The sequence below is a fragment of the Agrobacterium rosae genome, assembly GCF_002915175.1.
Classification (GTDB): domain Bacteria; phylum Pseudomonadota; class Alphaproteobacteria; order Rhizobiales; family Rhizobiaceae; genus Agrobacterium; species Agrobacterium rosae.
On sequence record NZ_NXEJ01000002.1, the window covers coordinates 573338 to 616571 of the forward strand.

43 protein-coding genes and 1 pseudogene (1 of these 44 only partly in view) are annotated in these 43234 nt (G+C 55.9%); 16 read left to right on the forward strand and 28 right to left on the reverse strand.

All coding sequences use genetic code 11. The features are described 5' to 3' along the window. From CPJ18_RS05510 to CPJ18_RS05535, 6 genes are all read right to left on the reverse strand, one after another. On the reverse strand, positions 1-588 hold the 5' portion of the coding sequence (locus CPJ18_RS05510; protein WP_103584430.1) for an exopolysaccharide biosynthesis protein. Its footprint begins 39 nt before the window's first position; the window shows 588 of its 627 coding nt (coding positions 1-588); the start codon lies at positions 586-588; its stop codon lies beyond the left edge, outside the window. 153 nt (positions 589-741) lie between these two features. After that, the gene (locus CPJ18_RS05515) at positions 742-1266 is read right to left on the reverse strand and encodes a YcxB family protein (protein ID WP_167397839.1); all 525 of its coding nucleotides are present in this window, start codon (positions 1264-1266) and stop codon (positions 742-744) included. 89 nt (positions 1267-1355) lie between these two features. Continuing rightward, positions 1356-2072: an aminoacyl-tRNA hydrolase gene (gene pth, locus CPJ18_RS05520; RefSeq protein ID WP_103657394.1), complete on the reverse strand. Its 717-nt coding sequence runs from the start codon at positions 2070-2072 to the stop codon at positions 1356-1358. A gap of 87 nt (positions 2073-2159) precedes the next feature. After that, positions 2160-2876, reverse strand: a complete 717-nt coding sequence (locus tag CPJ18_RS05525; RefSeq protein WP_103657301.1) for a substrate-binding periplasmic protein — start codon at positions 2874-2876, stop codon at positions 2160-2162. Between the two features lie 24 nt (positions 2877-2900). Beyond that, positions 2901-5291 carry an EAL domain-containing protein gene (locus tag CPJ18_RS05530; RefSeq protein WP_103657302.1) on the reverse strand — a complete coding sequence of 797 codons (2391 nt, stop codon included), beginning with the start codon at positions 5289-5291 and terminating at the stop codon, positions 2901-2903. A 305-nt stretch (positions 5292-5596) separates the two neighbouring features. Further along, a complete protein-coding gene (locus CPJ18_RS05535; RefSeq protein ID WP_077117658.1) occupies positions 5597-6223 on the reverse strand; it encodes a 50S ribosomal protein L25/general stress protein Ctc in 627 nt (208 codons plus the stop codon). 322 nt (positions 6224-6545) lie between these two features. On the opposite strand from CPJ18_RS05535, the gene CPJ18_RS05540 reads away from it, so the two are divergent. The 3 genes from CPJ18_RS05540 (at position 6546) to adh (ending at position 11485) form a co-directional block, all read left to right on the forward strand. Then, positions 6546-8618: a putative bifunctional diguanylate cyclase/phosphodiesterase gene (locus CPJ18_RS05540; protein ID WP_103657303.1), complete on the forward strand. Its 2073-nt coding sequence runs from the start codon at positions 6546-6548 to the stop codon at positions 8616-8618. An 84-nt stretch (positions 8619-8702) separates the two neighbouring features. Then, positions 8703-9662, forward strand: a complete 960-nt coding sequence (locus CPJ18_RS05545) for a helix-turn-helix domain-containing protein (RefSeq protein WP_103657304.1) — start codon at positions 8703-8705, stop codon at positions 9660-9662. Positions 9663-9967: 305 nt separating this feature from the next. Continuing rightward, complete coding sequence (adh, locus tag CPJ18_RS05550; protein WP_103657305.1) at positions 9968-11485, forward strand: aldehyde dehydrogenase; 1518 nt, start codon at positions 9968-9970, stop codon at positions 11483-11485. A 91-nt stretch (positions 11486-11576) separates the two neighbouring features. Here the strand turns inward: adh and CPJ18_RS05555 are convergent, their stop codons facing one another. The 6 genes from CPJ18_RS05555 to lgt form a co-directional block, all read right to left on the reverse strand. Further along, entirely contained in the window at positions 11577-12509 is a 933-nt protein-coding gene (locus CPJ18_RS05555; RefSeq protein ID WP_077106271.1) for a ribose-phosphate pyrophosphokinase, read from the reverse strand. Positions 12510-12754: 245 nt separating this feature from the next. Beyond that, a complete protein-coding gene (locus tag CPJ18_RS05560) occupies positions 12755-13456 on the reverse strand; it encodes a hypothetical protein (protein WP_103657306.1) in 702 nt (233 codons plus the stop codon). 84 nt (positions 13457-13540) lie between these two features. Beyond that, positions 13541-14692 (reverse strand): M24 family metallopeptidase, encoded by a 1152-nt coding sequence (locus CPJ18_RS05565; protein WP_103657307.1) that lies wholly within the window; start codon positions 14690-14692, stop codon positions 13541-13543. A 1-nt stretch (position 14693) separates the two neighbouring features. After that, positions 14694-15488, reverse strand: coding sequence for a peptidoglycan editing factor PgeF (gene pgeF, locus CPJ18_RS05570; protein ID WP_103657308.1), 795 nt, complete (start codon positions 15486-15488; stop codon positions 14694-14696). Between the two features lie 146 nt (positions 15489-15634). Further along, positions 15635-16735, reverse strand: coding sequence for a class I SAM-dependent methyltransferase (locus CPJ18_RS05575; RefSeq protein WP_103657309.1), 1101 nt, complete (start codon positions 16733-16735; stop codon positions 15635-15637). Positions 16736-16749: 14 nt separating this feature from the next. Then, positions 16750-17562 (reverse strand): prolipoprotein diacylglyceryl transferase, encoded by an 813-nt coding sequence (gene lgt, locus CPJ18_RS05580; RefSeq protein ID WP_077118039.1) that lies wholly within the window; start codon positions 17560-17562, stop codon positions 16750-16752. 306 nt (positions 17563-17868) lie between these two features. Between lgt and CPJ18_RS05585 the strand changes: the two genes are divergently transcribed. From CPJ18_RS05585 to CPJ18_RS05600, 4 genes are all read left to right on the forward strand, one after another. Then, positions 17869-18132, forward strand: a complete 264-nt coding sequence (locus CPJ18_RS05585) for an accessory factor UbiK family protein (protein WP_103657310.1) — start codon at positions 17869-17871, stop codon at positions 18130-18132. Positions 18133-18587: 455 nt separating this feature from the next. Beyond that, complete coding sequence (locus CPJ18_RS05590; protein ID WP_077106265.1) at positions 18588-19088, forward strand: type III secretion system chaperone family protein; 501 nt, start codon at positions 18588-18590, stop codon at positions 19086-19088. A 3-nt stretch (positions 19089-19091) separates the two neighbouring features. After that, positions 19092-19910 (forward strand): pyrroline-5-carboxylate reductase, encoded by an 819-nt coding sequence (proC, locus tag CPJ18_RS05595; RefSeq protein ID WP_103657311.1) that lies wholly within the window; start codon positions 19092-19094, stop codon positions 19908-19910. An 11-nt stretch (positions 19911-19921) separates the two neighbouring features. Then, positions 19922-20263, forward strand: coding sequence for a tRNA-binding protein (locus tag CPJ18_RS05600; RefSeq protein ID WP_103657312.1), 342 nt, complete (start codon positions 19922-19924; stop codon positions 20261-20263). A gap of 32 nt (positions 20264-20295) precedes the next feature. On the opposite strand, the gene CPJ18_RS05605 is transcribed toward CPJ18_RS05600, so the two are convergent. The 5 genes from CPJ18_RS05605 to CPJ18_RS05625 all read right to left on the reverse strand — a co-directional run bounded on the left by CPJ18_RS05605 (position 20296) and on the right by CPJ18_RS05625 (position 24454). After that, positions 20296-20874 (reverse strand): hypothetical protein, encoded by a 579-nt coding sequence (locus CPJ18_RS05605; protein ID WP_103657313.1) that lies wholly within the window; start codon positions 20872-20874, stop codon positions 20296-20298. A 111-nt stretch (positions 20875-20985) separates the two neighbouring features. Beyond that, positions 20986-22365 (reverse strand): ATP-binding protein, encoded by a 1380-nt coding sequence (locus CPJ18_RS05610; RefSeq protein ID WP_077117633.1) that lies wholly within the window; start codon positions 22363-22365, stop codon positions 20986-20988. Positions 22366-22404: 39 nt separating this feature from the next. After that, positions 22405-23118, reverse strand: coding sequence for a response regulator (locus CPJ18_RS05615; RefSeq protein WP_077117631.1), 714 nt, complete (start codon positions 23116-23118; stop codon positions 22405-22407). 2 nt (positions 23119-23120) lie between these two features. Beyond that, a complete protein-coding gene (locus CPJ18_RS05620; protein ID WP_103584412.1) occupies positions 23121-23633 on the reverse strand; it encodes a MarR family winged helix-turn-helix transcriptional regulator in 513 nt (170 codons plus the stop codon). A 221-nt stretch (positions 23634-23854) separates the two neighbouring features. Then, on the reverse strand, positions 23855-24454 hold the full coding sequence (locus tag CPJ18_RS05625) for a DUF1236 domain-containing protein (protein ID WP_077106258.1): 600 nt from the start codon (positions 24452-24454) through the stop codon (positions 23855-23857). Positions 24455-24664: 210 nt separating this feature from the next. Here CPJ18_RS05625 and CPJ18_RS05630 point away from each other — a divergent pair, with 210 nt between their 5' ends. Continuing rightward, on the forward strand, positions 24665-25309 hold the full coding sequence (locus CPJ18_RS05630; protein ID WP_103657395.1) for an MBL fold metallo-hydrolase: 645 nt from the start codon (positions 24665-24667) through the stop codon (positions 25307-25309). A gap of 1103 nt (positions 25310-26412) precedes the next feature. Here the strand turns inward: CPJ18_RS05630 and CPJ18_RS05635 are convergent. The 4 genes from CPJ18_RS05635 to CPJ18_RS05655 form a co-directional block, all read right to left on the reverse strand. Further along, positions 26413-26628 (reverse strand): cold-shock protein, encoded by a 216-nt coding sequence (locus CPJ18_RS05635; RefSeq protein ID WP_042617292.1) that lies wholly within the window; start codon positions 26626-26628, stop codon positions 26413-26415. Positions 26629-27066: 438 nt separating this feature from the next. Next, positions 27067-27969 carry a DMT family transporter gene (locus tag CPJ18_RS05645; protein ID WP_103657396.1) on the reverse strand — a complete coding sequence of 301 codons (903 nt, stop codon included), beginning with the start codon at positions 27967-27969 and terminating at the stop codon, positions 27067-27069. A 142-nt stretch (positions 27970-28111) separates the two neighbouring features. Beyond that, positions 28112-28375, reverse strand: coding sequence for a hypothetical protein (locus tag CPJ18_RS05650; RefSeq protein WP_143239279.1), 264 nt, complete (start codon positions 28373-28375; stop codon positions 28112-28114). 231 nt (positions 28376-28606) lie between these two features. Next, the gene (locus CPJ18_RS05655) at positions 28607-29524 is read right to left on the reverse strand and encodes an EAL domain-containing protein (RefSeq protein ID WP_103657316.1); all 918 of its coding nucleotides are present in this window, start codon (positions 29522-29524) and stop codon (positions 28607-28609) included. A 206-nt stretch (positions 29525-29730) separates the two neighbouring features. Between CPJ18_RS05655 and CPJ18_RS05660 the strand changes: the two genes are divergently transcribed. Beyond that, entirely contained in the window at positions 29731-30933 is a 1203-nt protein-coding gene (locus CPJ18_RS05660) for a pyridoxal phosphate-dependent aminotransferase (protein ID WP_077106252.1), read from the forward strand. Between the two features lie 238 nt (positions 30934-31171). On the opposite strand, the gene CPJ18_RS05665 is transcribed toward CPJ18_RS05660, so the two are convergent. Further along, a complete protein-coding gene (locus tag CPJ18_RS05665; RefSeq protein WP_103657317.1) occupies positions 31172-32278 on the reverse strand; it encodes a calcium:cation antiporter in 1107 nt (368 codons plus the stop codon). A 187-nt stretch (positions 32279-32465) separates the two neighbouring features. Here CPJ18_RS05665 and CPJ18_RS05670 point away from each other — a divergent pair, with 187 nt between their 5' ends. Continuing rightward, on the forward strand, positions 32466-32741 hold the full coding sequence (locus CPJ18_RS05670) for a DUF2188 domain-containing protein (protein WP_103657397.1): 276 nt from the start codon (positions 32466-32468) through the stop codon (positions 32739-32741). Between the two features lie 15 nt (positions 32742-32756). Here CPJ18_RS05670 and CPJ18_RS05675 read toward each other — a convergent pair whose 3' ends face one another. Continuing rightward, entirely contained in the window at positions 32757-33701 is a 945-nt protein-coding gene (locus CPJ18_RS05675) for a LysR family transcriptional regulator (protein ID WP_103657318.1), read from the reverse strand. A 103-nt stretch (positions 33702-33804) separates the two neighbouring features. Between CPJ18_RS05675 and CPJ18_RS05680 the strand changes: the two genes are divergently transcribed. Next, positions 33805-34806, forward strand: a complete 1002-nt coding sequence (locus CPJ18_RS05680; protein WP_103657398.1) for an NAD(P)H-binding protein — start codon at positions 33805-33807, stop codon at positions 34804-34806. 50 nt (positions 34807-34856) lie between these two features. Here CPJ18_RS05680 and CPJ18_RS05685 read toward each other — a convergent pair whose 3' ends face one another. From CPJ18_RS05685 to trxB, 4 genes are all read right to left on the reverse strand, one after another. Then, entirely contained in the window at positions 34857-35969 is a 1113-nt protein-coding gene (locus CPJ18_RS05685; protein ID WP_103657319.1) for an alkene reductase, read from the reverse strand. Between the two features lie 103 nt (positions 35970-36072). Continuing rightward, the gene (locus CPJ18_RS05690) at positions 36073-36363 is read right to left on the reverse strand and encodes an ArsR/SmtB family transcription factor (protein ID WP_077106246.1); all 291 of its coding nucleotides are present in this window, start codon (positions 36361-36363) and stop codon (positions 36073-36075) included. Between the two features lie 590 nt (positions 36364-36953). Next, positions 36954-37850, reverse strand: coding sequence for a LysR family transcriptional regulator VtlR (locus CPJ18_RS05695; RefSeq protein ID WP_077106295.1), 897 nt, complete (start codon positions 37848-37850; stop codon positions 36954-36956). Positions 37851-37873: 23 nt separating this feature from the next. Beyond that, entirely contained in the window at positions 37874-38848 is a 975-nt protein-coding gene (gene trxB / locus CPJ18_RS05700) for a thioredoxin-disulfide reductase (protein ID WP_103584404.1), read from the reverse strand. A 243-nt stretch (positions 38849-39091) separates the two neighbouring features. On the opposite strand from trxB, the gene CPJ18_RS05705 reads away from it, so the two are divergent. From CPJ18_RS05705 to CPJ18_RS05725, 5 genes are all read left to right on the forward strand, one after another. Then, positions 39092-39559 (forward strand): Lrp/AsnC family transcriptional regulator, encoded by a 468-nt coding sequence (locus CPJ18_RS05705; protein ID WP_077117607.1) that lies wholly within the window; start codon positions 39092-39094, stop codon positions 39557-39559. A gap of 48 nt (positions 39560-39607) precedes the next feature. Further along, on the forward strand, positions 39608-40333 hold the full coding sequence (locus CPJ18_RS05710) for a glycosyltransferase family 2 protein (protein ID WP_103657320.1): 726 nt from the start codon (positions 39608-39610) through the stop codon (positions 40331-40333). 33 nt (positions 40334-40366) lie between these two features. After that, positions 40367-41119, forward strand: a complete 753-nt coding sequence (locus CPJ18_RS05715) for a glycosyltransferase family 25 protein (protein WP_103657321.1) — start codon at positions 40367-40369, stop codon at positions 41117-41119. A gap of 60 nt (positions 41120-41179) precedes the next feature. Next, positions 41180-42049 (forward strand): alpha-1,2-fucosyltransferase, encoded by an 870-nt coding sequence (locus CPJ18_RS05720; protein WP_103657322.1) that lies wholly within the window; start codon positions 41180-41182, stop codon positions 42047-42049. Between the two features lie 148 nt (positions 42050-42197). Beyond that, positions 42198-42818: a hypothetical protein gene (locus tag CPJ18_RS05725; protein WP_146258651.1), complete on the forward strand. Its 621-nt coding sequence runs from the start codon at positions 42198-42200 to the stop codon at positions 42816-42818. 21 nt (positions 42819-42839) lie between these two features. On the opposite strand, the pseudogene CPJ18_RS05730 reads toward CPJ18_RS05725, so the two are convergent. Next, positions 42840-43160 (reverse strand): annotated as a pseudogene (locus CPJ18_RS05730) (DUF268 domain-containing protein); the annotation flags it as partial. Between the last annotated feature and the right edge of the window lie 74 nt (positions 43161-43234).

Sequence of the window (43234 nt, forward strand, 5' to 3'; positions counted from 1 at the left end):
CAAAGACCAGCCGCCATAGATTATCGCCCCGCTGGTCATTATGGAAAGGACGGCAAGCACAAGGCCGGTCAACACCGCGAGATCATCTCGCTGCGCCAAGCCAAGCGCGATGGCCAGCACGGCAAGCCCTGGAAGCATGTTGCCGAAGGGAATAGGCAGCGCAATCAGCACAGCCATCAGAAAAATCACGACGCCAATGGAGACATGCCCCAGATATTTCGCCAGCACATGGCCTCGCGGGCGCAGCAACGCTTCCAGCTTCGCTAGACGCGGTGCTGCCTTGTCTGCCGTCAATTGAATAATCGACCGCGATACAGAAAGGCGACCAAGAAAACCGGGCAGCTTCAGAGTCCGCGAGCCGAAAATGATCTGGAGCGATAGGATGGCGAGCGCCGTACCGAAGATCATCCCCGCAGGAATACCCGGCGTCGGGATGATAGCGGGAATGGCAAAGACGACGAGCACGAAGGCAATTGCCTGATCGCCAAGCTTGTCCAGCAGGCCTTCCAAAGTGATCTTGTCGGGCAACCCATCCGGCAGGCGCTTCAATGAGGCGGCCATGGTCTCGTGCGGCGGGTCGTTGGTCATTGTTGCGGAGCCCGCGCTAGGACTGCATCAGTGGCTGAACGTATTTCGGTTGTGATCATATCAGGCAGATGGTGTTGCGACCGCAAGTTTCAAGTCTGTTACGCAACCGATCTGCTTATTATGCCGAGTCATTCCGATGAGGTCCGTCAAGCGTCAAAACGGCATAAGTCGGAGTTCTTTCAATCCTGCGCTTCGAATCTGAGACTTGAGGTCGGACTCCTGGCCATCATTAAATGCGCGTTTTGGCAGGGGAATGTAGAGATTCGGTCCGAAGAAGAGGGTGAGCATGGTTTGATCCTCGCTCCAGCCGCGGAAATTCACCCATTCATATCTCTGAAATCCATTTGAATGGCGAATGCTCAAGGCAGCATTGTCCCATTCAGTCGTGAGATCTAGCTTTGAAAATGGAGAGTTTCTGAAGTTTTTAATCGTCTTCTTTTTGCCGAGACGATTGAGTATATATATGACAATAATAATAGAAGGAATGATTGTCAGGTTCGTGATGAATAAGTCAAAACCATCTGAAGGACGGGATTGCCAGTTTACAAAAGCAATCAGTCCCAGAAAGAACAGAAAACATATCAGGTAATTTTTCTTTCCTTGGCGTCTGAAGTTATCCGTTGCCTTTGCAAACTCCTCTTCCGTCAGCCGGTAGCAGATTGGTTTCGGATCGCACATCTGCATTCCTCACATCAACAAAATAATCGAAGCATGTTTGGGTTGTGTATTCGGCAAGTTAAAGGCGAACGTTTGAAACAGATGTCGAGTTAATCCTTCTTGCCGAACATCCGCTTCAGCATGTCTGCCATCGGTCCCGTTTCCGGAAGCTTTTTGGGCTGGGCGGAATTGCGGGCTTGATGAATGTGCGACTTGGCGGTGGGTTTGGCGGGCTTTGCCTCTTTTTCTATTTCGCTTTTCACGCCGACTGCCAGCGCGAGCTTGTTCATGAGTTGGGAGTCTTCGCCCTTCACCAACATCGAGGCGTTGTCTGCAATGGCATCGATCAGCGGCTCGAGCCAGATTTTGTCGCTCTTGGCAAAATCGCCCAGCACATGGCCGTTCACGCGGTCCTTGTCTCCGGGGTGGCCGATACCGAGCCGTAGGCGGCGATAGTCTTTGCCGCAATGGGCGTCGATGGATTTGAGGCCGTTGTGGCCGCCATGTCCGCCGCCAATCTTGATACGGGCGCGTCCGGCGACGAGATCCAGTTCGTCATGGATGGCGATGATATCGGAGGTTTTTACCTTGTAGAAACGCATGGCCTCGCCAACGGATTCGCCGGAAAGGTTCATGAAGGTGAGCGGCTTCATAAGCAGCACTTTTTCCTCGGCAATCTCGCCTTCGGAAATTTCGGCCTTGAACTTTTTCGACCACGGCGAAAATGAGGGAAGGCGTTGCAGCGCATCGACGGCCATAAAGCCGATATTGTGTCGATTGCTTGCATATTGCGTGCCGGGGTTGCCAAGGCCTGCAATGATGATCATGGACGTTTCCGCTTGGTTCGATGAACGATTGTCCTTCACCACCGAAAAAACCGGCGAGTGTCAACTTTTTTGTCTCATATCTGGGCGTTAAGGCCGAATAACAAGGCCGTATTTTTCATAAATCCGGCGCTGGCTGCCATCTGCAATGAGGTCATCGAGTGCGTGTTGCATCTTGCTGATCAGCGCATTCGGAACGGACCTGTTGCAGGCCATTCCCAGAATTTGATGGCTTAAGGTGACAACCTCGACGAAATTGCCTGGTGGCATTGTCTTCAATGCGCTTTCCGACATCGGCATCAGGTCGATGCGGCCCGCCGTGAGTTTCGAAAGCGTTTTGTCGAAATCGGCGCTGAGATCGATGCGGGGAAATCCGAGAGATCTCAAAATCGCTTCGGTGTAATCGGTTCGCTGTGTTCCGATCGTATAGGCCTTTGCATCGTCCAGGGTCTTGATGTCCATGTGCGTCCCGCTGCGTGCAACAAGGACGTTCCTGTCGGTGTGAATGGGGGAAACCCATTTGAACTGATTTTCGCGCCCCGGTGTCCGTGCGGCTGCGACGACGCAATGCATGGGTTTGGTCTCAGCCAGCGCCAAGGCCCTTGCCCAGGGCAATATCGTCGCTTCGTAATCAATGTCCGTACGTTGGAATATGATCTTCAGTTGATCCATATAGACGCCGCTTGGTTGCCCGTCGGTGTCGCGGAAATTATAGGGGGGATATTCTTCGGTTGAAATAAAAAGTCGTTCTGCCGACACGGGCAGAGCGACCAAGAAAATCATCAATGCCAGTAGAGTTCGCCACATTGATGTTCATCCTCCCAGATGACGTTATGTCCCGACCTTTGCGATGGTTTGTTCGCTATGCTGCTCGAAAATGGCGATGTGCGCGCTGATCGGCTGCGGTTTTGCGAACAGATATCCCTGTCCGCAATCGACGCCGATGTCCTTGAGCATCGCTTCCTGCTCACGTGTTTCAATGCCTTCGGCAATCACTATACAGTTCATCTTGTGGGAAATCGCGCTGATTCCCTCCACAAGCATACGGCTTCTGTGGCTGATTTCAGCCACCTCGTCGCATATGGAACGTGTGAAGGATTGGTCGATCTTGACGATATCGATGGGGAAGCGGTTCAGGTAGCTGAGCGATGAATAGCCGGTGCCGAAGTCATCGAGCGCGATACGGCATCCCAGTTCGCGGATGGCGCTGAGGACTGCGCGAATCTGCGGGTCGTCGTGCATCAGCACGGCCTCGGTGATTTCGACCACCAGCCGGCTCGGGACGATGCCGTGGCGGTACAGCAGGCCAGCGATGCGCGTGGGAAGGCCAGGCTCGAACTGAAGGGCGGAGAAGTTTACCGCGACGTAGGCGTTCTCCAGCCCCGGCAGTTCCGAGAGGGTCGCGAGGTTGCGGATGGCGTGGTCCAGAATAGCGTTACCGATACGCTGGATCGTGCCGTTTTCTTCCGCGACACTGATAATGGCTGCAGGCGAGAGAATACCCTTGCGCGGATGGTTGAGCCGCATCAGGGCTTCGAAACCGACCGTCTCGCCATTTGTCAGGTTCAGGATCGGCTGAAAGTGAGCCTCCAGCCAGTTTCCTTCCAGTGCGTGCTCGATATCCTGTTCGATTTCCGCCCGCTCTCTTGCTTCGTTCATGATGGCGGGATCGAACATCTGCGCACCGTTCTTGCCTGCACGTTTTCTGCTGTACATGGCCAGATCGGAGTTCTGGAGAAGTTCGGAAGCGGTCTTTGCGTGTGTCGGGTAGAGTGCCAGGCCGATGCTTGCGCTCAGTCGCACACTGTGGCCGACTGCATCGAAAGGCTTGTCGAAAATCGCACAGATTTCATCGCAGATTTCGCTGGCACGGCTTTCCGTTTTCGGTCCTGCCAGCAGAATGGCAAACTCGTCCCCACCAAGACGCGAGGCGCTGTCCAGCGGTGTCAGCAAGCCTTTCAGCCGCTCGACAAAGGTCTTGAGTACGGCATCTCCGGCAGCATGCCCCATATTGTCGTTGATGATCTTGAACCGGTCCAGGTCGATGAAAAGACAGGCAAGCTCGGTGCGGTTTTCGTCCGCTTCCAGGATTTTCTCGTCAAGAATGGCTTCGAAACCCTGACGGTTGAAGAGACCGGTCAGGTGATCCGAGATCGCTTGCATCCGGTTGCGCTGCTCGGAACGACGCAGTTCCGTCACGTCGGTCATAACGCTCAGACCTTCCGAACGGTGATGAGCGTCGTCCAGGCTCAAGGACTTTTCTGCGATGAGCACGTCCATCAGTCGCCCATCGCTACACTGGAAACGAACCGTCAGGTCCGAGGTGCCAGCTACACCATCGCCTGTGGCTTCATTGTGTTTGCGCAGGACAAAGCGCGCGCGGTCCTCTGGCGTAATCAGGTCGGCAAAGCCATGACCGAGAATATCGTCGCGATTATAACCGGTCGCCTCGACCCAATAGTCGCTGACGGCGGCTATGCGGTCTGCTGGGTCGAGCGAGAAAAGCATCGCCGGGGTATGGTTGTAAATCTCGGTGGTGCGCCGGTGCGCCTTCTTGATTTCCTGCTCTTCGCGATCCAGCTGAATCTGCATCTCGTTGAAGCTCTTCGCCAGTCGCCCCATCTCGTCCGTGGATCGCCAGTCGACATGGTGGCGCGAGCCGAGCCGACGCGTCGCCTCGATGGCAGCGGTCAGCCTCAGCAAAGGCTTCATGATCATCAACCGGTTGCCGATTATGGCGGCGGCGAAAATGGTGAGGATGGCCAGAATGAAGATCGAGATGAAGGCAAGCTCGATATTGCTCAATGAGGTGAAGAGGCCGACATTCTGGAAAAATACGGTGATGGACCCGACCTTGGTGTCTCCATCCAGGTTCTTGTAGGTAATGTCGCGCGTGATGGACGATGTATCGTCCGACATGTTCCAGCCCGCCGTCTGGGTGATGTCCAGATGGCCAAACGTATCGCGCACCTTCACCATGTAAACGGCGGGGTCGGTGACGAGTGTTCCGGTTATCTGATTGATGCTGTCGTCATCGAGATCCCACAAAGGGCGGCCGAGTGCCTGCGAGTTGGCCACGAGCAGGATTTCGAGGCGATCTTTCTGATTGGCAACGGATTCGTGGTAGGAAAGCATCAGCAGGATGGAGAAGAGCGGAGCAACCAGTGCCAGAAGGGCACCTGAAACGATCGCGATAAAGCGGCTTTCTACGGAGTGGGTCATCTGCAGCTACTATCGTCCCTTGCCTCTAAACCCTTGCCGCGTCAATTTCCCAGCCCACGCGATAAAAAGTCCCGTCCTCAAATACGTACGATATTCAGATTGTTAGAGGAGCAGATCAGTGCCCCGCTACGTGCTAATATCGAAGTCCTAAACCTAAAGTTTTGACTTATCGTTTCCGGGAATGATTAATCGTTGCTAAACAAGCGAGTTAAGTTTTTTATCTGTCTGCCAGGGACAAAAGCGGCATAAAAAATGCCCCGCATCTTGCGATGCGAGGCACTGATAAAGAACATGGAACCGAATTATTATTCGGCCTTGCCTTCTTCTTCGGTTTCGACTGCTTCCTGAACGTCGTCAACGATCGCGACCGTTGGTGGCACGATGGTTGCAATGGTGAAGTCGCGGTCGGTGATGACTGGAGCAACGTTCTTTGGCAGCTTGACCTGCGAAATGTGAACGCTGTCGCCGATCGTCAGACCGTCGAGATCGACAGTGATGAATTCGGGAATGTCGTTTGCCGGTACGTGGGCTTCAACAGTGTGACGAACGATGTTGAGTACGCCACCCTTCTTGATGTCCGACTTGTCTTCGTTGATGAAGTGAACCGGGATTTCAACCGTAACCTGCGAGTTGCCGGATACGCGCAGGAAGTCTACGTGCACCATGAAATCGCGGACCGGGTCGCGCTGGTAGTCCTTTGGCAGAACCTTGTAGTTCTTGCCATCGACATTGATCGTTGCGATCGTTGTCATGAAGCCGCCAGCCTGGACGCGCTTCGTGACTTCGTTGGTCGAAATCGCGATAGAAATTGGGGCTTGCTTGTCACCATAGATGACAGCAGGAATCAAACCGTTGCGACGTAGTTCACGAGAGGACCCCTTACCAACTCGTTCGCGCGCTTCGGCCTTGAGCTCATAAGTCTCTTTGCTCATGGCATAATCCTTTTAGGTTGTCTGGAGAGTTCATTCCGACATGTCGGATTGAACTGGAGAAGACTTCAAAAAAGCCGTCTCGCCCGCGTTGCCTCCAAGGGTGTCTACACGGATGCGGGCGCTATAGTATAAAGAGGGGGCAAAGGCAAGGGTAACAGGGGATCTCGCATCAATCTCTTGCTCTCGCGTCTGGATTTCAACAAGGCTTCAGCTCCGCTATCGGGAGGCGAGTATTTTAATTTTTGCTTATCTATGTCGGTAAACCCGAAAAAAACGGGATCACCATTATAGTCTGAAACAATTCAACAGACCCGTGATCTCGATGTATCAAATTCTGACCTGCCTGGCCGTAGACCATGACATTCGCTATACTCTAGCGGCCGTCACCATTTGTGTGATGGGCAGCTTTCTGACCATGCGTCTATTTGCCCGCTCCCGCCAGTCGACATCTATTCAGCGCGCAAACTGGCTGTTTCTTGCGGGCATGATCGGCGGCACAACGATCTGGACCACCCATTTCGTGGCTATGCTGGGTTACCAGGCACCTGGCAGTGTCGGATTTCTTCCAGGGTTCACCGGTCTGTCTTTCATCATTTCAGTTGTTGCGACGACCGCGGGACTCGCCATCGCCACCTATGGCGGAAATACGCCGCTTGCAGAAGGTGGAGGCCTTGTTGTCGGGCTGGGCATCGCCTGCATGCATTATACCGGCATGGCTGCCTATACTGTTCAAGGTTCACTGGTCTGGGATCCGGTCTACGTGATTGCATCGATGGTACTTGGCGGCATGTTCGGAATGCTGGCAACCAACCGCGTCGTTCGACCCGTGAACTGGTTTTGCAAATATAGCGGCATGACGTTTCTGGTGCTGGCCATTGCCTCGACCCATTACACGGCGATGGCAGCATTTTCGGTGTCGTTCGAACCGGCAATGACGATAGCCCCGTCTCTGGTTTCGCCCAGCCTCATGGGTGGTAGCGCTATCATCATCACCTTCGTCCTCCTTGCCTTCGGGCTTTCGACCTATGTCATCGATTCTGAAACCAGCTTGCAGGCCGTTGCGCGGTATCGCCATCTATCTCTGCATGACGCGTTGACTGGCATTCCCAATCGGGCGGCATTTCAGGAGCATTTGCAGGCGCTTTTGAAGCGCAGCAACGATCCGACTGCGCGCATCGCCCTGTTGTCTTTCGATCTCAACCGTTTCAAGGAAATCAACGACGTTCACGGCCATGGGGCAGGGGACGCCGTGCTGCGCTCGCTGGCAGACCGTATGAGCTCCATTCTACGGCCGGGAGAATTCGTCGCCCGTGTGGGTGGCGATGAGTTCGCCGCGGTGTTGCCCCGTTATTACGCTCGCGCCGACGGTCTGGAATTCGCCAACCGCCTTTTGGCAGAGGTCATCAAGCCCATCGAGTGGAATGAAACGGTTTTATCGGTCGGCGCAAGTATCGGCATCGCGGTTGGGAATTCCAGCACGAAAAATGCCGATGCCCTGATCTCGCAGGCCGATGTCGCGATGTATCGCGCCAAGAGCGATGTGACCGGCACCATCTGCTTCTACGACAAATCGATGGACGAAGCCGCACGTGCCCGCAACGCTCTGGCTGTCAGCATGCGTTCCGGGCTGGCGAAAGGAGCTTTCGAGCTCTACTTCCAGCAGCAGAACGATACGACCAGCGGTGCCATCGTCGGTTTCGAGGTGCTGCTACGCTGGAACCATCCAGAGCGCGGCATGATCTCGCCCGCCGAATTCATTCCCATCGCAGAGCAGACCGGCTTTATCATCGAGATGGGTGAATGGGTGTTGCGCGAGGCGTGTCTGCATGCGGTGCGTTGGAGAAACCCGTTGACCATCGCCGTCAACGTCGCGCCCTTGCAGCTTTCGGATTCCGACTTCGTCAAGAAGGTTCAGCGTATCCTCAACGAGAGCGGGCTGGAGCCGAGACGGCTGGAACTGGAAATCACCGAAAGCGGCATCATTGCCGACCATAGGCATGCGCTGGTGACGATACGCCGGTTGAAATCGTTGGGCGTGCGCATCGCGATGGATGACTACGGCACGGGTTACTCGTCGCTATCGACGTTGCAGAGCTTCCCGTTCGACAAGATCAAGATCGACCGTGGTTTCGTGGAGGGGCTGGCAACCAACCTGCAGTCGCAGGCCATCGTCCGCTCCACCCTGATCCTTGCCAACAGCCTTAACATTCCAGTTTTGGCCGAGGGTGTGGAGACCCAGGCACATCTGGAGTTTTTGCGCAGGGAAGGGTGTCAGCACGTTCAGGGCTATTATTACGGACGTCCGGGGCCGGCCATCACCATCGACTCGATCGTCAATTGGATGTCCGATGCCGACAGGCTGAGCGAAGGCAGTGCCCTGCCGTTGGCAAGCTAGGCCTGATCTCGGCCAATAACGCTTTTTTTCATTGAAAGAGAGACACATCAGGCGCACCATCCCGGCAAAAATCGGGAGGAGCATATGTCTGTCAGCACCGCTCACGCGGACCATGTGTACCAGAGCGCCAACCAGCCCTCGGCTGCGGCCAGTTCGCCTATCATTGCATCCTGGCGGCGCTGCATGACCATGCATCATCTTGCCCCGGAAAAGGGCAGCGAGCCGATTTTTCTTGATGATACCGAGTTTCGCAGAGCGCGGGAGATCTCTGCCGGACTGATTGCCGAAAGCGCCGACGAGCTTGACCGTATTTTTCTGTCGGTCGGCAAAGCGGGTTGCTGCCTGCTGTTGACGGATGCCGATGGGGTCGCGCTGGAACGCCGCGGTGCTGCGACCGATGACCGGGACTTTCGCCAACTGGGCCTCTGGTCGGGTGCTGTCTGGAGCGAAGCGAGTGTCGGCACGAACGGCATCGGCACCGCCCTTGCCGACGAGCGCTCCGTGACCATCTACCGCGACCAGCATTTTTTCTCGTCCAACATCAGCCTCTGCTGCACCACAGCTCCCATTCGTGACCATATGGGCCAAGTCACAGGCGCGCTGGATATTTCCACCTGCCGCGATGACGTCAACGAACTGACCTTCTCGATGTTGACGCAGGCCGTGCGGGATGCGGCGCAGCGCATCGAGGGCAATCTGTTCCGTCGGGCTTTCCCCGGCGCGCGTATCCTCATGCTGCCATCCGGCAACTCCACCTCGCTGTCTCTGCTGGCGGTCGATCAGGATGATATCATTCTCGGCGCAACGCGGGCGGCGCGGCTGGCTCTGCACCTGGATGATACGCGGCTGGCGATCGGCGTTCCCGCATCTGACGCCTTGCGGGAAGACCGGCATGATAAGGGCGCAGAACTTGCCGATGCCGAGCGGGCAGCGCTGCGCCGGGTCTTATCCCGCGCCAAAGGCAATATCACACAGGCCGCCGCCCTGCTGGGTATCAGCCGCGCCACGCTTCACCGCAAGATGAAGAAGCTGTCGGTTCACTAGAAAAGCCTTTTTTCCTCATTCCTGTGCTTGTCACAGGAATCCAGCCAGACCAAGTCTTTGGGCTGAAAGGGGTCTTCTCAGCCGCGACGACTGGATTCCTGTGACAAGCACAGGAATGAGGGGGGAATGATAATCCCGAAAGGTTTGGTGCCACTGTGACATACATTCACAGATTGCGCTGTCGCAGATGTGAAACACTGTGCAGTGCGGAATATAGCGCCGCCTCTTTGCTTTGCTGAAATCTACGCCCACCTTCCTGTCACGCGATCAGATACGGGTCGCATTTCATCAGGGAGGATGAACTCATGAACATTCAGGTCCAGCACAAGGCCGGTGAAACACCCTTCAAGCTTAAATATGGCAACTACATCGGTGGCCAATGGGTGGAGCCGAAATCCGGTCGCTATATGGATAACCCGTCTCCGGTGACAGGCCAGAAGATTTGCGAAGTCCCACGTTCGGACGCCAGCGATATCGAGTTTGCTCTCGATGCCGCCCACAAGGCACGCGCAGCCTGGGGCCAGACCAGCGCCACGGAACGCTCCAATATCCTTCTGAAAATCGCCCAGCGCATTGAGGATAATCTCGAGCTCATCGCGCGCGCCGAGACATGGGATAATGGCAAGCCGTTGCGTGAAACTACCAACGCCGACATTCCGTTGGCGATCGATCACTTCCGCTATTTCGCCGGTTGTATTCGTGCACAGGAAGGCTCCATCGGTCAGATCGACAATGACACGGTTGCCTATCATTTCCATGAGCCGCTAGGTGTCGTCGGGCAGATCATTCCGTGGAACTTCCCCATCCTGATGGCGACCTGGAAGCTTGCTCCAGCACTTGCTGCCGGTAACTGTGTGGTGCTGAAGCCCGCGGAGCAGACGCCAGCGTCCATTCTGCTGGTCATGGAACTGATCGAGGACCTGTTGCCGCCCGGCGTCGTCAACGTCGTCAACGGCCTTGGCCTTGAAGCTGGCAAGCCGCTGGCGCAAAGCAACCGCATCGCCAAGATTGCCTTTACCGGCTCGACCTCCGTCGGCAAGGAAATCATGCGCTATGCTGCCGACAACGTCACCAACATCACGCTGGAACTGGGCGGCAAGTCGCCGAACATCTTCTTTGCGGATGTGATGAACGAGGATGACGCTTTCCTCGACAAGGCGCTTGAGGGCTTTGCGATGTTCGCGCTCAATCAGGGCGAGGTATGCACATGCCCATCCCGCGCTTTGGTGCATGAATCCATCTATGACCGCTTCATGGAAAAAGCCATCAAGCGTGTGGAAGCCATCAGCCAGGATGACCCGCTGAACGCTTCGACTATGATCGGCGCTCAGGCCTCGCAAGAGCAGTTCGACAAGATCATGAGCTATCTTGAAATCGGCAAAAAGGAAGGCGCGAAAGTGCTGACCGGCGGCGACAAGAAATCGCTTTCCGGCAATCTGAAAGACGGCTTCTACATCCAGCCGACGGTGTTTGAAGGCAACAACAAGATGCGCGTGTTCCAGGAGGAGATCTTCGGGCCGGTTGTGTCCGTCACGACCTTCAAGACCGTGGAAGAGGCCATCGAAATCGCCAATGACACGGTTTACGGCCTTGGTGCCGGTGTCTGGAGCCGTGATACCAACCTTGCCTACCGCGCAGGGCGCGGCATCGAGGCTGGTCGTGTGTGGACCAACTGCTACCATGCCTATCCAGCCGGTGCCGCCTTCGGTGGTTACAAGCAGTCGGGCATCGGTCGCGAAACGCACAAGATGATGCTGGACCACTATCAGCAGACCAAAAACCTGCTGGTGTCCTACAGCCCGAACAAGCTCGGCTTCTTCTGATCCAATCCGTTCGTTGTTCGCATCAATAAACAAAAAAGCCGGGGTATATGCTCCGGCTTTTTTATTCTATTAGTGATTAAAAATGGAATATTTAGTCAAACAGACCGGAAACCGACTGTTCCATAGACGTGCGGTTGATCGCTTCACCCAAGAGGGTCGCTGTCGTGATCACGCGGATATTGTGTGCGGATTGTACGCTCGTCGTTGGCTGAATGCTGTCTGTGATGACAAGCTCGCGCAGCTTGGAGGAGGAGACACGAGCAACGGCACCGCCGGACAGAACGCCGTGGGTGATGTAAGCGGTTACGCTGGTTGCGCCATTCTTGAGAAGCGCTTCGGCCGCGTTGCAGAGCGTTCCGCCGGAATCGACGATGTCATCGATGAGCAGGCAGTCCTTGCCAGCCACATCACCGATGATGTTCATGACCTCAGACTCACCCGGACGATCACGGCGCTTGTCGACGATGGCCAGCAGACAGTCCAGGCGCTTCGCCAGCGACCGAGCGCGAACCACGCCGCCGACATCAGGCGAAACGACCACGACGTTTTTCGTGTCGTAATGTTCCTTCACATCGCGTGCCAGAATGGGCGCTGCGAAAAGGTTGTCGGTCGGAATGTCAAAGAAGCCCTGAATTTGTCCCGCATGCAGATCAAGCGTCAATACGCGGTCCGCTCCGGCTTCGGTAATCAGGTTGGCGACGAGCTTTGCAGAAATCGGTGTGCGGGGACCGGCTTTGCGGTCCTGCCGGGCGTAACCGAAGTAGGGAAGAACGGCGGTGATGCGCTTTGCTGAGGAACGACGCATCGCGTCGATCATGATCAGCAGTTCCATCAGGTGGTCATTGGCCGGGAAGGATGTGGACTGAACGAGAAAAACGTCCTCGCCGCGCACATTTTCACTGATTTCTACGAAAATTTCCTGGTCCGCAAACCGCTTTACAGTGGCATTTCCCAAGGGAACATTAAGATACTTGCAGATCGCTTCGGCCAGATGCCGGTTCGAATTGCCTGCGAAAACCTTCATTGTTGCCGCCTGTTTTAATGCCATCGCTTGAGATCCGACAGAGCAAGACTTCTCTGTGGTCCGTGCGTCGTTCAACGGGAAGGAATACCCGGCCCAAAGGGTGCCGGACATGCCGTTTTGCCATGGGCGCCTTAATAGCGGGGTTGCCCGTGAATGCAAGAGGTCAGGTGGTGATACCCTTAATTTTCATGAAAACTTTGTGACTTAGCCGGTATCAACAGGTTTCATCCACAATTTCCGCGGGCTTATCCCCGCTGGGACTGTCTCCAGGACTGATAGTCGTTGAGCGTTTTGGCCGCGATCTTCTGCATGGCGGTGTCCGTTACGGCAGCCCAAGGATCGCTGCCGCGAGCGGGTACCGTTTCCTGCCCCTGCAAGCGGTGAAGCCGCGCGCCATTGGCATCCAGGACATCCCAGACATAGACGATGGTGATATTCCCGCCATCCGCGAAGGCGGACAAATATCCCTTCAGAATGTTCTCTGCCGTCGTGTCACTCGACGGGCGAATGGTCAGCCCCTTCGCCCGTGCCTCGGCACCCAATTGACGCGACAGCGGCGTCACCGCCTGAACGGGTGCGCCAATGATGGGCAGGAAGCGGATGGTGCCGGACGAGGAGCCGGCGGGCAGGGAGGCGGTCTGTGTCTGCGGCTGTGCCGGTGCCGTCTGTTGCGCCACCGGCTGGCCAAACTGTGCGCCGCTCGTCATTGCCTGCGCTTGAGCCTGACGTGTGTTTTGCGGTGCATAGGCCGGGACCTGAGACGAAACGCCACTCGGAGACCGGTCGGCTGCTGCGGCCATCTGGTCCAGATCGCCCTGGTTGACCGGGGTCGATTGGGTGTTGCTATGGCCGACATCGACTTGCGGTGTCAGCGCATCGGTCGTGTTGCAGGCCGATAGTGCGAGGGCAAGGCTTGGGATTGCCATGACCAACCCTAGCCGCCGCATGCCGTATATCCCCTCATGAAATGCTCCGTCGTTCCCTGATCGATGGCAATGTAAGGTTCGACCTCGGCGCGAGTCAAATCGAGATTAGACCGTCAGCAAATCAAGGCTGTGGCGAGAGAGTGATTCCGGCGCGCCTTCCGTGGTGAGGTAGGTTTGACCCAGCGTCATGGCAAAGCCCGAGTCGCTGTCCATGATGATCATGTGCACGAACAGCGTCATGTTGGGCAGAATTTCCTGCGTGTTGCCCGCATAGAACATCTGATGCTCCATCCATGATGGCGAGAAGCGCGCACCCAGCGAATACCCGCAGGCATTGAGGCGATGGCGCGTCAGGCCACGCTCGTCCATGATGCGGGCGTGAACGTCGAAGACATCTCCGAACGTGTTGCCGGGACGAAGGACATCTTCGATGGCGCGGATGTTCTCGGCGCAGGCATTGTAAAGCTCCTTCTGACGGAACTCGACCTCGCCAATAACGACGGTGCGCATCATGGCGGCATGATAGTGGGCACTGACGCCCGCCCATTCCAGCGTCAACTGATCCTTCTCGTCCAGCTTGCGACGTCCGGCTTTGTAACGGCAAAGAAGGGCGTCCGCGCCGGAGCCAATGATGAATTCATTGGCAGGGTAATCGCCGCCGCCCGCAAAAACCGCGCCTTGCATGGCCGCAAGAATATCGGCCTCATCAGCGCCGGGCGCGATGATCTTGAGTGCGGCATCCAGCGCATCATCCGCCAGTGCGCCAGCGCGCTTGGCATAGGCCACTTCGGCCGGGCTTTTGACGAGACGCAGCCCGCTGACGACGGCTGACGAATCGATGATCTGGCAGAAGCTGGAAAGCTGGTTGTCGAGCAGGCGTGCCACCCGGCCTGTCATGCCGTGGGTATCGAACTCGATGCCGATGCGGCAACCGAGCAGATCCATGTCGCTCAGCAGGTTTTTGAGATCGAGCGTCGGATCGGCATTGAGACGATCCACCCAGATGACGATGTTTTCGATGTTGGATGTCTGACGCGCCTGTCGCAAATCGGCGGAGCGGGTCAGAAGCGTCATGGTGCCATCGGCCTTGACGATCAGCGTCTGGAAAAAGCAGTAGCCGAACGTGTCATATCCCGTCAGCCAGTACATGCTTTCCTGGGCAAACAGCAGGATTGCGTCCAGCTTTTCCTCTGCCATCTTTTCAGTCAGGCGGGTGCGGCGTGCCTCGAATTCGGCGGCGTCGAAGTGCAAGGCCATATCAGTTCTCCAGAATTGCTATTGCTGAAATCTGCCGCCCGTAATCCGGTTCCCGATTATGCGTGGTGCGGCGAAAAGAATAGAAGCTGTCATCGTCAGGGTAGGTGCATATACCAAGGTTTTCCGCCGTCACACCCGCGGCGACCAAACGGTCCACCGTCAATTGCTTCAGATCGAAAAAGGCATGGCCTGCATTGGGAGAGGGCGATAGATAGGCGGCGTAGGCCGGGTTCATCTCTTTCAGGCTTTCCACCCGCTCAGGCCCGACTTCGTAGTTTTCCTGACTGATCGATGGGCCGAGGCTGGCAACGATACGCTCGCGGCTGGCACCCAGCGCAATCATCGCATCCACGGTGTTTTCCAGAACGCCGGACACGGCACCCTTCCAGCCGGCATGGGCAGCACCCACCACACCTGCCTGCGCATCTGCAAACAGGATGGGGCCACAATCCGCAGCCAGCACGCCGAGGATGATGCCTGATGTGGCGGTGACCATGGCGTCCGCTTGTGGTCTGTCTCCATCATACATACCATCGACGACAACGACGTCGGGGGAGTGCACTTGATGCACCGTCGCCAGTTTTTCCAACGGCAGACCAAACCATGCGGCGACGCGGTGTCTGTTTTCCAGAACGGCTTGGCGGTCATCCTGCGAGCCGAGCCCGACATTCAGGCCGCGGTAAATGCCTTCCGAGACGCCGCCGTGCCGGGTGAAGAAGGCGTGGCTTATGTGCTTGCCGGTCGATGAGGCAAGCAGGGGGCTCTGGAGGGGAAGCGGCAGAGTTTCGTCCTGCATTACGGTATCAATCCTTGGGATGTCGCTGATTTTGAAACGAATATTCGCGAGCGAGTGTTTCCATTGAAGCGCACCACAGGGGATGCAGACGGCAGTTTATCACTGCTTCGATTTCGCGCGATGTTGGCCCAAGCCCGGTGCCGATGTCAATCCAGTGCGCGGAACGGCAGCAGATGGATGGCTGGGCTGGAAACGGCGAGCACCTTGAAAAGCTCACCCATCTTGCCCACGCCTTCGCCTGCAAGGCGGTTGACGGCTTCGGCAATGTCCAGCGTTTGGTCGGGTGTTGCCTTGGCGGCCAGTGCCTGCGCGCGCTCCCTCAAGCCAAGTCCGTGCAGAAAATCGCCCTGCGGCAGGCAGCCATTGATGTGGATGCCATTGGCTTCAGCCGTTTTTATGAGGCTTTCGAAATCCACGTGGCTGGTAAGGTCCGCTTCGCCGGGATGCGCCAATACCGGATCGAACTCATGCATGCGCAACGCCTGCAACGTATCGCCGAAGCCGGAAACGGTGTGGCCATAGTCGATGATCAAAGCCGTGCCGCCGTTGCTTTTGAGCCGATGGGCAATGGCAGCCATCACGGCTTCGCGGGCAGGGGAATATTCGAAGATCGTCCCGGGTGCCTGGCGCTCCGGCAGAGGTGGTAACAAGTCTGGATCGATGCTGGCGAGCCCAGCGGTAAAGATCAATTCGTCGTCTGCATCGAGCGCGACGACCCTTTCGCGGAAACCCTGCGGCGTCTTGACGAATTGCCGGATGGGAATGGCATCGAACAGTTCGTTTGCGGCGATCAGCAAAAAGCCGGGCGGAACATCGTCGAAACTTTCATGCCAGGCGATCTTGTCGCCGTGGCTGGCAAGGGTCTGTTGCTGTGTCTCGGTCAGGCGCGGACTGGTTTCCACCAGATGCACGCTCATGCTTTCATAAAGCGGCGGTGCGATGCGCTGAATGACCCGCAGCATATCCGCCATCATGGTGCCGCGCCCCGGGCCGATTTCCACGAGGCGGGCATTGGCCAGAGTGCCGTGTCTTTGCCACGCGTGGACGATGAAGACACCGAGCATTTCGCCAAACAACTGGCTGACCTCAGGTGCCGTTACAAAATCGCCGGTGCGGCCGAAAGGCTGCCTGGTTCTATAATAGCCGTGTTCGGGGTCTGCCAGGCAGAGCGCAAAGAAGTCCGTCACGCTCATCGGGCCATTGAGGCGTATGAGGGACTTTATACGGCGTGCGAGCGGTGTCGGCATGGTGTTTTACCCGGTTACGATGACAAAGCAGCGCGACGCGCCCGTACAACTGCCCACACGCCGAGGAGGAACATAGGTGTCGATAGAACCATGCCCATGGTCAACCAGTTCCCGGCGAGATATCCGATCTGCGCATCCGGCTCGCGGAAAAACTCCACGAATATTCTGGAAAGCGCATAACCGCAGACAAAGACGCCGGTCACCGTGCCAGGGCTTTTCAGTGCCTTGAATCCATAGATAAGGATTGCGAGAACGATCGACAACACGATGCCTTCGAGACCTGCCTCATAAAGCTGGCTCGGGTGACGTGCGAAGGGACCGCCCGTCGGAAAAATCACGGCCCAGGGAACATCGGTCAATCGGCCCCACAATTCGCCGTTGATGAAGTTGGCGATGCGACCGAAAAACAGGCCGAGCGGTGCGACGGCGGCGATGATGTCGAACATGCTCCAGACGGGAATGCCATTGCGGCGCGCAAACAATATCATCGCGACCGTCGTGCCGATCAGCCCGCCGTGGAAGGACATGCCGCCGTTCCAGATCTGCAAGGCTCGTATCGGGTTTTCGATGACGGCACCCATATCATAAAAGAGAATATAGCCGATGCGCCCACCCAGAACGATGCCCGCTGCTGCCCAGACGATGAAGTCATCCAGATGCACGGGTGTTATAGGTGATTTGTCGTGCGGCCACAAACGGTCCGCGAGGCTTAGCTGACGCGCATAATACCATCCCAGCATGATGCCGAAGACATAGGCAATGCCATACCAGTGGATCGGAAGAGGCCCTATGTGGATCGCCACCGGATCGATATTGGGAAACGGCATGATCGAAAACTGGGCGAGGGGTGCAAACAATTCGCGGATTCCATGGTTATTACGCTTGAAGGTCGGAACGTCAGTGCGGCCAATTCTTCATTGGATTTACAAAATATTCTTTTCCCGGAGCGGGAAAATGGCGACTGAAAGGGGTGCGGTCAAGGCGATTCTTTGACGCTATGATGACGGTCCCGCGCCAACGTGATCAGAAGCCGGTTCCTTATTTTGCTTGCAACGGCAATAGCGAGTGCCTACCTGAAAGACATGAACAGAAAGGCACGTTGCCTTCTCCACCACCGACGAGGACATCGCACCATGAGTACGACAGGCACAAACCGTATTTTCGATGAATTCGCTAAGCTGATGACGGACGCAGCAGGTGCCGCTCAGGGCATGCGCAAGGAAGTCGAAACGGCGTTTCATGCGCAGGCCGAGCGTTGGCTCAATAGCCTTGATCTGGTCAAGCGCGAGGAATTCGAAGTGGTACGCGAGATGGCCATTCAGGCGCGCGATGAGAACGACGCCCTGCGCGCGCGCATCGACGCGCTGGAAGCAAAGCTCTCCACGACCGCTTCCTGATACGCTGTGAAAACGCTTTTGATTCTGATGCCGAGCCCTCTCAAGGGTTCGGCATTTTTCGTTTTTGTATCATTTCGAAGCAGTTTGCGCCGGAGTGGGGATTCGGGAGCCGCAAGCAAGCGATTTCATTCAGTTTTTTTTAACGTCTGTGGAAACACTCGAAAAACACAATTGGCAGAGTCAGTTATGACTCACAACTGAGGTTTCGTACGAGGAGATATACACAGTTCTGATTGCAAAAGCGGAGTTGTGGGGGTGGCGCGGGGACTCGCTCGTTATACACTGATTTTCAATGATGATTCGAAACGAACTCCGTAAGCTCCAGACATGTTTACTGCGTTATTCTGGCGGCGTCGGGCATCATCGATAAGTATTGTAACCCGGCATTTGCGTGTGCGTTTTTTGTACCTTTGCGTGCGAAACAAAACATTCATTTCCGGCTGAGAAGGTGCCGTATGAGCCTAATGGAATTTGAAGTCGAGCGTCACTCCAACCCGGTCGATATGATCGAGTTCGTTGCCGCGTCAAACGACTGGTCGTTCGAACGCTCCGGCGAAGATGAAATTGCCATGACGGTCGAAGGCCGTTGGGCGGATTATCATGTTTCGTTTTCATGGATGGAACAGTTTGAAGCGCTGCATCTGGCCTGCGCTTTCGATATCAAAATTCCTGACCATCGCGTCAATGAGGTCATTCGCCTTTTGGCGCATGTCAACGGTCAGACACTGATGGGTCACTTCGATCTGTGGCGTCAGGAAGACGTGATCATTTTCCGGCAGTCTTTGTTGCTGGCAGGTGGTGCAGAGCCGACAAACCAGCAGGTGGAGGTGCTTCTTTCCAGCGCGCTTGAAGCCTGCGAGCAATATTTCCAGGCGTTCCAGTTCGTCGTCTGGTCCGGCATGGAAGCCAAGGCGGCCATGGAAGCCGCATTGTTCGAGACGGTCGGGGAAGCCTGAGCCATGGTGTCTCTCGCATCTGGCCCGCTCGTTCTCATTGGTGCCGGCAATATGGGTGGCGCTCTGCTTTCGGGCTGGTTGAAAAGGGGCGTTCCTGGGGCATCGATTATCGTTATCGATCCTCGTCCCTCCGATACGATGACGGGTTTGATTGCCGAGGCGGGTGCAACGCACTTGACCGAAGTACCGCAGGACACGACAGCCGGTATCTTGTTTCTGGCCATCAAACCGCAATTGATGGAGGCCGTTCTGCCGCCATTGAAGCCGTTGATCGGGCCGCAGACTGTGATCGTGTCCATTGCCGCGGGCAAGACGCTCGCCGGTATCGAGGCGTATCTGGGTAAGTCCGCTGCCATCCGAGCTATGCCAAACACACCTGCCATGGTGGGTCGTGGTGTGACGGGTGCCTATGCGAACGAGGCGACATCAGACGCCCAAAAGTCGCTGGTCGAAACCTTGCTGAAAGTCAGCGGTCCTGTCGAATGGGTGGAGACAGAGGCCAATATCGATGCGGTGACGGCGCTGTCCGGCAGTGGGCCTGCTTACGTGTTTTATCTCGTGGAATGCATGGCGGAGGCGGGCCGTAAATGCGGCTTGCCGGCGGACCTCGCCATGCGTCTCGCGCGGGAAACCGTCGCGGGGGCTGGTGAGTTGCTTCATCAGTCCCCGGACGAGGCCTCTCGCCTGCGCAAGAACGTCACATCGCCCGGCGGTACGACGGCTGCGGCACTGTCCGTTTTGATGGCAGACGATGGCATCCAGCCGATTTTTGACAGGGCTATCGCGGCTGCAAAAAAACGTGCCGAAGAGCTGGCTGTTTAAAGAGGGCGGCTATGAGCGAGCAGATCACCTATGCGGATTTCGAGAAGGTCGACATTCGTGTCGGCACGATCATAGAAGCCGAAGCGTTTCCAGAGGCGCGCAAGCCGGCCTTCAAGATCAAGATCGATTTCGGCGCGGAGATCGGCGTCAAGAAATCCTCCGCACAAATCACGGTGCATTATACGCTGGAAACACTTGTGGGACGCCAGGTTCTGGCCGTCGTCAACTTTCCACCGCGCCAGATTGGCCCCTTTCGATCCGAAGTGCTGACACTCGGTTTCTCCGACAAGGATGGAGCCATCGTTCTCGCCAGTGTGGAACAGACCGTTCCCAATGGCGAGAAGATGTGTTGAACGTTCAAGCTAAAGCGTCCGTGCTATCGTGATTACGCGGCTACTTTTTTCTCAACGCTGGCAACCGAAACGAAAGGCGTCGTTGCCGTCGATTCGATAGCTTTGAACTCGACCTCGTTTGCTTTGAGAATGATTTCAACGCCGTGATCGACGTCTTTATTCTCAAGGAAGAACTGTTTGAAGCCCGCCGTTGACGCCGAGTTGGACAGGCCGGTGAGGATAGCGGTGACGACGCCGATAGGGATCGCGACGAGACCACCGACTTCGGTTTTTATGGTGATGTCAGCTGCGAGTTTTACGATGTCCCAGCCGCACTCATTCAAAACCTCTTCCACGCCATCAATGAAGCCGCGGTAATTGTTTGGGGCGGATTGAAAGATGCGACCGTCTTCGGTCATGGCGACGATCTTCCACCAGTCACGGCCCGTCGTCAGGAAGCCGGTGTTGTATTCCACAATCAATTTTTCGTCCGGTGACGTGCCGTTGGGGACGTTCAGCCATTCCTTTTGTTGATTGTATTCATCGCTGTATTTGTGGACAATACCGACGCTCGCCAGCTTTACGCCGGTTTCGTTTTTGATGCGGACTGTTGTAAACTTCTTGGTTGCCATCTCTTTCTCCTTTGCAACTTACGGTAATAAACTGCGCAAGGTTCTAATATTCCGTTAATACAAAATCGGGATTGGCCGTAAACATCTATTTTAATTTTAAGCTATTGATTGTTATGCTGGAATTTTGACGATGACACGCAGCCCGCCAAGCGGGCTGTCGTCCAGTGTCACATCACCGCCATGACTTCGGGCAATGTCGAGCACGATGGACAGACCCAGCCCGGTGCCTGACGCGTTGAGATTGCGTGCTTCGTCCAGCCGGTAAAATGGCTTGAACACGTCCTCGCGCGATTCCGGCGGAATACCCGGGCCGTCATCGTCGAAAACGAGGGTGATGGATTTGGGGGCTTTGCGGATTTCTATCGCCAGTGTGCTGGCGTAGCGATGTGCATTGGCGGCCAGATTGCCGATCAGCCGCGAAAAGGCGTTGGGGCGAACGGTAAGTTCCTCGACGCCGTTCAGTTGATAGCTGAAGCTCTTGCCACACATCTGGAAATCGCTTTTGAACCTTTCGAACAAAGGTGTCAGTTGCAGTTTCCCAATGCTCTCTTCGGCATCGTCCCGGGCGAAGGCCAAGTAAGCTTCCAGCATGGACTGCATGTCGTCGACGTCCTTGTCGAGACCCTCCAGGTCAGGATTGTCACTCGCCAGCGCAAGCTGGAGCTTGAAGCGGGTGAGGATGGTGCGCAGATCGTGGCTGACGCCGTTCAACATCGCGGTGCGCTGTTCCATCTGTCGCTCGATGCGCTCCCTCATCAGAATGAAGGCGAGACCGGCGCGGCGCACCTCATCGGCCCCTCTGGGCGAGTAGTCGGTGATTTTCTGGCCGCGCCCGAAACTCTCCGCTGCTTTAGCCAGCGATAGAATAGGCCTGATTTGACCGCGCAGAAAAAGAATGGATATTCCAAGCAGCACCAGCGAGGCACCACCCATCCAGACGAGGAAGATATGGGTGTTGGACGCATAGGTCTGGCTGCGGCGTGTGAAGACCCGCAACGTCTTGTTTTCCAGCTGAATGCGGATTTCCACGAGTGCACCGTTGCCGAAGGTATCGATCCAGAAGGGCTTGCCGATCTGCTGTTGGATCTGGTCGGCTAGAATGGAATCGAGAATGGAAAACAATGGCTGCGGACGTGCTTCCGGCAGCTCCTGCTTCGGCTCGATATAGACGCTGAGATCAAGGCGGTCGCGGGCGATGCGGATCACGCGTTGATAGTCGTCCTCTTCAGGGTCCGTTTCCAGCAACTCGATGACGGCAGCGATATCGCGTGTCACGGCGGCAGACAGCCGTTCCGTCACCATCTGCCAGTGCCGTTCCATGAACACGGCGGCAACGACGATCTGCAGCAGAACCATCGGCAGGATGATGATGAGGAGTGACCGTGTGTAGAGCCCCGTTGGCAGCCAGTGGCGAAGCCAGCGCGCCGAAAAACGCCATGCACGCAAAGGTGCGCTGTCTTTCGCTGCGGTCAAAAAATCCCAGCTTGCCATTGTCCTGCCTATTCGAATTCGCCTGCGCAATGCACGCTGTTAATCGACGCTCAGACGGTAACCGATGCCGCGCACGGTCTGTAAATAAACGGGGTTTGCCGGGTCATCCTCGATCTTGCGCCGCAGACGGTTTATCTGCACATCGATGGTGCGTTCGCCAACCTCCGCGTCCGCCTCCACCAGTTCGTGGCGGGGAATGGTTTCACCGGCGCGCAGTGCAAACAGCAGCATGATTTCCTGCTCACGATCCGTGAGCCGGATGACCTCGGCAGCTCGCCGCAATTCCTTGCGTGGAACCGAGAAATTATAGGGTCCGAAGATGATCTGCTCGATTTTTGGCGTGTCGGGAGATGTGTTACGTCTCAGGATATTGTTGATGCGTAGCACTAGCTCCCGCGGGTCGAACGGTTTGGCGAGATAATCGTCCGCGCCGGCCTCAAGCCCCGCAATGCGGGCATCCGCTTCGGAGCGCGCTGTTAGAAGAAGGACGGGAACGGATTTGTTTTCGTTCAGCGAGCGGGTGAGAGACAGGCCGTTTTCGCCAGGCATCATCACATCGAGAATGAGCAGGTCAAAGCGGATGCCCTCCATCTTGCGCCGCGCTTCGGCAGCATCTGCGGCAGAGGTGATGCGATATCCTTTGTCTCCCAGAAACCGCTGGAGCAGATCGCGAATACGCGCATCGTCATCAACGATCAGCAGGTGAGGGGCGTCGTCTTCGGCCAATGGCTGTTTCGTCGCGCTACTTGGCATCGTTACTCCTTCGCCTCTATCGAGGCCCTCTCGGTTGCAGGATCACGCATGCGCGCGAGAAACTCGCGCACATGTGCCCGCGCTTCCGGCTGCATGGCTTCAAGCGCACGGTCTATACGCCGGGATTGCGGGTCGCTTAGCGCCAGTGCCAGTTCGCGGCCCGTCAGGGTGGGATAGAGCCTGCGTTGGCGGCGGTCTTCCGGTCCTGCCATCTGGCGAATGTAGCCGTCATCGATCAGTTGCTTCAACACGCGCGCAAGACTTTGTTTGGTGATCTGCAAAGTATCCAGCAGGTCAGCCACCGTCATGCCCGGCTGGCGGCAGACGAAGTAGACGACGCGGTGGTGGGCTCTACCATAATCCAGTTTGGACAGAATGACATCCGGGTCCGAGACGAAGTCCCGATACGCAAAGAAGAATGCCTCAATCGTATCGAAGTCGATCTTGCCATCATCGACGTGCGGAAGAGCCGGAGTTTGCTTGACGGCGGCCTTTTTCATCGACTGGGCAGGCACTGTCGTTCCTTATTTTGCTCGGCCACCACGTGGCACCTCGTATACAACGCTGCGACACTACCCGAAAATGTGGCAAACGGGAGCATGGAGGCGATCATTTTGTGTTGCGTTCGATAATATGACGTCGGCCCGACTTCAATATCATTATGTGTCAGCGCGGCTCCAAACGCAAAAAGAGCGCGGACATGCCGCGCTCCTTGCTTAAATCTGGTGCCGAATGATTACTGGTATACGTAAACAACCCGACGTGTCTTTGGCTCCACAAGCACCGCGCGATCATTGACGCGAACATAGCGATACTCATAGTCAGGCACTTCCATCATCTGCGCGCCTGCGGGAACGGTAGAGCCGATCACGACGTCGCCATCAATGCTGACAGTTTCGCCTGGATGCTGGTCGATATACGTCATTACGTTTTCCGGCGGATCAACTTCACCCACTCGACCAAGATTCGGATCGCCGGGATTGGGTTCGGCCTGCGCGCTGGAGGTCTTTTCGTATGTGACCACTGGCACGTTCACCTCGGAACGGCGCTCACGCAGAATAACGGGCGCGCCTTCATACATCACATTGAGATAATCGGCATTTGCCCAACCGCGAAGGCCGTTTACTTCAACGCGGCACCAAGCACTGCCGTCGATGCAGCCATCCAGAACAGCATCGCTACCGCGGGTGGCAAGACCCACTTCCGGGTAGTCCTCACCGGGACCTGACCGCACGGAGAGATCAGAGGCCGTGGTCGCAACCATCGCTGCATTCGCGTATCCAGCGAGCAGCGCAAACGCACCACCGGCAATCATAAGTTTCAGCTTCTTGTCCATTGTCTCGCTCCTTTGAAGACTGCGGCAAGAACGCGCGAGTTACCCGTCTGTTCCCGTTTTCGTGATATCTAACATTTGGGCGGGCGAGCACATCGCGGCTGAACCTCCTGTTTCTTGGCTTTAGACGACACTCTATCTTCTCCCTTTGTTGTGCCGCCGAGTATGCCCATTTATAGAGGATTCGTGTTTTACAAACGGAAGGAAGAGATCATGGGTAAGTTACAGGCGGGCATCGTTCCCGTGACGCCGTTTCAGCAGAACTGCACCATTCTCTTCGATGAAGACACCAAAGAAGGCGTTGTCGTCGATCCCGGTGGCGATGTGGATGTGATTATCCAGACCGTGACCGAAAACGGCATCACGCTGAAAGAAATCTGGCTGACGCACGGCCATCTCGACCACGCTGGCGGTGCCAAGGAGATGAAAGAAAAACTCTCCCTGCCGATCATCGGTCCGCATGAAGATGACAAGCCCCTTCTTGAGCGCATCGAGGTGCAGGCCGAGAAATACGGCATTCCCGGCCTCCAAAACGTGTTGCCGGATCGCTGGTTGAACGATGGCGATACCGTTTCTTTCGGCGACCACCACTTTGAGGTCTTGCATTGCCCCGGCCATGCCCCTGGCCACGTCATCTACTACAATCGCGCCCAAGCCTTTGCCCATGTGGGAGACGTTCTGTTCAGCGGCTCTATCGGCCGCACCGATCTCCCCGGTGGCAACCACGAGCAATTGCTGGCCTCCATCCGCGACAAGGTCCTACCGCTGGGTGATGATATCGGCTTCATCTGCGGCCATGGGCCTGGCGGAAGAATCGGGGAAGAGCGTCGGACGAACCCGTATTTGCAGGGGATTTAGGCAGATCGGAACGAATGGATGGAAGGGCGCGTCGTCGCTACATAGCCCGCACCCCCCGTCCTTCGAGGCCCCTGCGGGGCACCTCAGGATGAGGGTTGCTCCGTCGGCCGTGGCTCCTAAGTTGGGGAGTGCGACTATCGTCCTAATGAGCGGTAGATTGTCAGTTTTGCGGCGCAACAGTAGCAGCCCTCATCCATCATCCTGAGCTTGTCGAAGGAGAGGTGCGGAGGCGAAGCCAGAGCCTCGAAGGACGAGGGCTGCGGGCTCCAACAGGCGGAAATGCCCACAATTTTAGTGTTGAAATGGTTGTGTTGACTTGGCAATATTCCCGTCATGGAAGTGATCGATCAGTAGGACCGTATGCACCCAGTATTGAGACCCTGCGTCGGCTGGATGACTATGTGGAGGAGATGAAGATGCGTCGTAACGTGAAGCGCCAGTAGTGTGGGCGCTGTGGTGAGGAGCGGCATACTCCAACCTCATGCTGAGGCGGCGCGTAGCGCCCTCGAAGCATCCGTTGGTTGGCACCCCTCTCACTTCACAGCCCACCCCCCCGTCCTTCGAGGCCCCTGCGGGGCACCTCTCCTTCGGCAAGCTCAGGATGATGGATGAGGGGTGCTCCGTCGTCATCCGCATTTGATGGGGAAGCCAGCGCGGCTAAGTTCTTAGCGAATGTAACGGATTGGTGATTAAGTTAGCGACCAGCCAGATACTCCGTCCTCATGCATCATCCTGAGCCTGTCGAAGGAGAGGTGCTTTGACCGAAGGGCAAAGCCTCGAAGCATCCGTTGGTTGACACCCCTCTCACTCCACCGCCCGCACCCCCCGTCCTTCGAGGCCCCTGCGGGGCACCTCTCCTTCGGCAAGCTCAGGATGATGGATGAGGGCTGCTCCGTCGTCATTCCGCAACTGGTGGGTAAGCCCGCGCGGTCAAGTCCTTAGCAAATATAGCGGAACGGTTGGTAGGTTAGCGACCAGCCATATACTCCATCCTCATGGGGTGCTCCACTGCCGCGATCCGTCTCGCTCCAACTTTACCGCCCAAAACCAAAAAAACCCGGCATTCCTGCCGGGCTTCAACTAGAAGAGAAAGTCGTCAGGGGTTAGCCATCAATCTGCAGATTGACTGCCTTTGGTCCCTTGCCGCGACGATCCGGTTCAGTGTCGAAGCTCACTTTCTGGTTTTCTGAAAGGGCGGACAGGCCAGAAGCCTGTACGGCAGAGATGTGAACAAAAATATCGGCGCCACCATTGTCTGGCTTGATGAAGCCGAAGCCTTTGTCGGTATTGAAGAATTTAACGGTGCCAGTCTCGGCCATGCATCAGGTCCTTTTCGCTCTGCCTGTGTTCAGCTCCAGGCAGCATTACAGTTTTGCCCGCAAGGGCGTACGGCAGGCAGTTTTTGAAAATTGAGAAAGTGGTCCATCGCGTGGAAAGCTTTTGACGTTCTGCTCAACGTTATTTTGTCCCCGCCGCTCGGAGTATCAGGTCCCCGATGCATTTGTTTATAGGCCTTCCCATGCTCGCAACTTGCCCGAACCGCAACAGATTGCTGTGTTTATTTTGAATTGGCAAGCAAAAGTTTTCACGCTTTTTTCACGCTTCGCAGGGGTGCTGCAAAACGTTTGGGGCATGGCAGGCAGAATTTTTCTCACGGTCCCGCAGTTGGGAAACGAAAACATCGCTGACAATGATATTTTACGGCTATTTTCGCGTGAAAAGGGTAGAAGTGCGGTCGATATAAAAAGGTGAAAACGCTATATATCGGCTGTTACACGGCCGTTGCGTCTCTTGGAGAGTTCCGGAACCAGTTCCACCAGCAGTATAGCAGCAAAAATGATGGCGCAGCCAATATAGCCTGCAGCTGGAATCGTTTCCTGGAGAAATATAGCAGCAAACAGCGCCCCGAACAGGGCTTCCGACGACAAAAAGATCGCCGCCTGTGGCGCTGTCGTATAGCGCTGACCAATGACCTGTAGCACGAAAGCCAGACCCGACGACACCAGCCCGACATAGAGGATTTCGGTGATGGAGGAGGCGATGGCTTGGTAGTTGATCGGTTCGATAAACAACCCAATCAACATGGAAAGCACGGCGCAGACCGCAAACTGCGTGCAGGAAAGCGCCAGCGGCCGGTTGCTCTGCATGACGTAGCGACCGGCTAACGTGATCTGAATGGCCCAGAAGAAGGCGCAGATAATGCTCAGCATGTCGCCATTCGTCAGGCGCGAGATGGCACCGCCCGACAGCAGATAGATACCGACAAGCATCATCAGCGCACCCGGCCACACCACCCAGTGTGGGTGGCGGCGATAGACGATGACGGCAATGACTGGCACGAAGATGACGTAAAGCGCGGTCAAGAAACTGGAATTGGTGACTGATGTCGTCAGCAGGCCAACCTGCTGCGTGGTGGCACCCATGAAGAGCGCCAGACCGACGAGAATGAAAGCCCTGAATTCACCCCGGCTGGGTGCCGCCTTTATGCGGCGGGTTTCCATCATCGCAAATGGTAAGACAGCCAGCGCCGCGATGGCAAAGCGCAGCCCGACAAACCAGAAGGGGCCGATCGTATCCATTGCCGTCGATTGCGCGACAAAGCCGCCGCCCCAGATCGCGGCTGCGAGCAAGAGAACGAGATTGGCCTGAATGCGTGTCATGGGATCACCAAATGCAAAAGGCTGCGTTTTGCGCAACCTTCATGACCGAGTCTGTGTTGGATTTGGCGAAATGCCGATTTCGCGTTGCTCTACCAGCAAAGCAGCGGTGCGGCAAGGCAGGCGAAAGGGCGGGGACGCTTAATCAGTCGCGGCGATGACGCGACGAGGATTCCCGGATGCTGTTCATCGTCAGAACGACGCCACCGATTGCCATGGTCACGAAGCCGGTCACGACAAGAACGATGACGAAAATACGGTCGGAGGCTTTCGAAATGGGAGCCGATGCTATGGAAGACGTCTGGATGTAGTCGACGGCTTCCTCGGCATGGGCGGAGGTCACCAAACCTGCGGCCATGGTAATGATGACGACCAGCGCCGCCAGTGCCATCCACGCCGAAAAAAGCATCCGTTGTGTTCTCAGCCGGTCCGCCGATTTCCGATCATTGAGAAACATTGTCCCGGTCCCTTTTCCGTCTTTCTCGCCAGCTTTTGTGGTGTATCGCGACGCATTAGTCCTGCTTTGCGCGACATGCATAAAAGGGGCTCTGAAGTGGACGTCTTGTGGACCGAATTCAGACAGTCCGGCGTATTTATTGTGGCGATACCAAGGCAACGGTTAACGGGGATTAAACGACCGTTAAATACCGCGTTTTCCGAAGGCACGAACGGGCTTTAGACCGCGTGGTTCAAGTGTCGGAATAACACGCGCTGACCCATCTGCCTGGGGTCTGAACAGGCCGGAGCGGGGCGCTCCAAGCAGCTCTGGGAAACGCTCGTTGAAGCTTGTGGGTGCCAGCTCTGGTTTGGCCAGCGCATAGCCCTGCATGAGCGCAACGCCGAGATCCAGGCACAGCTCGATTTCCCGTTCGTCCTCCAGCGCTTCGAACACCGGTTCGATGCCCTCTCGCGCGAACTGTTCAACGATAACGCGGATGAGGGCGGCACCTGCGGAATTTTTGATGAAGTGGCGCGCCCAGGCGGCTTCGAACTTGACGTAATCTGGCTTGATAAGCTTGACGCGCTCTATGTCGGAATCGCCCGCGCCGTAATCGGCAATCGCCACGCGAAAGCCCATGGCCCGCATGTGGCCGGCAAAATCAGCCACCAAACGGGTATCGGAGGCATTCTTTTCAGCGATTTCGCAGACGATCCGGTCCGGCGACATGCCCGCCTCATGGGCGGAAAGCCGCATGCGCTCCACTTCCTGCCGCATCTTGTCGGGCGTGCGGAACAGGCCGGGATGAAAGTTGACGAAGATGCGCGCGCGCGATCGTTCCAGCGCGCCGGTGTTGAGAATGTGAATGGTGCGCAAAATGCTGTCGATCGCCTCGATGTCATCGGGGCGCACCTGCGCGAAAAGTTGCGCGGGTGAAACCAGTTCCGAGCCTTGATAGGGCCGGACCAGACCTTCGAACGAGTCGATATCGAAGCGCCCATCCGACAAACGGCGGAAAATCGGTTGAAGCGCGGATTTGAGCGAATAGGGCGCGTAGGTCGTAGACCACGAGCCATCGTCTTCACGCACGAGATTCGAAAAAATGCTTTTCGGTGCCATGGCGTCGTATCCGGAAATAACCCCAACCTCCGGAGCATAGCAGGCAAAACGTTACGAGCTAGTTAAGCATATCTTAAAATATACCGAAGGTACCATTTTCATGGCATCTACCCTTGAAACCCGGTACGTCTTTCGACATACCACTTGGCGCAGAAGGCGACAGTCGCAAACTTCTGCCGATGTCAATTTCAATAGGACCGATAAAAATGGCCTTCCTTGCCGACATTCTCTCCCGTGTAAAGCCCTCCGCTACCATCGCCGTTTCCCAGAAAGCCCGTGAATTGCAGGCTCAGGGTCGCGATGTGATTGGCCTTGGCGCAGGCGAGCCGGATTTCGATACGCCCGACAATATCAAGGAAGCAGCCATTGCCGCGATCAACGCAGGCAAAACGAAATACACGCCGGTTTCGGGTATTCCCGAACTGCGCAAGGCAATCGCCGAAAAGTTCAAGCGCGAAAACGGTCTGGACTACAAGCCGGAGCAGACGATTGTCGGCACGGGTGGAAAGCAGATTCTTTTCAACGCCTTCATGGCAACGCTTAACCCCGGCGACGAAGTTGTTATTCCAACACCTTACTGGGTCAGCTACCCGGAAATGGTGTCGATTTGCGGCGGTACGCCGGTGTTCGTGCACACGACGCTGGAAGGCAAGTTCAAGCTGACGGCTGAGGCGCTGGAAAAGGCGATTACGCCGAAGACCAAGTGGTTCCTGTTCAACTCGCCTTCTAACCCATCGGGCGCTGCCTACAGCCACGATGAGCTGAAGGCGCTTACCGACGTTCTGGTCAAGCACCCGCATGTATGGGTTCTGACCGATGACATGTATGAGCACCTGACCTATGGTGACTTCAAGTTCGTGACGCCTGTCGAAGTGGAGCCTTCGCTCTATGACCGCACGCTGACCATGAACGGCGTGTCCAAGGCCTATGCAATGACCGGCTGGCGTATCGGCTATGCAGCAGGTCCTTTGCAGCTTATCAAGGCCATGGACATGATCCAGGGTCAGCAGACCTCTGGCGCGACATCCATCGCGCAGTGGGCGGCTGTCGAAGCTTTGAACGGCACGCAGGACTTCATTCCCGCCAACAAGAAAATCTTCGAAGGCCGTCGTGACCTCGTCGTATCGATGCTGAACCAGGCCAAGGGCATCAATTGCCCGATGCCGGAAGGCGCGTTCTACGTCTACCCATCCTGCGCCGGCCTTATCGGCAAAACGGCACCTTCAGGCAAGGTTATCGAGACGGATGAGGACTTCGTGACCGAGCTTCTGGAAACGGAAGGCGTTGCCGTCGTTCACGGTTCTGCCTTCGGCCTCGGCCCCAACTTCCGCATTTCCTATGCGACATCGGAAAAACTGCTGGAAGAAGCCTGCAACCGCATCCAGCGCTTCTGCGCAAATTGCCGCTAAGCATTTATTGAACGAAGAAAAGCCCGGCAGCGATGCCGGGCTTTTTTGTTTTGTGTCACCGTGTGAGATGTCCGTGTCGCGGCTCAATCTGTCCGTCATCCCGCACTCGATGCGGGATCCAGCGCGATCAAGTCCTTGATCGCAAGAGACTTTTCGCCTTGCAGACACAGTGCGGCTAGATACCGGGTCAAGCCCGGTATGACGGAGGATAGGGTGCGCTACCCCTTGGAGCCTTTCCTTACAATCCCAAAAACAACAGCATCAAGAAGGTCGCGAACAGAATGAAATGCGTCATCCCCTCAATCGCATTCGTCTCCCCGTCATTGAGGTTGATTGCCGCTACAATCAGGGTGATGAAGACCATGACCGTTTGCACTGGCGTCATGGCCATGATGAAGGGCTGGCCGGTGTAGAGCGCAATGCCCTCCATCACCGGCACGGTCAGAATGACGGTGGAAAGCGATGCGCCCATGGCGATGTTGACCACTGACTGCATTCGGTTGCGCAGTGCCGAGCGCATCGCGGTCATGATCTCAGGTGCCGCCGAGATGGTGGCGACGACGACGGCCATCAGGGCAACAGGTGCGCCGCTGCCTTCCAGCCCGAAGCTGAGGAAAGCCGACATGAATTCGGCGAGAACGCCGATCAGCACCACGCCAACAAGGATCACGCCGATGGAGTAGGACGCGGGACGGTCCTCTTCGTCATCGGTATTCTGTTCGGCTGCCGTCTTTTTCCGCTCCGTGCGGGGATAGCTGTAGCTGAAGAAATAGCTGTGCGGCCCCACCTGCATTTTGAGGAACAGAGCGTAAAGGGCAATCATCGCGCCGATGGTAAACATGGAGTAATAGTGCCATTTCGCCTCCGGAATGAATTCCGGCACGATCATGGAGATGCCCATCGCGGTCAGGATCATTACCCCATAGGTGCGGGCGGAATCGTCATTATAGGGCTGCTCACCGTGGCGAAGCCCGCCCAGCAGGGCCGCTATGCCGAGAATGCCGTTGATGTCGATCATGACGGCGGAATAGATCGTATCGCGGACCAGGGTGGGAGAGGTGGATTCCTGCATGATGATGGCGAGGATCAGCACTTCCACAGCCACTGCTGAGAGCGTAAGGATCATCGTGCCATAGGGATCTCCCACCTTGTGGGCCAGAATTTCGGCATGATGCGCCACCCGCATCGACACCAGAATGATGACACCGATCAATGCGGCGGCAACGATGAAGGACAGCGTCTTGCCCTGGGCCATCAGTGCATGCTCGGCCATATAGGCGGCAATGGCGACCGGCACCGCGGCGAGCAACATGCGCTCCTGTTTCAGCGTTGATGCAACTGACATATTCGCCCTTCCATGTCGTGAGATGTTTGTTTTGCAGCGTTAGACCAATATGCGGGGTTTGCACATTGAGCATTTTGGTAGGATAGTGGATTCAAGGACATGGCGACACTGCCGCGACCCCGTCCTTCAAATGCGCGTTTGCGGCAAAGGTTGCCACCGTCCGTCCATGTATCAGGAGGAAGTGTGCATGACCAAAGTGGTGTATGAGATTGTGGAACATGATGGCGGCTGGGCCTACCGTATGGACGGGGCCTATTCGGAGACATTTCCCACGCATTCCGATGCCCTGCAAGCCGCCCGCATCGCCGCCGCGGAACAGCAGGTCGGAGACGAAGACACGGAAATCAACTACCAGGATGAAGCGGGTCGCTGGCACGAGGAATACAGTCAGGGCGGTGATAGACCGGAAGCGGAAGTGGTGGATAGCTACGAAGAGCAGCAACCCAGTCGCAAGGCTGTCTGATTAACAGTGAAGGCTTTACTTCTTGCTGGCCAGCGCGTCGCCGTCCGTCGCCCGCAGAAAACCTTTCAGCCCGTCCACAAGCGCGTTGAAGACGGCGCGGCAGCGCGGTGATGTTCGCAGGTTCTCGTGCATCGCCACCCATGTGTGCAGCGGTATTTCCATTTCCGGCAGAATATGTGTGAGGTTCGGATCACGGCTTGCAAGGCCGACTTGACACATTCCCACGCCCGCACCCGCTCGTATCATGGAAAGTTGGGCGAGGTTGCTGTCGGCGCGAATGGCAAATGGAATATTCTCCGCATCCGGAATGCTCGGATTGTCCTTTCTCATCCGCTGAAGGATAGCTCTTATGAAGGGTGTTTTCCGGTCGAAGCCGATGAGACGGTGATTGATGAGATCGTCTTTGGACAGCGGAGTGCCCATTTTCTGTAGGTAGCCGCTACTCGCATAAAAGCCGACCTTGAAATTGCCGATGTAGCGCATGACGATTGCATCCTGAACCGGCTCGGTCATGCGGATGGCGATATCGGCCTCCCGTCGCAGCAAATCCTCCAGCGTATCGGATAGCGAAAGCTCTATTTCGAGCTTTGGATATAACTCCTGAAGTGATGCGATGATTGGCGGAAGGATTTCGACGCCAATGATATCAGACGCGCTGATGCGCACGGCTCCCTCGATCTTTCCAACTTCACCCGAAGCGGCGCGCATGAGGGCAGAAGCGGTTGCCGCCAGATTTTCCGCATAGGGCTTCAGCGCAATTGCGGCATCCGTCGGCACGAGCCCGTGCGGAGAGCGGATGAAAAGCTGAAAACCCATGCTGTCTTCCAACGCGCCAATGTGGCGACCCACCGTCGGCTGGGTGATACCGAGTTCGCGTGCTGCGGCAGACAGCGATCCGTCGCGCAGGACGTTGAGGAAGGTGCGGTAATAATCCCAGCTGATCTCGCGTTCTCTGATCATCGATTTCCGTATAGCCGATCAACACATTTAGACAATTTCGTATAGCGTGTGTCGCGCTCATACTCCAGCTGAGAATTCACATGGAGTTTTAGAAATGACTGGCATTCAAGAGACAATCAAGCCATTGGCACTGGTCTTAGGCGCACGCGGTGGCATTGGCAGAAATGTCATGGACATGCTTTTGCGTCGAGGTTGGCGCGTCCGTGCGCTTGTGCGGGCCAAGATGCCGGCATCTGCCAATTCCTCACAGGAGTGGGTCTTGGGCGATGTCATGAATGCTGCCGATGTCACGAAAGCCGCCAAGGGCGCTTCTCTCATCGTGCATGCGGTCAATCCAGCCGGCTACAGGAATTGGGAAACGCTGGTTCTCCCCATGCTGGACAGCACGATTGCCGCCGCCAAAACGGTGGGTGCCCGGATTTTGCTGCCGGGAACGGTTTATAATTTCGGGCCGGATGCTTTTTCCTCTCCAACAGAGGACAGCCCGCAAAATGCTGTGACTCGCAAGGGCGGCATTCGCGTCGAGATGGAGCGTCGGCTGCGCGCTGCCGCGACACCGGAAACCCCGGTACTGATCGTTCGTGCCGGTGACTTCTTTGGTCCGGGTGCAAATAGCAGCTGGTTCAGTCAAGGTCTTGTCACGCCAGGCAAAAAGATCACGCTGGTTTCCAACCCCAATTCACCGGGCGTTGGCCATCAGTGGGCTTACCTGCCGGATGTCGCAGAAACGATGGGGCGACTGCTGGACCGTGCAGACGCACTTGAACCCTTTGCAGTCTATCACATGGATGGATTTTGGGACGGTAATGGGCGAGGCATGTCATCAGCAATAGAGCGGGTGGTGGGGCACAAGGTCACGGTAAAGCAGACACCGTGGTGGCTGTTTAAGCTGGCGTCGCCGTTCGTCCCAATGTTTCGAGAGGTGGCCGAAATGCGCTATCTGTGGAAGACACCGATCAGGATGAGCAATAAAAAACTCATCGGATTTCTTGGAGTTGAGCCGCAAACACCCATTGATGAAGCCGTACGTGCCACACTCATTTCTCTGAAATGCCTTGAGCCGGAAATAACCGGAACGAAACCACAAGCCGTATCACATGCATGATACGTAGCTAGAAAAGCCGCGCACCCGTGTGAGTGCGCGGCCTTTTCGTATTACGCCAAAGCGGGATAGTCTGTGTAACCTTCTGCACCGCCACCATAAAATGTCTGCTGGTTTGGCTCGTTGAGAGCCGCATTTTCCTTCAGACGCTGCACGAGGTCCGGATTGGAAATAAAGGCTTTTCCGAAGGCGACCGCATCGACCTTGCCGTTTTCGGTCGCGGCAATCGCGCTTTCGCGGTCGTAGCCGTTATTGGCAATCCACAGGCCTTTGCCACCGGCATTGGTGTAGGCAGCTTTCAGCGCATCATAATCGAATGGCTTGTCGCCCTGCTTGAAATCACGCGGTCCACCTGTCGCGCCTTCGATGACGTGAATGAAGGCGAGGCCACGGCTGCCGAGTTCGCGTGCGACATATTCGAACAAAGGCTGCGGCTCTGCTTCGAAAATGTCGTTTGCCGGTGTGACGGGAGACAGGCGAATGCCGGTGCGTCCAGCGCCGATTTCCTTCGTCACAGTGTCCACGACTTCCAGCAGGAAGCGGGCACGGTTTTCAATCGAGCCGCCATAGGCATCCGTGCGCTGGTTGGTGCCTGATTTCAGGAACTGGTCGATCAGATAGCCGTTGGCGGCATGGATTTCGACGCCATCAAAACCGGCGTCGATTGCGGCCCGTGCGCCTGTGCGATAATCCTCGAGAATGACGGGGATTTCCTGCAGCGAGATTTCCCGTGGCTCGGATGTTTCTGCGAAGCTGCCCGTGCCATCATCATTGATGATGTAGGTTTTGGAGTTGGCCTTGATGGGTGAGGGAGCAACCGGCTGGCCGCCATGCGGCTGAAGCGATGTGTGCGAGATACGGCCAACGTGCCAAATCTGCGCGACGATCTTGCCGCCAGCCTTGTGAACGCCGTCGGTCACCGCTTTCCAGCCATCGATGGCTTCCTGCTTGTAGAGGCCGGGAACGTCGGCGTAACCCTGGCCCTGCTGAGATACGGGCGTGCCTTCCGTGACGATGAGGCCAGCAGTGGCGCGCTGTTCGTAATAGGCAGCGTTCAGATTGTTGGGAATAGCACCCGGTGAACGGTTGCGAGTGAGAGGTGCCATAACGATGCGGTTTGCCAGTGCGATATCGCCTGCCTGTGCCGGTTCGAACAGTTTTGTCATGGGGTTGGCTTTCTCTTCTGGTTGATAGAGAGCGCTTGGGAGGCGCTTATTTTACATCCAAGCATTGGCCCGAAAACCGCGTCACACTTTTCGGGCCAATGCTCTAAAGCTTCTGGTTCAGATAGGCGAGAAACGCCGCGATATTGTCCTCGTCGCGCTCGTAGAAATTCCATTGCCCGACCTTTCGCGACCGTACCAGGCCCGCAGCCTGCAACGCGGCGAGGTGGGAAGATACCGTCGATTGGGAAAGGCCGCTGATCTCGAACTGATGCGCACACACACCCATGGTGAACGGGTGTGCCTGATTGAAATGCTGGTCCGGCTCTTTCAGCCATTCCAGAAATTTCAACCGCACCGGATGAGCAATGGCCTTCAGGGCGTCTTCGTGGTTCATGTCGTTTCCGTATATCTGTCCGTACCGATATTTATATCGACAATTATCGATATCAAGGGGAGGAGCAAATTTTGATTGTGCCATTGGCAAAAAAAAGGCCGCTGGATTTCTCCGCGGCCTGACAGTTTTGAAGGTCGAAACCTCCAGAGGGGAACAGCTGACCGACGCAAAAGCATCGGCACCAGCTATCTTCAATATGGAAATCTAGGCCGCTCTTAACAAGGGCGTTTTGTTTAATAAACGTCCGGTCGTAGAAAAAATATTGCGGGCAAAAAAAGAGGGCCACCGGATTGCTCCAGGGCCCTTATAAGTGTGAAGGTTATAAAAACCTCCAGAGGGGAACAGCTGACGCGGCGGAACTGGGAGGAAAAGCCGCCGTGTGCATCAGCTGTGTGCGATATGTTGCTTTTTTGGGCAGCAAACAACTCTTTTTTGTGCAGGCCAGCCATGCGTCCGGTGCATCGCTATGATTTGCAGTCATATTTATTTCGCAAATCTTCCTACCGCCACGCGAATCGTACACACATGCTGCTTTAGCTAAGTTGTTGTTGCAGTTTATATGTTAGTGGATTTTTCCACGGCGTATGAAATCAGAAATTCCAGTTACGCGCTTTTGCGACCACGAAGTCCCGGAAAACTTTCAGCTTCGCAGCATTCTTCAACTCGTCGGGATAGCAAAAATAAGTATCGAACGAGGGAATATCTGCGGGCAGGGACAGCTGTATGAGGCCCGGGTCGCGACCAACAATGTAGTCAGGCAGACAGGCGATGCCGATTCCCAGCAGGCAGGCCCGCTTGATGGAGGTCTGGCTGTTGATCTGCAGATGTGCGGTGCGTGTGTTATCGGACGAGCGTCCGGCGTTTTCCAGCCAGTTCACATCGAGAAGATAATTGGGCGCGGGCTCGCCAAACGAGATGACCTTGTGGTTATCCAGGTCCTCGATCGACTGCGGCTCCCCGTAACGATTGATATAAGACGGGGCGGCATAGACGTGCATGTGCACGGTGAACAGCTTGCGCTGGATGAGATCCGATTGTTGCGGCTGGCGCAGACGGATGGCGCAATCCGCATGGCGCATGTTCACGTCGATTTCCTCATTATCGAGAATGAGCTGGATCGACATGTCGGGGTAAAGCTGGAGGAACTCCTGCACCTTGTCCGTCAGCCAGCCTTGGCCGAGGCCGACGGTGGTGGTGACGCGCAGCTTGCCGCTTGGCTTTTCCGTCGTTTCCGTCAACTGCATCTTGACGGTTTCGAGCTTCAGCAAAACGTCGTGCGCTGTTCTGTACAGCAACTCGCCCTGTTCGGTCAGGATGAGGCCGCGCGCATGGCGGTGGAACAGCTTGACGCCGACATCCTGCTCCAGCGCGCTGACCTGGCGGCTGATGGCCGACTGGGACAAATGCAGCTTATCTGCAGCGTGGGTGAAGGAACCAGCTTCGGCAGCCGCATGAAAGATGCGCAGTTTGTCCCAGTCCAATGGCAGAGGCATGCGGTGTTTAGCCCTTCTTATTCAGCGGCAATGGCAAGCGGGGCTTGCGCTGCGAGAAAACGTTCCACCTCAAGGGCGGCCATGCAACCCATGCCGGCGGCAGTTATGGCCTGCCTGTATGTATCATCCGTCACATCGCCTGCCGCAAAAATTCCCTCGACATCGGTTGCCGTCGAATCGGGTGCAGTCCACATATAGCCGTTCGGCTTCAGCTTTACCTTGTCTTTAAACAGTTCCACCGCTGGCGCATGGCCGATGGCCACGAAGACACCGTGGATTGGCATGTCTGTGATCTCACCGGTATTCGTGTTGCGGATTTTCGCACCGGTGACTGAAGGCGGCATGGGGTGCTTGGCAGGTGTGCCGGTAATCTCGGCGATTTCGCTGTTCCAGATAATGTTGACATTGTCCTTCGCGAAAATACGTTCCTGAAGGATCTTTTCGGAGCGGAAGCTGTCACGACGGTGCACGACCGTAACCGACTTGGCGATGTTGGAGAGGTAAAGCGCTTCTTCCACCGCCGAATTGCCGCCGCCAACGACGATCACGTCTCTGTTGCGATAGAAAAAGCCATCGCATGTCGCGCAGGCAGAAACGCCGAAGCCCTGGAACTGCTGCTCGCTCTCTATGCCCAGCCACTTGGCTTTCGCGCCCGTGCATATGATCAATGTATCCGCAGTCCAGACCGCGCCGGAATCGGTTTTGACGGTGAAGGGCCGCCGCGTCGTCTCGACCTCAGTCACCAGATCATTGACGATTTCAGCGCCGACATGGGTTGCCTGCTTCAGCATCTGGTCCATAAGAAATGGCCCCTGAATGGGGTCGGCATAACCAGGGTAGTTTTCCACATCGGTGGTGATCATCAGCTGGCCGCCCTGTTCCATGCCGGCAATGAGAACGGGCTCCAGCATGGCGCGCGCCGCATAAATCGCGGCGGTGTAGCCGGCGGGGCCGGAGCCGATGATCAGGACCTTGGTATGGCGGGCAGACATGGAACGTTCCTTTCAAACAGGGGCTGCCAGACATCCGAGCCCAACATACTGGCTCCATCACGATGCGCCCCTTCACTGCCAAGTATTTAAGAGTGTCCAGAGACGATATTCAAGGGCAGCCTTGCATTACCAACAGGGCATAAGGCCATGTACACGTAATTTTGTGTCGCGGCGCGGCAGGATTATTGCGAATCCAGTCGTGAAGAGTAGAAGGAAGCATCAAACTGAACAAGGAAGAGCAGAGTGGCCAGCGTTGACCTCGATGCCATCGATCTAAAAATACTGCGTGAACTGCAGCGCGACGGACGGATGACCAATGTCGATCTCGCCGACCGCGTCGGCATCTCCGCGCCCCCCTGCCTGCGGCGCGTGCGCAAGCTGGAAGAGGCCGGCATCATCGAAGGCTATCACGCCATGCTGAATGCCCCAAAGCTCGGCTTCGACCTCGTGGCCTTCTGCATGGTGGGGCTGAAGCGCCAGTCCGAAACCAACCTGAAAGCCTTCGCCGCCGCCACAGACCGCTGGCCCCTGGTGCGCCAAGCCTGGATGGTCTCCGGCGACAGCGATTTCCTGCTGCACTGCGTCGCCGAAAACCTGACGCAGTTCCAGGACTTCGTCATCGAAGTGCTGACGGCGGATGAGCACGTGGATACCGTGCGCACGATGCTGACAATCAGGCAGGTGAAGCGGGCAGGGCTGGTTGGGGTTTAATAGACGTCCCTTATTCTATTCATTGATTTTCAGTTGCCGGGAAAAAATATGGACCTCGACATCACCATCGTAGCAGGCCGCCGCCCTGAGCTTTTGCAGCGGACGCTAGAAAGCTTTTCTCAAAACGCATTCAAATTTCACAACGTCGTCAACGTCTACGCCAATATCGATCCCATTTTTGGCACGGAAGAAGATGAAGCGCATTGCATCGCTCTGCTTCACCAGCACTTCGCGTCACCCGTCATCTACACACCAGAAGCCGCAGGCTTCGGTGCTGCCGTTAAGCGACTATGGCAGGGTACGACTGCCGACTACGTCTTCCATCTGGAGGATGATTGGATTGCCCTCGACACGCTGGACGAGCGGGTACACGCCAATTTCAGCGATACCGTGAAGCAAGTGTCTTTCCACAGCGCCAGCCAAAATTGGGACATCAAGAAAAGAGGACATCTGCACCGCGGAAAGCGGTATTGGAAGTTCGCCGGAATAAGAGTGCCGCGAAGCTCCTTCACCAAATTCACCACGTCGCCTTCCGTCATTGACGGCACAGTCGCACGCCGAAGCGCAGAATTGATGAACCCGGCCTTCGACCCCGAAAAGCAGTTCTATTCAAACGTGAACAAGTCGCTGGAGACCTACATCGCCAGCTTCGACAACTACATCTTTTCTCCCGCCGGTATTCCCGTGGTAGAAGACACCGGCCGCGACTGGCGCGACCAGCGCGGCATTCAGAAAAAGATCATCAATGCTGCGAGTTCTTGGGTGAGTGAGTAGCTGAAAACGCCGAAGCGATCATAGAAGTACAGAATGGCACAGCTTGATATAGTCGTTGTAAATCTGGCGCGCTCCGTTGAGCGCAGAACAGCCATGACGGCGCTTTTGGACCCGCTTGGGCTGCCCTACAGCTTTTTCGAAGCCGTGGATGGAAAAGCCGGGAAACATCCCCTGTTTGATCGCTTCGATCCGCGTATGGCTGAGATTCGTCGCGGATTTACGCTGACCCCTGGTGAACTGGGATGTTACGCAAGCCATTACCTGCTGTGGGAACGTTGCGTCACTGAAAACCGATCGCTTCTGATTTTCGAAGACGATGTCGCATTGAACGACAACTTTCTTGCCGCTTATCAAGCCGCCCTAGAGAGTATCGACAAGTATGGGCTCCTGCGCTTCTCCGGGCACAAGGTGCGCCCTTGGACGCAAATCCAGACTGTCGCAGAGGGTCTCGATATTGTTCGCCTGAAGATTGGGCCGCACGGGACGTCGTGTTATGCGATCTCCCCGATTGCCGCGAAAAAGCTGATAGATTCCGCCCGAGTCTGGTTCGAGCCTGTGGACTGCCATCTGGATCGTTTTTGGACGCACCATGTCAATTGTTTCGGGTTTTCGCCATGGCCAGTTATCCATGCGGCGGAAACGGCGGAGCAATCTGAAATATGGCAGGGCGCTCAGCGGGATAAAAAATCCAGACGTTTTCGAAAATTGCGCGCCTTGTATCGTGCAGGAGACGATATCGGTCGATTTTTCTCCAATTTGAGGTATTTGGGACGATGGAACGACTGAGACCTAGCGTCAGGGTCAGTTCCTATAGATGCTTGTGACAACCAAACAAAAGAGCGACCCGTGATCATTACCCGTATTGTTGGCGGCCTTGGCAATCAGATGTTTCAATACGCGGCCGGTCGCGCCCTCTCACTCGCCAGCGGGCAGCCGCTAAAGCTCGATTTGACGGAAATGAATCGCGACAGGCTCCGCGCGCTGCAACTCGACCAGTTCAACATCAAGGGTGATATCGCAAGTTTAGATGAAGTTCCCGCCAGACAACGCAACAGTGTCTTCGGTCGGATCGTGACATCCGTGAAAAACCGAAGCCGCGTTCCGCAAAGGGTGGAAAAGTCGGCGCAGTTTGATCCAGCGATCTTGCTCATTCGCGAGCCAGTTCATCTTTCCGGATACTGGCAAACGGAAAAATACTTTGCAGATTATGCTGATATTATCCGTGCGGATTTTTCTTTAAAACAGCCTTACAGCGCGGAACGCCAGAAAACGCTGACACTGATCGCCGAGGCGCAGTCTGCGGTATCAGTCCATGTCAGGCGCGGCGATTACGTAACAAACCCGACGGCCAACTCCATCCACGGCACCTGCGAACCTGAATGGTACGCGGCAGCGATGCAGAACATTGCATCAAAAATAAAGGACGCCACCTTCTTTGTTTTTTCCGACGACCCACAATGGGCGCGGCAAAATCTGGCAACTATCGGCAAAATGACATTCATCGAGCCTCAGTCGGATGGCCGAGACGGCGAGGACATGCACCTCATGGCCGCATGCCACTCCCACATCATTGCCAACAGCACATTCAGCTGGTGGGGTGCGTGGCTTAATCCGCGTGCGGATAAGCGTGTTATTGCGCCAGCAAGGTGGTTTCGGTCACAGGCGCATGATAATCGGGATTTGGTGCCGAGCGTGTGGGAAAGATTGGCTATATAACATCTGGCCCATTTACCGATGTTGTTCAGTCTTAGTCTTTTTGTGAAGGAATGCTGCCATAACAGTCTACGTCTTTGGCGATAGTCACTCCGCCTATTGTTTCGAGTGTCTAGCGGAAGCCAAAATATACTGGCTCGGGCCGATCACGATGCATCGACTGGCACGTGATGGAATTGCATTTGTTGGTCAGCTGGTGCCGCGTTTCGAAGATGGAGACGTTGCTTTATTTATGGTCGGCGAAATTGATGTCAGGTGCCACCTGATCCCAGTATCTGAAACGTCAAAAAGACCGATCAAAGATGTGGCAGAAGAGTTGGCCGCAGGCTTCATATCCAAACTCATCTTACTTCAAAGAGATCAGCCGCAAATCAAAGTCGTTGTCGCACAGCCGCCATTTCCGACTGACCGGAGACCGAATGGCGAGCTTCCTTTCAGGGGCAGTATTTCTGATCGTATCCACTCGCATAGGCTGTTGAGTGATGGCTTGGATCGGTTGTGTCGGACATCAGGGATGCATTTTTTACGCATGCCATTAAAATATAAAGATAAAAACGGGACGTTGAGAAGGAAATATTCCGACGATGGTGTGCATATCATGCCTTGCGAAGGGGAAGCGGTCATAGAAGCCCTTGGGAAGTTAACCTCAAAAAAATTATCCTTCAAAAGAAAGCTGCTTACTATCATAAAACGACGCTGGAACTATGCGTGGGGCGGGACGCTACGCCGCCAGGGACTACCGGAAATCAGACCAGTTGATTTACCAAAATAGCCCAAAAAGAGACGTTCTGTGCTAGCCTCCGGCTTGTGAATTGGTCTTTCTAAGAGTGTATATCCCGCATCCATATCTTACTTTCGCGGCATCGCCGTCGACAGTCTCTCCTAATTTTAGATCACCCAAATCATCCACGTAATCAAAACGCTCTAGTGTCATGTTTAACTTTATACTGTCGTAATTGAGCAGGCTCGTTGCGTGAAATACACGATGGGCGTTGAAATGAACCTGATCGGTTCTACCAATTGGAAAACTGATATAGAGGATTCCATTATTTTTTAGCATTCTAACCAGATTGGAAATGCCTCTTTCATGCCCCGCCACATCAATTGGATCGCCATAGCGCCCTAGGACGCGGACTCATTATATGAAGCGATCCATATTCTTACCGCTGCAAGCTTGAGTGCTGCGAG

Coding starts and splice junctions, on each gene's coding strand:
- CPJ18_RS05515 (WP_167397839.1), bottom strand. CDS start 1,266: ATGTGCGATCCGAAACCAATCTGCTACCGGCTGACGGAAGAGGAGTTT.
- pth (WP_103657394.1), bottom strand. CDS start 2,072: ATGATCATCATTGCAGGCCTTGGCAACCCCGGCACGCAATATGCAAGC.
- CPJ18_RS05525 (WP_103657301.1), bottom strand. CDS start 2,876: ATGTGGCGAACTCTACTGGCATTGATGATTTTCTTGGTCGCTCTGCCC.
- CPJ18_RS05530 (WP_103657302.1), bottom strand. CDS start 5,291: ATGACCCACTCCGTAGAAAGCCGCTTTATCGCGATCGTTTCAGGTGCC.
- CPJ18_RS05535 (WP_077117658.1), bottom strand. CDS start 6,223: ATGAGCAAAGAGACTTATGAGCTCAAGGCCGAAGCGCGCGAACGAGTT.
- CPJ18_RS05540 (WP_103657303.1), top strand. CDS start 6,546: ATGTATCAAATTCTGACCTGCCTGGCCGTAGACCATGACATTCGCTAT.
- CPJ18_RS05545 (WP_103657304.1), top strand. CDS start 8,703: ATGTCTGTCAGCACCGCTCACGCGGACCATGTGTACCAGAGCGCCAAC.
- adh (WP_103657305.1), top strand. CDS start 9,968: ATGAACATTCAGGTCCAGCACAAGGCCGGTGAAACACCCTTCAAGCTT.
- CPJ18_RS05555 (WP_077106271.1), bottom strand. CDS start 12,509: ATGAAGGTTTTCGCAGGCAATTCGAACCGGCATCTGGCCGAAGCGATC.
- CPJ18_RS05560 (WP_103657306.1), bottom strand. CDS start 13,456: ATGCGGCGGCTAGGGTTGGTCATGGCAATCCCAAGCCTTGCCCTCGCA.
- CPJ18_RS05565 (WP_103657307.1), bottom strand. CDS start 14,692: ATGGCCTTGCACTTCGACGCCGCCGAATTCGAGGCACGCCGCACCCGC.
- pgeF (WP_103657308.1), bottom strand. CDS start 15,488: ATGCAGGACGAAACTCTGCCGCTTCCCCTCCAGAGCCCCCTGCTTGCC.
- CPJ18_RS05575 (WP_103657309.1), bottom strand. CDS start 16,735: ATGCCGACACCGCTCGCACGCCGTATAAAGTCCCTCATACGCCTCAAT.
- lgt (WP_077118039.1), bottom strand. CDS start 17,562: ATGCCGTTTCCCAATATCGATCCGGTGGCGATCCACATAGGGCCTCTT.
- CPJ18_RS05585 (WP_103657310.1), top strand. CDS start 17,869: ATGAGTACGACAGGCACAAACCGTATTTTCGATGAATTCGCTAAGCTG.
- CPJ18_RS05590 (WP_077106265.1), top strand. CDS start 18,588: ATGAGCCTAATGGAATTTGAAGTCGAGCGTCACTCCAACCCGGTCGAT.
- proC (WP_103657311.1), top strand. CDS start 19,092: ATGGTGTCTCTCGCATCTGGCCCGCTCGTTCTCATTGGTGCCGGCAAT.
- CPJ18_RS05600 (WP_103657312.1), top strand. CDS start 19,922: ATGAGCGAGCAGATCACCTATGCGGATTTCGAGAAGGTCGACATTCGT.
- CPJ18_RS05605 (WP_103657313.1), bottom strand. CDS start 20,874: ATGGCAACCAAGAAGTTTACAACAGTCCGCATCAAAAACGAAACCGGC.
- CPJ18_RS05610 (WP_077117633.1), bottom strand. CDS start 22,365: ATGGCAAGCTGGGATTTTTTGACCGCAGCGAAAGACAGCGCACCTTTG.
- CPJ18_RS05615 (WP_077117631.1), bottom strand. CDS start 23,118: ATGCCAAGTAGCGCGACGAAACAGCCATTGGCCGAAGACGACGCCCCT.
- CPJ18_RS05625 (WP_077106258.1), bottom strand. CDS start 24,454: ATGGACAAGAAGCTGAAACTTATGATTGCCGGTGGTGCGTTTGCGCTG.
- CPJ18_RS05630 (WP_103657395.1), top strand. CDS start 24,665: ATGGGTAAGTTACAGGCGGGCATCGTTCCCGTGACGCCGTTTCAGCAG.
- CPJ18_RS05635 (WP_042617292.1), bottom strand. CDS start 26,628: ATGGCCGAGACTGGCACCGTTAAATTCTTCAATACCGACAAAGGCTTC.
- CPJ18_RS05645 (WP_103657396.1), bottom strand. CDS start 27,969: ATGACACGCATTCAGGCCAATCTCGTTCTCTTGCTCGCAGCCGCGATC.
- CPJ18_RS05650 (WP_143239279.1), bottom strand. CDS start 28,375: ATGCTTTTTTCGGCGTGGATGGCACTGGCGGCGCTGGTCGTCATCATT.
- CPJ18_RS05655 (WP_103657316.1), bottom strand. CDS start 29,524: ATGGCACCGAAAAGCATTTTTTCGAATCTCGTGCGTGAAGACGATGGC.
- CPJ18_RS05660 (WP_077106252.1), top strand. CDS start 29,731: ATGGCCTTCCTTGCCGACATTCTCTCCCGTGTAAAGCCCTCCGCTACC.
- CPJ18_RS05665 (WP_103657317.1), bottom strand. CDS start 32,278: ATGTCAGTTGCATCAACGCTGAAACAGGAGCGCATGTTGCTCGCCGCG.
- CPJ18_RS05670 (WP_103657397.1), top strand. CDS start 32,466: ATGACCAAAGTGGTGTATGAGATTGTGGAACATGATGGCGGCTGGGCC.
- CPJ18_RS05675 (WP_103657318.1), bottom strand. CDS start 33,701: ATGATCAGAGAACGCGAGATCAGCTGGGATTATTACCGCACCTTCCTC.
- CPJ18_RS05685 (WP_103657319.1), bottom strand. CDS start 35,969: ATGACAAAACTGTTCGAACCGGCACAGGCAGGCGATATCGCACTGGCA.
- CPJ18_RS05690 (WP_077106246.1), bottom strand. CDS start 36,363: ATGAACCACGAAGACGCCCTGAAGGCCATTGCTCATCCGGTGCGGTTG.
- trxB (WP_103584404.1), bottom strand. CDS start 38,848: ATGTCTGCCCGCCATACCAAGGTCCTGATCATCGGCTCCGGCCCCGCC.
- CPJ18_RS05710 (WP_103657320.1), top strand. CDS start 39,608: ATGGACCTCGACATCACCATCGTAGCAGGCCGCCGCCCTGAGCTTTTG.
- CPJ18_RS05715 (WP_103657321.1), top strand. CDS start 40,367: ATGGCACAGCTTGATATAGTCGTTGTAAATCTGGCGCGCTCCGTTGAG.
- CPJ18_RS05725 (WP_146258651.1), top strand. CDS start 42,198: ATGCATCGACTGGCACGTGATGGAATTGCATTTGTTGGTCAGCTGGTG.